The sequence below is a fragment of the Lysinibacillus sp. AR18-8 genome (genome assembly GCF_001705465.1).
Lineage (GTDB): Bacteria > Bacillota > Bacilli > Bacillales_A > Planococcaceae > Lysinibacillus > Lysinibacillus capsici.
This window is the reverse complement of the sequence record NZ_MDGU01000023.1, coordinates 173015-230685: the sequence shown is the minus strand read 5'-3', so window position 1 is coordinate 230685 and position 57671 is coordinate 173015. Positions and strand designations below refer to the sequence as shown.

The 57671-nt window shown below is 36.2% G+C and carries 53 protein-coding genes (1 of these 53 cut by a window edge); 12 read left to right on the top strand and 41 right to left on the bottom strand.

Annotated elements, in window-relative coordinates; all coding sequences use genetic code 11:
• Nucleotides 1-365: 365 nt before the first annotated feature.
• The 3 genes from BFM98_RS17395 to BFM98_RS17385 form a co-directional block, all read right to left on the bottom strand.
• Nucleotides 366-1121 (bottom strand): exodeoxyribonuclease III, encoded by a 756-nt coding sequence (locus tag BFM98_RS17395; protein ID WP_048394240.1) that lies wholly within the window; start codon nt 1119-1121, stop codon nt 366-368.
• Between the two features lie 52 nt (nt 1122-1173).
• Nucleotides 1174-2088, bottom strand: coding sequence for a UDP-N-acetylmuramate dehydrogenase (murB, locus tag BFM98_RS17390; protein WP_066038022.1), 915 nt, complete (start codon nt 2086-2088; stop codon nt 1174-1176).
• 218 nt (nt 2089-2306) lie between these two features.
• Nucleotides 2307-2612, bottom strand: coding sequence for a winged helix-turn-helix transcriptional regulator (locus BFM98_RS17385; RefSeq protein ID WP_004231981.1), 306 nt, complete (start codon nt 2610-2612; stop codon nt 2307-2309).
• 359 nt (nt 2613-2971) lie between these two features.
• On the opposite strand from BFM98_RS17385, the gene BFM98_RS17380 reads away from it, so the two are divergent.
• Both BFM98_RS17380 and BFM98_RS17375 read left to right on the top strand, forming a co-directional pair.
• A complete protein-coding gene (locus BFM98_RS17380) occupies nt 2972-3499 on the top strand; it encodes a YceI family protein (RefSeq protein ID WP_048394236.1) in 528 nt (175 codons plus the stop codon).
• 34 nt (nt 3500-3533) lie between these two features.
• Entirely contained in the window at nt 3534-3899 is a 366-nt protein-coding gene (locus BFM98_RS17375; RefSeq protein ID WP_066038021.1) for a DUF2500 domain-containing protein, read from the top strand.
• A 31-nt stretch (nt 3900-3930) separates the two neighbouring features.
• Here the strand turns inward: BFM98_RS17375 and BFM98_RS17370 are convergent, their stop codons facing one another.
• The 3 genes from BFM98_RS17370 to BFM98_RS17360 all read right to left on the bottom strand — a co-directional run bounded on the left by BFM98_RS17370 (nt 3931) and on the right by BFM98_RS17360 (nt 8107).
• Nucleotides 3931-6291 (bottom strand): bifunctional 2',3'-cyclic-nucleotide 2'-phosphodiesterase/3'-nucleotidase, encoded by a 2361-nt coding sequence (locus BFM98_RS17370; RefSeq protein ID WP_066038020.1) that lies wholly within the window; start codon nt 6289-6291, stop codon nt 3931-3933.
• A gap of 303 nt (nt 6292-6594) precedes the next feature.
• Entirely contained in the window at nt 6595-7221 is a 627-nt protein-coding gene (locus BFM98_RS17365; protein WP_048394231.1) for an FMN-dependent NADH-azoreductase, read from the bottom strand.
• A 178-nt stretch (nt 7222-7399) separates the two neighbouring features.
• Entirely contained in the window at nt 7400-8107 is a 708-nt protein-coding gene (locus BFM98_RS17360) for a DsbA family oxidoreductase (RefSeq protein WP_066038019.1), read from the bottom strand.
• Nucleotides 8108-8232: 125 nt separating this feature from the next.
• Between BFM98_RS17360 and BFM98_RS17355 the strand changes: the two genes are divergently transcribed.
• Nucleotides 8233-9612 carry an FAD-dependent oxidoreductase gene (locus BFM98_RS17355; RefSeq protein ID WP_066038018.1) on the top strand — a complete coding sequence of 460 codons (1380 nt, stop codon included), beginning with the start codon at nt 8233-8235 and terminating at the stop codon, nt 9610-9612.
• Nucleotides 9613-9652: 40 nt separating this feature from the next.
• Here the strand turns inward: BFM98_RS17355 and BFM98_RS17350 are convergent, their stop codons facing one another.
• Entirely contained in the window at nt 9653-10579 is a 927-nt protein-coding gene (locus BFM98_RS17350; protein WP_066038017.1) for a manganese-dependent inorganic pyrophosphatase, read from the bottom strand.
• A 425-nt stretch (nt 10580-11004) separates the two neighbouring features.
• Between BFM98_RS17350 and BFM98_RS17345 the strand changes: the two genes are divergently transcribed.
• On the top strand, nt 11005-11835 hold the full coding sequence (locus BFM98_RS17345; protein ID WP_231595689.1) for a GNAT family N-acetyltransferase: 831 nt from the start codon (nt 11005-11007) through the stop codon (nt 11833-11835).
• A gap of 109 nt (nt 11836-11944) precedes the next feature.
• Here the strand turns inward: BFM98_RS17345 and BFM98_RS17340 are convergent, their stop codons facing one another.
• Nucleotides 11945-12811: a MurR/RpiR family transcriptional regulator gene (locus BFM98_RS17340; RefSeq protein ID WP_066038016.1), complete on the bottom strand. Its 867-nt coding sequence runs from the start codon at nt 12809-12811 to the stop codon at nt 11945-11947.
• Between the two features lie 316 nt (nt 12812-13127).
• Nucleotides 13128-14357, bottom strand: a complete 1230-nt coding sequence (locus BFM98_RS17335; protein WP_066038015.1) for an MFS transporter — start codon at nt 14355-14357, stop codon at nt 13128-13130.
• Nucleotides 14358-14561: 204 nt separating this feature from the next.
• Here BFM98_RS17335 and thrC point away from each other — a divergent pair, with 204 nt between their 5' ends.
• The 3 genes from thrC (at nt 14562) to BFM98_RS17320 (ending at nt 17311) form a co-directional block, all read left to right on the top strand.
• The gene (thrC, locus tag BFM98_RS17330; RefSeq protein WP_004231969.1) at nt 14562-15614 is read left to right on the top strand and encodes a threonine synthase; all 1053 of its coding nucleotides are present in this window, start codon (nt 14562-14564) and stop codon (nt 15612-15614) included.
• Nucleotides 15611-16525 carry a homoserine kinase gene (gene thrB / locus BFM98_RS17325; RefSeq protein WP_066038014.1) on the top strand — a complete coding sequence of 305 codons (915 nt, stop codon included), beginning with the start codon at nt 15611-15613 and terminating at the stop codon, nt 16523-16525. The genes thrC and thrB overlap by 4 nt, the downstream gene beginning before the upstream one ends.
• 99 nt (nt 16526-16624) lie before the next feature.
• Nucleotides 16625-17311: an MtnX-like HAD-IB family phosphatase gene (locus BFM98_RS17320; protein ID WP_066038013.1), complete on the top strand. Its 687-nt coding sequence runs from the start codon at nt 16625-16627 to the stop codon at nt 17309-17311.
• 55 nt (nt 17312-17366) lie between these two features.
• Here the strand turns inward: BFM98_RS17320 and zupT are convergent, their stop codons facing one another.
• The 8 genes from zupT to BFM98_RS17285 form a co-directional block, all read right to left on the bottom strand.
• Complete coding sequence (zupT, locus tag BFM98_RS17315; RefSeq protein WP_016992734.1) at nt 17367-18176, bottom strand: zinc transporter ZupT; 810 nt, start codon at nt 18174-18176, stop codon at nt 17367-17369.
• Nucleotides 18177-18333: 157 nt separating this feature from the next.
• On the bottom strand, nt 18334-18942 hold the full coding sequence (locus BFM98_RS17310; RefSeq protein WP_054549609.1) for a phosphatase PAP2 family protein: 609 nt from the start codon (nt 18940-18942) through the stop codon (nt 18334-18336).
• Between the two features lie 85 nt (nt 18943-19027).
• Entirely contained in the window at nt 19028-19159 is a 132-nt protein-coding gene (locus BFM98_RS24460) for a hypothetical protein (RefSeq protein ID WP_255349868.1), read from the bottom strand.
• 39 nt (nt 19160-19198) lie between these two features.
• Entirely contained in the window at nt 19199-20098 is a 900-nt protein-coding gene (locus BFM98_RS17305) for a hypothetical protein (protein ID WP_054549610.1), read from the bottom strand.
• Nucleotides 20099-20524: 426 nt separating this feature from the next.
• Nucleotides 20525-21154 (bottom strand): response regulator transcription factor, encoded by a 630-nt coding sequence (locus tag BFM98_RS17300; RefSeq protein ID WP_254660053.1) that lies wholly within the window; start codon nt 21152-21154, stop codon nt 20525-20527.
• A complete protein-coding gene (locus tag BFM98_RS17295; protein ID WP_254660052.1) occupies nt 21120-23423 on the bottom strand; it encodes a sensor histidine kinase in 2304 nt (767 codons plus the stop codon). Before BFM98_RS17295 ends, BFM98_RS17300 begins: the two co-directional genes overlap by 35 nt.
• Nucleotides 23414-23572 (bottom strand): competence pheromone ComX, encoded by a 159-nt coding sequence (gene comX, locus BFM98_RS17290; RefSeq protein ID WP_066038011.1) that lies wholly within the window; start codon nt 23570-23572, stop codon nt 23414-23416. The genes BFM98_RS17295 and comX overlap by 10 nt, the downstream gene beginning before the upstream one ends.
• A gap of 12 nt (nt 23573-23584) precedes the next feature.
• Nucleotides 23585-24487, bottom strand: coding sequence for a polyprenyl synthetase family protein (locus tag BFM98_RS17285; RefSeq protein WP_066038010.1), 903 nt, complete (start codon nt 24485-24487; stop codon nt 23585-23587).
• A gap of 340 nt (nt 24488-24827) precedes the next feature.
• Between BFM98_RS17285 and BFM98_RS17280 the strand changes: the two genes are divergently transcribed.
• Complete coding sequence (locus tag BFM98_RS17280) at nt 24828-25373, top strand: hypothetical protein (RefSeq protein ID WP_066038009.1); 546 nt, start codon at nt 24828-24830, stop codon at nt 25371-25373.
• Between the two features lie 653 nt (nt 25374-26026).
• Here BFM98_RS17280 and BFM98_RS17275 read toward each other — a convergent pair.
• The 12 genes from BFM98_RS17275 to putP all read right to left on the bottom strand — a co-directional run bounded on the left by BFM98_RS17275 (nt 26027) and on the right by putP (nt 39570).
• Nucleotides 26027-26341, bottom strand: coding sequence for an antibiotic biosynthesis monooxygenase family protein (locus tag BFM98_RS17275; RefSeq protein WP_048394205.1), 315 nt, complete (start codon nt 26339-26341; stop codon nt 26027-26029).
• 1 nt (nt 26342) lies between these two features.
• A complete protein-coding gene (locus BFM98_RS17270; RefSeq protein ID WP_054549615.1) occupies nt 26343-27368 on the bottom strand; it encodes a siderophore ABC transporter substrate-binding protein in 1026 nt (341 codons plus the stop codon).
• Nucleotides 27369-27429: 61 nt separating this feature from the next.
• Complete coding sequence (locus BFM98_RS17265; RefSeq protein WP_048394201.1) at nt 27430-28191, bottom strand: iron ABC transporter ATP-binding protein; 762 nt, start codon at nt 28189-28191, stop codon at nt 27430-27432.
• A complete protein-coding gene (locus BFM98_RS17260; protein ID WP_004231949.1) occupies nt 28188-29141 on the bottom strand; it encodes an iron chelate uptake ABC transporter family permease subunit in 954 nt (317 codons plus the stop codon). Before BFM98_RS17260 ends, BFM98_RS17265 begins: the two co-directional genes overlap by 4 nt.
• Nucleotides 29134-30084 (bottom strand): ABC transporter permease, encoded by a 951-nt coding sequence (locus tag BFM98_RS17255; RefSeq protein ID WP_048394199.1) that lies wholly within the window; start codon nt 30082-30084, stop codon nt 29134-29136. Before BFM98_RS17255 ends, BFM98_RS17260 begins: the two co-directional genes overlap by 8 nt.
• A gap of 284 nt (nt 30085-30368) precedes the next feature.
• The gene (locus BFM98_RS17250; RefSeq protein WP_054549616.1) at nt 30369-31421 is read right to left on the bottom strand and encodes a YkvI family membrane protein; all 1053 of its coding nucleotides are present in this window, start codon (nt 31419-31421) and stop codon (nt 30369-30371) included.
• Nucleotides 31422-31472: 51 nt separating this feature from the next.
• Nucleotides 31473-32579, bottom strand: coding sequence for an o-succinylbenzoate synthase (menC, locus tag BFM98_RS17245; RefSeq protein WP_066038008.1), 1107 nt, complete (start codon nt 32577-32579; stop codon nt 31473-31475).
• A 21-nt stretch (nt 32580-32600) separates the two neighbouring features.
• On the bottom strand, nt 32601-33425 hold the full coding sequence (locus tag BFM98_RS17240; protein ID WP_066038007.1) for a GNAT family N-acetyltransferase: 825 nt from the start codon (nt 33423-33425) through the stop codon (nt 32601-32603).
• Nucleotides 33425-34570 carry a M20 peptidase aminoacylase family protein gene (locus BFM98_RS17235; protein WP_048394190.1) on the bottom strand — a complete coding sequence of 382 codons (1146 nt, stop codon included), beginning with the start codon at nt 34568-34570 and terminating at the stop codon, nt 33425-33427. Before BFM98_RS17235 ends, BFM98_RS17240 begins: the two co-directional genes overlap by 1 nt.
• 204 nt (nt 34571-34774) lie before the next feature.
• A complete protein-coding gene (locus BFM98_RS17230) occupies nt 34775-36262 on the bottom strand; it encodes a peptide MFS transporter (protein ID WP_048394189.1) in 1488 nt (495 codons plus the stop codon).
• A gap of 400 nt (nt 36263-36662) precedes the next feature.
• Nucleotides 36663-37949: a GTPase HflX gene (hflX, locus tag BFM98_RS17225; RefSeq protein ID WP_066038006.1), complete on the bottom strand. Its 1287-nt coding sequence runs from the start codon at nt 37947-37949 to the stop codon at nt 36663-36665.
• 133 nt (nt 37950-38082) lie between these two features.
• The gene (gene putP / locus BFM98_RS17220; RefSeq protein ID WP_066038005.1) at nt 38083-39570 is read right to left on the bottom strand and encodes a sodium/proline symporter PutP; all 1488 of its coding nucleotides are present in this window, start codon (nt 39568-39570) and stop codon (nt 38083-38085) included.
• A gap of 198 nt (nt 39571-39768) precedes the next feature.
• Here putP and BFM98_RS17215 point away from each other — a divergent pair, with 198 nt between their 5' ends.
• Entirely contained in the window at nt 39769-40929 is a 1161-nt protein-coding gene (locus BFM98_RS17215) for a class I SAM-dependent methyltransferase (protein WP_066038004.1), read from the top strand.
• Between the two features lie 62 nt (nt 40930-40991).
• On the opposite strand, the gene BFM98_RS17210 is transcribed toward BFM98_RS17215, so the two are convergent.
• Nucleotides 40992-42311 carry an ABC transporter permease gene (locus BFM98_RS17210; protein ID WP_048394182.1) on the bottom strand — a complete coding sequence of 440 codons (1320 nt, stop codon included), beginning with the start codon at nt 42309-42311 and terminating at the stop codon, nt 40992-40994.
• Nucleotide 42312: 1 nt separating this feature from the next.
• Nucleotides 42313-42999, bottom strand: coding sequence for an ABC transporter ATP-binding protein (locus BFM98_RS17205; protein WP_048394180.1), 687 nt, complete (start codon nt 42997-42999; stop codon nt 42313-42315).
• 425 nt (nt 43000-43424) lie between these two features.
• Here BFM98_RS17205 and BFM98_RS17200 point away from each other — a divergent pair, with 425 nt between their 5' ends.
• The 3 genes from BFM98_RS17200 (at nt 43425) to BFM98_RS17190 (ending at nt 47300) form a co-directional block, all read left to right on the top strand.
• Nucleotides 43425-44045, top strand: a complete 621-nt coding sequence (locus BFM98_RS17200; protein ID WP_004231927.1) for a DUF47 domain-containing protein — start codon at nt 43425-43427, stop codon at nt 44043-44045.
• 21 nt (nt 44046-44066) lie between these two features.
• The gene (locus tag BFM98_RS17195) at nt 44067-45083 is read left to right on the top strand and encodes an inorganic phosphate transporter (protein WP_004231925.1); all 1017 of its coding nucleotides are present in this window, start codon (nt 44067-44069) and stop codon (nt 45081-45083) included.
• Between the two features lie 105 nt (nt 45084-45188).
• Nucleotides 45189-47300, top strand: a complete 2112-nt coding sequence (locus tag BFM98_RS17190) for an MMPL family transporter (protein ID WP_066038003.1) — start codon at nt 45189-45191, stop codon at nt 47298-47300.
• Nucleotides 47301-47346: 46 nt separating this feature from the next.
• On the opposite strand, the gene BFM98_RS17185 is transcribed toward BFM98_RS17190, so the two are convergent.
• From BFM98_RS17185 to BFM98_RS17140, 10 genes are all read right to left on the bottom strand, one after another.
• Nucleotides 47347-47955: an alpha/beta hydrolase gene (locus BFM98_RS17185; protein WP_066038002.1), complete on the bottom strand. Its 609-nt coding sequence runs from the start codon at nt 47953-47955 to the stop codon at nt 47347-47349.
• Between the two features lie 17 nt (nt 47956-47972).
• Nucleotides 47973-48164, bottom strand: a complete 192-nt coding sequence (locus tag BFM98_RS17180; protein WP_004231917.1) for a hypothetical protein — start codon at nt 48162-48164, stop codon at nt 47973-47975.
• Between the two features lie 22 nt (nt 48165-48186).
• Entirely contained in the window at nt 48187-48651 is a 465-nt protein-coding gene (locus tag BFM98_RS17175; RefSeq protein WP_004231915.1) for a hypothetical protein, read from the bottom strand.
• A 134-nt stretch (nt 48652-48785) separates the two neighbouring features.
• A complete protein-coding gene (locus BFM98_RS17170; RefSeq protein ID WP_036079462.1) occupies nt 48786-49409 on the bottom strand; it encodes an NUDIX hydrolase in 624 nt (207 codons plus the stop codon).
• A gap of 11 nt (nt 49410-49420) precedes the next feature.
• Nucleotides 49421-50512 carry an AI-2E family transporter gene (locus BFM98_RS17165; RefSeq protein WP_048394176.1) on the bottom strand — a complete coding sequence of 364 codons (1092 nt, stop codon included), beginning with the start codon at nt 50510-50512 and terminating at the stop codon, nt 49421-49423.
• Between the two features lie 166 nt (nt 50513-50678).
• Nucleotides 50679-52376, bottom strand: coding sequence for a M3 family oligoendopeptidase (locus BFM98_RS17160; protein WP_048394174.1), 1698 nt, complete (start codon nt 52374-52376; stop codon nt 50679-50681).
• A gap of 140 nt (nt 52377-52516) precedes the next feature.
• A complete protein-coding gene (locus tag BFM98_RS17155) occupies nt 52517-53092 on the bottom strand; it encodes a YdcF family protein (protein WP_066038001.1) in 576 nt (191 codons plus the stop codon).
• Nucleotides 53093-53169: 77 nt separating this feature from the next.
• Nucleotides 53170-54912, bottom strand: coding sequence for a methyl-accepting chemotaxis protein (locus tag BFM98_RS17150; protein WP_066038000.1), 1743 nt, complete (start codon nt 54910-54912; stop codon nt 53170-53172).
• Nucleotides 54913-55129: 217 nt separating this feature from the next.
• Complete coding sequence (locus BFM98_RS17145; protein ID WP_066037999.1) at nt 55130-56878, bottom strand: methyl-accepting chemotaxis protein; 1749 nt, start codon at nt 56876-56878, stop codon at nt 55130-55132.
• Between the two features lie 82 nt (nt 56879-56960).
• Nucleotides 56961-57671, bottom strand: partial view of an arsenic transporter gene (locus BFM98_RS17140; RefSeq protein ID WP_054549627.1) — the 3' portion only. 585 nt of this gene lie beyond the right edge of the window; the window shows 711 of its 1296 coding nt (coding positions 586-1296); the start codon falls outside the window, past its right edge; it ends in the stop codon at nt 56961-56963.

The window sequence follows — 57671 nt, the reverse complement described above, 5'->3', positions numbered from 1 at the left end:
TTTGAAACGCAAAATTTTTTAGCGAAATTTCTTATTTTATGTATATAAAATTGTCTCTAAATACAAAATTTTATATTTATCCGCTATTAGAATAGTATAATCAATAGGAATTATGAAGGCTACTGAGTAATGTTAAAAATTCGTATGTTCATAGAGGTATAATGATTCTATAGAGTATATTTTCTTTTATCTTCTCTCGTGGAGCGGACTTATATGGTGGAAGCGGATTCCCATGTGATTGTAGCGTCTACTCCTCACTTTGAAGGTACCCCCTGGCATTGCCAAATCTCACATTTTTAAAAGTCACCTTATTAAGTTACAAATACAAAAAATCGTATTTCCATTTAGAAAATACGATTTAAGTACTAGCATTGTAATTGCAATTCAATTGGACAATGATCACTGCCCATAATGTGTGGGTGAATTGTTGCGCTTTCAATTTGTTCCTTCAATTGATTGGATACAACAAAATAATCGATACGCCAACCAATATTACGTTCACGCACTTTATTCATATAGGACCACCATGTGTAGTGGTCAGTTTCCTCGGGATGCTTGTATCTAAAAGAATCTACAAAACCGCTTTCCAATAACGCTGAAAATTTTGCTCTCTCTTCATATGTAAAGCCCGAATTTCCAATATTAGATTTTGCATTTTTTAAATCAATTTCCGTGTGTGCAACATTTAGATCACCACAATAAACCACTGGCTTCTGACTATTTAGTTCTTGTAAATAGCTAGCTAAACGATCCTCCCATTGTAAACGTAATGGTAACCGCGCTAAATCACGCTGTGCATTTGGAGTATAAACATTTACTAAATAGAAATTCTTATATTCTAATGTTATAATTCTGCCTTCATCCTGAGAATCTTCGGCGCCCACCCCATACTTAACAGACAATGGCGTGTGTTTCGTGAAAATTGCTGTTCCAGAATACCCTTTTTTCTGCGCGTAATTCCAATACTGCTCATAACCTTCGATAGAGAGCTCAACTTGTCCAGCCTGACATTTTGTTTCTTGGATACAAAAGAAATCTGCATCTATTTGATGAAAGAACTCTAAAAAGCCTTTACCTAGACATGCTCGTATCCCATTAACATTCCATGATATAAATTTCATTTTATCCACACTCCTAAAAAAACGCCCTTCGGCTTATGCGAAGGGCATCCTATTATAGATCGTCACCAACAATTTTGACTTCCGTCTCTAATTCAACGCCAAATTTTTCTTTCACTACACGTTGAACCATTTGGATTGTCTTAATATAGTCTGAAGCAGTAGCATTTCCTTTGTTGACAATAAATCCTGCATGCTTGGTAGAGACTTCAGCATCACCAACACCTTTACCTTGTAGGCCACTATCTTGAATAAGTTTTCCAGCAAAATAACCAGGTGGGCGTTTAAATACACTTCCAGCAGATGGATATTCTAAAGGCTGTTTTGATTCACGTTGGAAGGTTAAATCAGCTATCTTCGCATCAATTTCCTCCTGTACGCCAACTGCTAATTGAAATTCAGAGGACAGCACATAATAACCCTTTTTGGCAATAATGCTTTGTCGGTATCCTAGCTCAAGGTCTTCTTTACCTAGTATTAAAATGTCCCCTTCTTTTGTTAACACCTTCGATGAAACAATAATATCTTTAATCTCACCGCCATAGGCACCTGCGTTCATAGCCATTGCTCCGCCAATTGATCCAGGAATACCACATGCAAATTCAAAACCTGTTAAGGATGCTTGCGCTGATAGCTTTGATACATCTTTGATCAGTGCACCACTTTGAGCATACACATGCTCACCAGTAATACGAATCTCATCTAAGCGTGAAAATGTTACAACGATTCCTCTATGACCGCCATCTCGAACAACCATATTAGATCCGTTACCTAACATTAATAAAGGAATATTATTTATATATGCATAGCGAATAACGGATGCCGCCTCTTCTTCTGTTTCAGGAAGAACAAAAACATCTGCTTTGCCACCTAATTTTGTCATTGTGTATTGCTGTAATGATTCATTTAACTTAATATTGGCAGGATTAATACTTTTTGCTAAATCCATCGCCCATTGTTCTTTTGTCATGAGAGCTAATTCCTTTCTAACGTCCTTCTTACTCTACACCAGTATGGATTTACAACCCCAATTTGACAAGTAAAATGAAGGGTATTTTTATCTCATATTAAAAGACAGGTAGACCTGTGCAGAGATGATGAATATTATAAAGAAAATTGACAGTCATTCCAAGTGTCGTTTTTAGGACACTATTTCATTGTATTATCTAGTAAAATAATCCATTCACCTTAGAGCCAACTACTTGCCCATGTTTCGATATTGCGGATAGCACCTTCAAGTGCCTGACCTTTATCTGTTAATGAATACTCAACGCGTACCGGTACTTCTGAATATACTTTACGTTCAACAAGCCCCTCTTTTTCAAGCTCCTTTAAACGTTCTGATAATAAACGTCCACTGACAGGTAGTGCAGATTCGATTTCATTAAAGCGCTGTGGTCCATCTAGTAATTGATATAATATTAACCCTGTCCATCGTTTTCCGATTAAATCCATTGCTTTAGCTAAACGAGGACACAAAGTTGTCTCATTCATAATTTTTCACCTCTATGTAACTATTGTAACGATTAATGCACTAAATGTAAATTTGAAGTAACTTATTTACGTAAAATAATCTATTAACTTTTATATATTTAATTACAAATAGTAACTCACAATTTCAATGTTGGACATATCTAACAAGGGAACATAAAATGTCTTAGACTAAACGCTATCTTAATAAAATGCACATATTTCCAATAATATGCCTATTCGATTTTAAATATGTTCTGTTTCATGTTCACAGATTACACTTTTATAGAGGGAAATACTTCCACATTTATAAAAAACTCATTGAATATGCGATTTGTTTACTTTATCATTCGTTGTAGAATGCTGTTTTAGGAGGTTTTCAAATGAAAAAATATGCTATTGATTTCAGTCATTCAACGATCGGGTTTTCCGTAAGACATATGATGATTTCTCGTATTCATGGTACGTTTGAATCGTACAGCGGTGAAATAGTTACATCCAATATCGAACAAATGCAGGATGCAAACATTTCTATCACGATTACAGTGGCTAGTGTCTCCACCAAGAATCATGATCGTGATGTCCACCTTGTGTCTCCTGACTTTTTTGATGCAGACGTCTATCCAAAAATAGTATTTACCTCTACATATATTGATAAACTTGATGATAAAAATTTTGCTATTCATGGTGATTTAACCATCAAAAACATAACAAGACCTATCGTATTTACAACAGTATATACAGGAAAAGGTGTGAATCCATGGGCACAAGAAGTTTTTGGCTTCCAAGCTAAAGCCCAAATTGATCGTCGTGATTTTAATCTAGTCTACAATACCTTTTTAGAAACAGGTGGTGTATTGATTAGCGATGAAATAGACGTGATAGTAGATCTTGAATTAAATCCTCTTTAAGTATTGTTTCTACCTTAAAGAAAGGGAGGAATTTATGTTTTGGTTTGATAATGATTTTTTATTTGGCTCTGCTTTTATTACCATCATCTTCTTTATTGTTTTTGGGAGCATAGCCTTTATGATTGTAAACGGTATTATCACTTGGTCTAAAAACAACCGTTCACCAATATTAACGGTACCCGCTAAGGTTGTGACAAAGCGTACGAATATACGTGGGGGATCTAACAATTCTGGGGCATCTACGTCCTACTACGTTACGTTTGAAGAGCAAAACGGAGAACGGCATGAACTAAAGATGAATGGCTACGATTATGGTCAGCTTGTAGAAGGTGATCTTGGCATTTTAACCTATCAAGGTACACGGTATCATTCATTCAACAGACATAAAAAAGGAGAGTAGCGATGATCGTTACTCTCCTTTTCCTATTCTTTTATTTAATTAAATATTTAGCAAATCCAGCTTCTGTATCTTCTAAATATTCAATACCACTACCTGCTGGTATGAACTTTTGTGCATCTTTTGCAGATAGGTAGATAACCTTTGTATTGGCTGGGAACGGTACAAATGACCAGTTATTATCCGCAGCTGGGTTAATTGTTTTATTCGCCATAATATAATCTACAACAGCTTGTCGATTTTCATAAGCATAGTTAGTTATGTTAGAGCCTTCTGCATTTTTAAATGTCGCCCCATATGATCCACCAACACGATAATTGTTTGTAATGATGATGAATTCTTGTTTTAAATCGATTGGTTTACCATTATATTGTACATTCTTAATACGATTTGCCTTTTCATCAGTAAGATTACCGCGGCGGTCATATTTTGCTGGCGATGTGACATCGATTTGATATGTTAAGCCATCTAACACATCAAAGTTATAAGAACGTGCTTCTGCATCGATAATATTTTGCTCTTCTGTTTTAGTCGGATCAATTGTTGCGAAAATACCAGCAGCCATCTCTAACCACTCGATTGCTTGTGCGCCTGTCACTTTAATCGTAGCAACAGTATTGTCATAATGATAAATGTCGGCCATATTTTTAATAGCAAGCGGTCCTACAGGAATATTTGTATAATCTAATGGATTATTACGTGATCCTGCTTTGAAAGGTGCTCCTGCTGAAAGAATTGGTGTCTTTTCATCAGCCGTACCCTTTAGCTCTTGTTCGATAAACCATTTTTGAGCTTGTGTTACGATTTGAATGGATGGATCATCTTGCACCATTGAAAAATAACTATGGATTGGTGCAGTTGTTTCTCCAACAGGCTGACGGATATACGTTAATGTGCCATCATGTGCCTCTTTAATAGCCTCTAAAACCGTTGTGGATGGTTGTAAACCTTCTTGCTTGATCGATTGCAATGAACCTTTACCACCTACCACTACCCACTCTGATCCTTGTTGTTCTAGTTTTAAATCAATTACACCAAGATGACTACCATAGCTACCTGCCATAACAGTAGGAACACCATGAATTGTACCCTTTTCTTGGTCAACATCTTTCAAATCCTTATAGTCACCAGGGAATGTTAAATGTGAGTGTCCTGTAATTAAAGCATCAATACCATCAATTTCTGCTAATTGGTAACCAACATTTTCAGCACCCTTCACATAAGTATCTTCACCGATACCTGAATGTGACAGAACGACAATCACGTCTGCTCCAGCATTTTGCATTTCTGGTACTACCTCTTTCACAGCTTCGACTGGCTCTTGCATTTCAACTTTACCTGCTAAATGAATGGCATCCCATTCAACAATTTTCGTTGGAACAATCCCTGTTACACCAACTTTAAGTGTATGTTTTTTGCCTGAACTATCTACCACTTCTTTATCAAGAATGACATAAGGTGTAAACATACGCTCTTTTGTTTTTGCATCATAGGTATTAGCATTTACGACTGGATACTTTGCATCGTTTAATACTTCATCTAAAAAGTCTAGACCATAGTTAAATTCATGATTCCCTAAAGTTCCACCATCGTATTTCAATGCATTAAGTGCAGCAATAGCTGGATGAACTTCACCTGGCTTTAAAACACTTTCTAATGCTTTATATGAGCCAAGTGGTGTGCCTTGAATTAAATCACCATTATCAAATAGTAATGTGTTTGGATTTTTAGCTCTTGCTTGCTCAACTAGTGTTGCTGTATTAGCTAACCCAAGCTCTGATGATGGAGCATCTAAATAGTAATTGTAATTAGCTAAATTGGTATGAATATCTGTTGTCCCTAAAATCTGAAGATCAACTGATACGCCAGTTGAAGGTGCTTTGTATTCTGCTACAAAGCGCTCCACAATACTCTCCATCTGTTCCTTTGTCACATAGTCACGAGGACGAATAGTATTATCCTCAAATGCTTGTAAAATGTTTGCTGCAACAGCATTCGCTAAATCTTGTTTATATGCCGTTGCAATTTGATCTGCATCCTTAAATTGCTCTAAAACTTTGAGGGAAGCGTTTTCACTAACAAGTCCACGAGCAGAGATAACAAATGCTTGCTGACGTGTTAATTTGTCATCTGGGCCAAATGTCGTTGCTGTTTTCCCTTTAATAAGTTTTAATTGAACAGCTTTTTCTACATAAGGTGCTAAATCCTTAGAGACATCGTTAAAGGCAAGCGAAGAGCCGTCACCCATCTCTACATCTAAATTTTCTACTAATTCTTTTACATAATCTGCGCGTGTTACATCATTGGAAGCAGCATCAGCAGAAATTCCAAATGGTATAAACGCGAAAAGGACTAGTAACGTCGCCAAGAAATTAGTTATTAATTTCTTATTCATACAACAACCTCCTTAATAATCTAGTATTTTCCTACAAATTCTATTATATTAAAACCATTCTAATTTTTACTGAATATATAGTCCTAATTATATGTATTTTTAAAAGAATGGTTAATTACTTTCCCTCCAAATCACAGATTTCTACCATTCTTTATTTTTATATTAAATAGGATGTTAGTAAATGTAAATTCAAAATAATTAGTTACTGTCAATATGTCCGACCTCCATACCACACCATACATCTGTTGACAAAATAAAAAAAGTCCTCCCAAAATTGAGAGGACTTTTAATAAAAAATAATTTTTATGCATTCACAGTTTGTAGTGATTGAGCAACCTTTTTCACTTCTTCTAGGCCATTTGCAATAATTTCTTGCGCTTTATCTGGTGAAGCATTGTGACCTTCAATAATCACTTCTTCAATAACTTCCATCCCGAATACGCCACCTACTACGTTTTTAATGTAGTTTACTGACATTTCCATTGGTTGAGCTTCAGGTGATGAATAGTAGCCACCACGAGCATTTAAAATAATCGCTTTTTTGTCAGTCATTAAGCTAATTAATTGACCATTTTCGCCATATTTGAATGTGAATCCTGCTTGGTATACATAGTCAATAAATGTTTGTAAAGGTGCTGGAATTGTTAAGTTCCATAGTGGGAATGCAAATACAACTAAATCAGCAGCAGTTAATGCATCCATTGCTTTTTGTTTTGCAGCTAATAGACGTGATTCAATGTCTGTTAACTCTCCACCATTTTGTACTTTACCAAAAGCATTGAAAAGATCTTGGCCAAAATAAGGCATATCTTCTGCAAATACATCAAAAGTTGTTACGTTGGCACCTTGTACATTTTCCATGAAAGTATCATACATTTTTGTTGAAATACCGTCTGGACGGTTGTTAGCTTTTACTACTAAAACGTTCATTATATAAAATCTCCCTTAAATTTCAAAATCTAATATCTCGAATTCAAGATATGTGTTTATCTTAAAAAATTTCATCTAAAATGTCAATGCTACTTGCCTCAGACTTTTGACTGAAATATTCTATCTTTCATCCATTCTAACAAGAGGAGTTGAAAGCCTTACTCCTCTCTCTAGTAAGCTAAAATTTACAGTTATCGTCAGTACAAATACCCGCATCACCTGTGCCAGCCATCTTTAGCGATGGTTGTAAGCCCTCTTCTTCAGCAACTTTACGCAATGTATCCTCAAATACCTCCTGCGGTTGTGCACCTGAAATACCATATTTACGGTTTAAGACAAAGAACGGTACCCCTCGTACACCAAGCTGGAGACCTTCTTGAATATCCGCTTCTACCTCATTTTTATAACCATCATCAGCAAGAACCTTTGCAACTTCTTCACGCTCTAGGCCCACTTTCTCAGCTATCTCTAATAAAACATCATCTTGACCGATACGCTTTCCTTCAATAAAATGACTGTTTAAAAGTGACTCCACTAGAGCTGTAACATCTCCCTGTTGTTCAGCCCATTTTACAAGCCGATGTGCTTTTAGCGTATTCTCTTCCATCAAATTGCTAAAATCGTAGTTTAGCCCTACTTCTTTCGCACGCTCTGTTACACCCACTGTCATTTCCTTTGCCTTCTCTAAGGACATTCCATATTTCTTTGCCAATGATTCATAGACAGTACTATGCGAATCTATTGGAGTAGTTGGATCTAGTTGGTAGCTTTTATAGACAAGCTCCACCTGCCCCGAATAGCCAGTATCCTCAATCGCTTTCTCTAATTGTTTTTTACCAATATAACAAAATGGGCATACATAGTCAGACCAAATTTCAATTTTCATTTCATACTCACTCCTTTTGCTACATTGTAGCGATAGTTGAAATCACAAGGCAATTTTAATGCCTCACTGCATAAATTTTCAAGTTCTTCTACATACTGAATACAAAAACAATGTGAGGTTTCTATATGACACAATCTCTTTGGCTTGCTACAACTGAGTCTGTCTCCTTATCTTCTCTTACTTCCTCAACAACATGCGATGTATGTATAATCGGTGGTGGCTTAACTGGTTTATATACTGCCTATACTTTAGCAAAAGCAGGTGTGGATGTAGTTCTTCTCGAAGCAAATACCCATTTTGGTCACGGTACGACAGGGCATTCAACAGGAAAATTAACAGCCCAACATAGCATTGTCTATGCAAATCTTTTAGAAAAATTATCTTTAGAAGAGGCACAGCTTTATTATCAACTGAATCAACAAGCCATTGATAAAGCTAGACAAATACTCCCACCAGACAGGGTTCGTTCGGTGGATTCACTGTTATACTGTCAAACAAAAGAAGGCTATGCACAATTATTAAAAGAATGGAATGCCTATAAGGTTTTAAACATTAAGTCTAACCTTACCTCTGACACAGAGCTCCCATTCCCTATTACAAAAGCTTTATGTATGACACAACAAGCACAAATAAATCCTGTTGAAGTAAGTAATTTTCTTGCGAAAGAGGCGCAGAAGATGGGCGCAAAACTTTATGCAAATACCCGTGTTCAGCAATTAAACATACCACAGAATAACTTATATACCGAAAAAAATATGTCGGTTCAATATAATAAACTTATTTTATGTTCACATTATCCCATTGAAGCATTTAAAGGGCTTAAACTTTTTAAATTATCCAATAGTCGCTCCTATATGGTTGCAAGTAAAACCTCTGAGACTATGCAAGGTCAATATTTATCAGTTGATTTTCCTTCCCGTTCGATACGGACTGCCACGATCAATCAGGAAAATTATTTAGTCTTAGGAGGGGCGAATCATATCGCTGGCGAGACCGTTCATACTGAGCCATATTATGAGGCCATTTCCAATGAAATGAAGGAGCATTTTGAACAACAGCCACTTTATCGATGGTCAGCCCAGGATATAGAAACACCTGATATTGTCCCTTATGTTGGGAGAATTACAAACTCCTTACCTAACGTATTAATTGCCACTGGCTATCGAAAATGGGGAATCTCCAATTCCTTTGTCGCAGGTGATATCTTATCGTCTCTTTTAACAGGCTCAAAGATTGAAGAAGGTGCTATCGCTCTTTATTCACCATCACGTACTAAATTCGGTGCCCAATTCATGCAAATGCTGAAAGTAGGAGGCTTTGTTGCCAAGGAATATATAGCTGGGTATATGAGGAATGCCACTGCTCCAACCTGTACTCATTTAGGCTGCAAAACAAAATGGAATGAAGCTGATGAAACATGGGATTGTCCTTGCCATGGTTCTCGTTTTAACGCTAAGGGTGAGGTGCTTGAAGGCCCTGCTGTACAGCCATTAAAACTCGATTAAAAAAAGAGGCTGTCTAAATAGACAACCTCTTTTGTATTTTTTATTTTAGAGCTTCTGTTAATACTGGTACAATTTGTTTCTTACGAGAAACAACACCTGGTAATACAACACGGTTATTGATAAGATCAGCACCGAATCCTTTTGCTGCTGCTTCTGCTACTTGCCCTATTGCAACAGCTGTTGAATCATTATTTAAAATGTCAGTCACAACGAAGAAGAATAGATCTAAGCCATTTTCTGCAACATTTTTATTGAGTAGGATTTCTAACTCCTCTTGACGATTAAGAACATCATTAACATCAACTGCATTAACTTGAGCTACAACAGATTTGTACTCACCAAATTGGAACTCTTTTGCATCTAATGATAATAAATCTTCTAATGATTTATCAGATAAATCAGCACCTGCTTTTAGCATTGCTAAGCCATACTCTGCAATTTCCACACCAGCAATTTTTGCTAGCTCTTCACCAGCTTTTACATCTTGCTCTGTGCAAGTCGGTGATTTGAATAATAATGTATCTGAAACAATTGCAGATAACATTAAACCAGCAATGTTCGCAGGTATGTCTAAACCGTTTTCGCTAAAAATTTTCTTAAGAATAGTAGCCGTACAGCCTACTGGTTCTGCACGATAATATAGTGGATCAGCTGTTTGGAAGTTGGCGATGCGGTGGTGATCAATTACCTCTGCAATTTGCACTTCCTCAATACCTTCAGCCGATTGTTGGAATTCATTGTGGTCTACTAGAATAACTTTGTCCGCTTCACCAACTACAGAAGATATTAAACGAGGCGCTTCAAAGCCAAATTTATCTAATGCAAATTGAGTTTCATTATTAACATCTCCAAGACGTACCGCCTCAGCTTCTTCACCAATTTGCTGTTTTAAATAGGCATATACAATTGCAGACGTGATTGTGTCTGTATCTGGGTTTTTATGTCCAAAAACTAATACTTTACTCATTGAATTAATTCCTCCTAAAATGGCACTTACATTTATATTTTATTTTATCATACCTTATAGCCTGACAAGTGATAAAGTGAAACTTTGGAACAATTTCGCCTCAGCGTATTTGCCATTGACCTTCACTCTCGAAATAACATACAGGCTTAATTGCGGTTAACCTGTATTATGCAAATATAATGATAGCGCTCTAAATACATACTTTTCAAATAAGATATCTATATTATAACTAGCTTAAGTTGCTATGTATACTTTTAATAGGTCTAATTACTTCTATAAAATTCTCTATTTTTACCAACCTATTTTTAACATTCAATAGTAAAAATGCCTCTTTTTTATAAAATAATTAGTTTATATAGATATTTAGTTGGGTTTTCATATTTAAGTCATCATAATTTTATGCTATCATCAGGTAGTCTATATTTTTGGATATTCAGGAAATGGGGATTACGATGACGAAGAAGATAGAAAAAAAGTACATTCCTTTAGCTAACTATTTTGATGTAGCTTTACAACAAGAAATTACTTTATCCTTTGGTGAATTAGAAAACATTATGGGACAAGCATTACCGAACGCTGCCTACTTAAATAAAAGCTGGTGGAAAAAAACTAAGCCCCCTCTCTCACATTATTTATCATGGACAAATGCAGGCTATTATGTCATTGATGTTAAACTAGGTTCTAGTGTATCTTTCTCACGTACGCAAATGAAGTCTACCGAAAACAACACTTCTAATAGTGAGGAGAATTCATCTGCATACATAATACGAGGAATTGAAGCATCTGATGCTAGATCATTCATTCATTTACAAGAGGAGATTTTTCAAGAAACTGACTTCATGTATAATGTTCAAAACGAGCTAGATCTCACTGTCCAACAACTTCGTAAAAATTTAACCTATTGGAAGCAATTAAAAAATCGTACTATACTACTTTGTGTACTAAACGGAATTTTTGCGGGTTATGCGGTTATTCATGGATATAAACAATCAAAAGCTAGACATGTTGCCTCTATTCGTTTAGCTGTGAAAGAAGAGTATCAGCAAAAAGGTATTGGCTCCGCACTGATGAAAGCTGTTGAAAGTTGGTCTAAACAACATGATATTTCCCGTTTAGAGTTATCTGTTATGGAGCATAACAATGTAGCTTTACACCTCTTTACAAAGCTAGGATTTCATCAGGAGGGCATTCGAAAAAATGCCATTAAATTAAATGATACTTATATTAATGAATATAGCTTGAGTAAAATTCTATAATTCACTTTTCCTAGATGTCTAAATACTATTTGGACATCTTTTTATATAGAAAATTTCAAAAAAATACGCATAGATAGTGTGTTTCAACAACTATCTATGCGTATTTACATTAAAATACCTGCTTTTCTCTAATAGCATCTAAGAATAATACATTACTTTCTACTTGCTCATACAATTGCTGATATTTATCATAGTGGTCTTTATCCTGGCTTATCATTTCCTCTATCAACGCATGCAAAAATGAAATCAAGACTGGGGCAATGTCTAGAGAAGAATGATTCTTGGTACCGAGGGTAAATAATGCACTGGCATATTCTCGAATAGGCGAAAATGCAGAACCTGTAATGGCAATAATTTTCACTTTCTTTACCTTTGCAATTTCAACAATCGTTTTAATATCCACAATCTGTTTATCAAAAGATAGTACAATTAAAGTCGTATGTTCGCCCATACTGTTTATTTGATTCACTAAATCATCTGAGTCTAAACGAAGCTGCTTAATATTAGCACGAAGTGTTTTCAATGTATTAGATAGCCAATTTGCAACAGATGCATTGTGACGAGTACCTAGAATATAGATATTGTCTGCTTCATGCATCCATTTTGAGCATTTTTGGATCTGCTGATCGTTAATCAAATGAATTGTTTCTTGAATATTTTGGCTATCTCGTTGCATCACCTTACCAAAGCTAGAATTAGTCAGCTTCTTAGCAGTATATGTAGGCTGTAGATTTGCACCTACATCTTGAGACATTATAAAGCCTCTAACTTCCTCTTGTAGTTCTACATACCCTGACAAATCCATAGCATAACAAAATCGAATCACGGTTGATTCACTTACATTAGCCAATCTGCCAACCTCTGCTGCTCCATTAGCAATTACTGTTGTGGGATTATCCATTACAAATTGTGCTACTTTACGCTGGCCCTTTGACAGCCTTACAAACCTTTTCTTTATATCTTCATGAATACTCATTCCTAACAACCTTTCTTTCAATGACCTTATCACGAACGGGAGATTGTTTCCTACTGACTCAAAATTCGATTAAAAATACAGTATCACGATTACAATTTGAATACAATGACTTTTCTGAAAAATCTTCATCGCATTAACCTGCTAATAAAACAATTTGATTTACTCTTTAACTATTTTATATGGATTTGTCATTTTAACAAATAAATCAGTAAAATCGAATAAAAATTAATAAAAGCTAATTTTTATGTATTATTTAAGCGAAATCAGACAAAAACGTCCTGGATCAATTCTTTGATCCAGGACATTCTATTTCATACTATTCTAATTCAAGCTGCTTCGTTTCCTTACCAAGGAAGATGACCCCTACAACACCGATAATAATTGCTCCACAGAAAATGGCAAAGATAAAACCTATATCATAGCCTGCCGTTAATAAAAACCCAACGAGCAACGGCCCAAAAATACCACCAATTCGTCCAACCGCTGCTGCCATACCAGCGCCTGTTCCACGTATAACCGATGGGTATTGTTCGGGTGTATAAGCATATAATGCTCCCCAAGCCCCCAAGTTAAAGAAAGATAAAAACATCCCTGAAGTTAACAATACGGCTAAAGTATCTGCATTTCCAAAAATATAAGCACTCGCTGCAGTACCAATTAGATAGGAAACAAGGACAAATTTACGTCCAAACTTTTCTATAAACCAAGCAGCTGTAAAGTAACCTGGTAATTGAGCTAAAGTCATGATCAAAACATATTTAAAGCTTGTAATCATGTCAAAGCCCTTCCCTACCATCACACTTGGCAACCATAAAAACATGCCATAATACGAAAATACAACCGTAAACCATAATAGCCACAGCATAAATGTAGAACGAGCATACTTTTTTGACCAAACCTCTTTCATATTTTGACCAATGCTCCGTTTTTTCGCTTCTTCCTTCACCGTAAATTGAGGTGAATCTGGCAAATGCCAACGAAGATAAATAGCATAAAACGCTGGAAGTGCTGTTAGTATAAGGGCTACTCGCCATCCCCATGTGGGAATAACAAAATACGAAATAAGTGCCGCTATTAACCAACCTGCTGCCCAAAAGCTTTCAAGTAATACAACCACACGACCTCTTTCTTTGGCAGCCACACTTTCAGATACAAGCGTTGAAGCTACAGGCAATTCTCCTCCTAGCCCCATCCCTACTAAAAACCGTAAAATTAAAAATGCAGTTAATGTTGTTGTAAAAGCGGATAAACCACTTGCAATAGAAAAAAGGACAAGTGTCCACATAAATATTTGCTTGCGACCTACTTTATCAGCAAACACACCAAAAAAGATAGCTCCTACAGCCATCCCGATAGAATTTATACTACCAATCCAACCAGATTGACTTGGTGATAGTCCCCACTCAGCAGCCAATGCTGCAATGACAAAGGATAATATACCAACGTCCATTGCATCGAAGAGCCACCCAACCCCCGCTACACCCAATAACTTATTTCTGGAAATGGATTGCTGAGGTTTCTTTGTTACTACTGTATTTATTGTCATTCTAACCACCTGTCTTTACACATGACTTTACATTATAAGATTACTATACAGTTGTTTCAAGAAAGTGACAAGTACTATTCAAATTACCGAATTGTTTCGACAATTAATGAAATGGTATTGAAATAATAGTGCTATTTGCGTTAAAATGTCTTTTATACAAAAACAACTGTTCTTTCTATAAGAACAAAAGGAGATCGTTACGTTATGTGGAAAGGCCTTATTGAAGAATATAAACAATTTTTACCCGTAACTGAAAATACACCTGCTTTAACTTTAAACGAAGGCAATACGCCTCTTATACATTTAGTGAATTTATCTAAGAAACTAGGCATTGAGCTTTACGGAAAAATTGAGGGTGCAAATCCAACTGGCTCATTTAAAGACCGAGGAATGGTATTTGCTGTTGCAAAAGCTATCGAGGATGGAAGTCAATGCGTTATTTGCGCTTCTACAGGAAACACTTCCGCTGCTGCGGCTGCCTATGCAACTCGTGCAGGCATCCAATCAATCGTTGTTATTCCAAAAGGTAAAGTTGCTCTTGGAAAGCTAGCACAGGCAACAATGTACGGGGCAAAGATCATTGAAATTGACGGAAACTTTGATGATGCACTCAATATCGTTCGCCAAGTAAGTGAAACGACACCAGTAGCACTTGTTAACTCTGTAAACCCATACCGTATCGAAGGTCAAAAAACGGCTTCGTTTGAAATCGTAGATGCCTTAGGTTCAGCCCCTGATTATTTGTGTATTCCAGTTGGGAACGCAGGTAATATTACTGCATATTGGAAAGGGTTTAAAGAATATCACGCTGCAAAAAATTGTGGTCTACCAAAAATGTATGGCTTTGAAGCTGAAGGTGCTGCAGCAATCGTTAAAGGTGAGCCAATTGCTAATCCTGAGACAGTGGCAACTGCCATTCGTATTGGCAATCCTGCGAGCTGGACATTGGCAGAAGCTGCTCGAGATGAATCTGGTGGTATCATTGATTCTGTTACAGATGAAGAAATTGTAGCAGCCTACAAATTAATCGCAAGTACAGAAGGCATTTTTGTTGAGCCTGGCTCTGCTGCTTCTTTAGCAGGTGTTATGAAATCTGTTGCAAATGGAAAAATCCCTCAAGGCGCCAAAGTTGTAACAATCTTTACAGGGAATGGCCTGAAAGATCCTGATACAGCCATGAATGTATCCACTGTAGAGGTCGTATCCCTTAAAAACGATGAAGAAGAAATTCGTGCATATATTGAGGGTGTACTATGAGTAAAATGTGGCAAATCTCAGTTCCTGGAAGCACAGCCAACTTAGGTCCAGGCTTTGATTCAATAGGACTTGGCTTGTCTCTTTACTTACAGCTTTCTGTTACCTTGCAAGAACAATGGGAAATTATTCATCTTGATGATAATGGTCCTAAAGAGTTTGAGCTTGAAGAACACTTACTATACGTCATTGCTAAAAAAACTGCAGATCTATATGGTCAACAGCTACCCGCTTGTCGTGTGGAGATGGCTAGTGAACTTCCATTGGCACGTGGACTTGGCAGCAGTGCAGCAGTTATTGTTGCAGGTATTGAGCTTGCTAACCAAGTCTGTGAGCTGGAATTAACAATTCAAGATAAACTCAATCTATCTTCACAAATTGAAGGACATCCAGATAACGCAACTGCTTCAGTTTTAGGAGGATTAACGATTTCTTCGATGGATGACAATGGCATAGTCGATACATTCCACATCAATGATATCGATGCCTCCTTTGTGGTATATGTACCAGATGTTGAATTAAAAACAAGCGAATCCCGTTCTATTTTACCAGAGCAATTTAACCGTTCCTATGCTGTTCATGCCTCAGCAAATGCAAATATGTTAGCCGCTTCTTTAATGGCGCGAGATTTTGAACGTGCTGGGCGTTATATGGAGGAAGATTTATTCCATGAACCGTTTCGTGCAAAGCTAATTCCTGCTTATGAAGAAATTCGTATGGCTGCAAAATCGAACGGTGCATATGGTACTGCTCTAAGTGGCGCTGGACCAACAATGATTTCTATTATTCCTTCTGCTATTGCCTCTGACTTCGTTGAATTAATGAAAAAGCAATTCCCAGAGCATCAAATTATTTTAACAAATGCTGATGAACATGGTGTACAAGTCAATGAATGTGTGAAACGTCTACTTTAATAGTAGGCGTTTTTTCTTGAAAGCAAGATTGGATAAAACTAATATTATAGAAGTATAGAATTAAACTTTTTATACGCGCTTTCCTAAGGAGGAATTATTTTGAAACCCATTATATTCTGTGATTTCGATGGCACGATAACAGAAACAGATAACATCTTTTCACTTATGACTGAATTTGTACCAGAAGAATCTGAGAAAATTGCTCAAGCGATGATGGAACAAACCATTTCATTTAAAGATGGGCTATCAGCAATGTTTCATCTACTTTCTACTCATCAAAAAGATGAAGTCATTCAATACCTGATGGAGTCGGCAGTCATACGTGAGGGATTTGGTGATTTTGCCCGCTTTGCTCAAAACAACGATATTCCATTTTATATTGTAAGTGGCGGAGTTGATTTTTTCATCGAGCCTTTAGTTGAAAAATTTGGCCCCTTTTCAGGCATTTACTGTAATAGAGCAGATTTCTCTGGTAAACAAATAGAATTGATCTACCCAAATAACTGCGATGAGGAATGCGCTAAATACAACACACAAGGATGCGGCTGCTGTAAACCAAGCGTGATGCGGAAGGTTGCCAAGGAGGATCATTATAAAATTGTAATTGGTGATTCTCTATCAGATTTTGAGGCAGCTAAACTAGCAGATATTGTTTTAGCTAGAGATCATCTTATCCAACGCTGTGAAGAGCTTCATGTTCCATATAGACCTTTTACCACATTTCATGATTGTCTAAAAATAGTACAAGAGCTAGTGGAGTCAAAAAAAGCTGTTGTTACACGCTAATAGAAAAAAGAAAAAGGAGCCACTTTTACAAAGATGTCTCCCTTTTCCTACTTACTTATGCTAATAATACTAAGCTAATGGCCATGACTGCCATTCCCCCTACTAGACCATACATCGACAAATGTGTTTCATCATATCTTTGTGCAGCTGGTAGCAATTCATCTAGTGAAATAAAGACCATTATCCCTGCAACCCCAGCGAAAACGATTCCAAACATGACATCTGTTAAAAAGGGCATAAGGAGCAAAAAAGCTACTAATGCACCTACAGGCTCTGCCAATCCTGATAAAAAGGATAATTTAAAGGCTTTCCTTCGATTACCTGTTGCAAAGAAAATAGGAACAGATACAGCAATGCCTTCTGGAATATTATGAATAGCAACTGCAATGGCAATAGCAATTCCTACATTCGGATCATTAATAGCTGACATAAATGTAGCGATCCCCTCAGGAAAATTATGAATGCCAATCGCCAGGGCTGTAAAAACGCCCATCTTCATCAAATGTTCTTCATTAACCTGTGGTTTGATGGCATTAACATCCTCTACCAGCTTTACTTCATGAGGATTAGTTGCCTTCGGAATGAATTTATCAATTAAGGCAATAAACAACATCCCACCGAAAAATCCAAGGATTGTCATCCAATAGCCATTAGTTGTACCTAATGCATTGGTTAAAGCATCTTTAGCTTTCACAAATATTTCTACAAGGGATACATAAATCATCACCCCTGCTGAAAACCCCAATGCTAATGATAAAAATTTTGTATTTGTTCTTGATGTAAAAAATGCTATTAAACTACCTACACCTGTTGCAAGTCCAGCAAACAGAGTTAATCCTAATGCCAGTAAAACATTTCCGTCCATACCCTTCTTCCTTTGCTCTTTTTCTTATTGTACTCATCTTAACGTAGAAGTTTCCTATACGCAATTCTTTTTTATGAGGCAAATATCATTCTTTACAATGTCTCGGTAAAATGTAAAAAAGCAGTATCTATCATAGAAATAGATACTGCCTGTCTTTTTATTTATGATTAGATTGAAATAAACGTTTACGACGTTCGTACCAAATGACACAGATGATAAACCAAGTATAGCCGATGCTCCAACCAGCAAGTACATCTGTAGCAAAATGTCGAGCTCCTGCAATACGTGATAAACCAATAAGCACCATTAAAATTGTTGCCCCAAGCCACAGAAGGATTTTACGTCCTTTACTACTATTCTCCGCTAAAATATAAGCAAGTGTAAATAAATAAAGTATACCAGTCATCGAATGTCCAGATGGAAAACTAAAGGATGTCAGTTGATCCTCAATTTCAGGTCGTGGACGCTGCTCCCATTTTTTTAGTAATTGGTTCAGAACATTGCCTGCCGCAAAAGTTAGGACAACAAATAGCATACCTCGATAATTTTTTTCCTTCCAAGCTAAATACACCATTAAAACTACTGCAACACCAACAACAAATTTAGGCTCACCTATATAATGAAAAATCTCAATAAATCGATTACCAAAAAAAAGCTCTGCCATCTTTGCATCAAATGTATTCATCAGCTGGCTTTGATAAGTGGCTCTTAATACAATAAAGACAATTAACGTTAAAACTGCTAATGGATATGCCCATTTTTTCATTTTTTCACCTCAAAAAACATTCATGCTATGTCCTTCACATCATAACACAAATAAATCTTTTCTGAATGAAATATAGGCCTTCATTTTAAGAAAGGTATACACCATTGACCTCTTGATAAATAGTGACTGATTCTTCTTCTGGTTTGTTAAAGTAATTGGAAACGGCCAATGCAACAATGAATAAAATGGCTACTATAGGTAGTATTCTTCTAAACATCCTAAACACTCCCTTATTCTTTTACTAGTCCACATTTGACTACTTAATTAGCACTGGATCAAAAAGCCAATCTTTTGGACCAAAGTTTGCATCCTTTTCTCCTCTAACCTCACGTGAAATACCATATTTTATAATAGTTTCTCTAAATCTTTTACTAAACAAAGTCTTTCTATATAGATATCTTCCATCATGACTACACTCGGCTGAGTAGAAAACATCCCCTTTTAAGTTTTCCAAATCTTCATGATGATAAATATCAGGACCATTAATGACACCATTTAAACCACAACTGCACGGAGGTTGCTCAGTTGCAAAGTATAATTTAACCCTGTCCTTACTACACTCAGGGAGCATTTGTATAGGAATAATTTGAAAAGCTGGCTGTTTGCCTTCTTCCGGACCTTGATGGATCACCTCTAAAAGCTCATAGCCTTCTAGTTTTTCTCTTTTCATTAATGATACTAGTTCCTCAGAAGCTACCCAATAACCATTTACATGCACTAAATGACGATCTTTCATCTGCGTTGTATCGATAACTATTGGTGATAACTGCTCTTTATCCATGAGCCCACAACACTTACAATGTGTACTCAAAGAAAATAGTGTCCCCTTATCTTCTAAGAACATTTCTGGTGAATTACCTGTTGAATTTAAAGTAAATAATGGTGCTCGTTCATACTCTAAATCTGAAAATTCAAAATAAAAACGTTCTCCGATTGAAACGATTCCAAATTCACGCTCTAATGACTCATATAAAGCTGTTACCTGCTCGTATGTTACATCTTCATTTAATGTAAAAATAGGATTAAATTTTGTTTTTAAGTTTCTTTTTCTCAATTCAGGCGCACCAATAGCAATACCATGACGATTATAAACGTTAATAACTTGATCTTGACTAGTTTCATCTATGGAAAACAAATTTTCAAGTTCTACTTTCACAATACACGCCTACCTTTATAAAGTTTTATGGTGAAGTATATTGACTAGCTAGTAACATTCTACAATCTACTAACGCTACTTTATTCATAGATAGTCAGGCTGCTTATTTAATAAAATGATTTATATATTACTTACTCACTAAAGCAAATCTACTTAACCACTGTTAATTTAAGCGTACCAGTAGTTATACCGTTATTTCAACTTCGGGTTTACGCCAATTTTCTGGCGTGATTCAGACAGATTTTTGGCGTGATTTGGCGGTTATAAAAAAACACCGCCACTTTTTTGGCGGTGTCTATCATATTTTATAGGTAATTTAGTATAGGGATATGGTTTTATTTTACTAAGGAAATATATAGGATATTTAATTCCCATAATGCCCCCTATTAATTGAAAAATATACCAACAGTATAACATAGAAATAGTTTAGAGTAAATTCATTCTCTCTGCAAGATTTACAGCTTCTGTTCGTGAATCTACATTTAACAAAGAAAAGAGTTGAGTTAAATATCTTTCCGTTGTACGTTGAGGAATATTTAATTCAATAGCGATAGCTTTATTTGTATGGCCCTCTGCAATGAGTCTTAGAATTTTCTTTTCCTTTTCATTTAAGTGAATATCTTTAGCACCTTGCAGTTTAAATTTATCATCCAGAAAATCTAAGAAATTTTTAGGTAAAACAATTTCACCGTTTGCAATTGCCCTTACTGTTCTTAATATTTGCTCTTTCGAAGCTGTTTTAGCTAAAATGCCTTCTATTTTTCTTTCTAAAATGAGTGGATAATAATCTGTAATATCATCACCTGTGTAAAGAATAACTGAAGCATTTGACTGAATAGCCTTGATATTACGGGCTAGGTTAATTCCATTTTCTAATGGCATATTGATATCTATTAGATAGATATCGTACGGTTTATTCTTTATCCTTTGAATGACACAAGTTGCATCACTTTCCGTATCGATGATAATATCTTCATTCTCTTGAAATAAATTTTTAGTTCCCTCTAACACTATAGGGTGATCATCCACTATGAGCATCGTAATCAAGTGTTTCACTCCCTTCTTTCACCATGATTCTTATAAACATCCCTTCATTGATATTCGAGTCAATAGTAAATTGTCCGTTAAACGCTTTTACACGCTCCTGCATGCCTTGAATGCCCATTGATTCGGCTACTATAATGTCCTCTACATTACAGCCTACACCATCATCTTTATAAATGATTTCGAAACCATCGTTCATTTCTTTTAAATGAATTTCAACTGATGCTGCATAAGAATGCTTCAACGCATTATTAAGTAACTCTTGGAATAAACGATAAATCATTAAATTCATACGCTCATCCTCTAAATAAAGACGGTCAATGGTGTAAATAAGCACGAAGTTAGCTCTTTCTTGAACTTTCCGAATCAATTTTTCCAAAGCTGCATTTAAACCTAATGTATCTAATAACGGTGGTTTTAGGTTTTCACAATAAGTACGTAATTCATGTAAGGATGCAACCATTTGTTTATGAATTTTCGCAAGCTTTTCTTGAATATCCGTTGTATTTTTTGCATTTACTAGGACATCCACCTCGCGGGCTATATGAAGTTGCTCCTGTAAATTGGTGTCATGTAACTCTTGAGCTAACTGGTATTTTTCTTCTTCAAATCTTAGCCATAATAGCTTATTCAGCCATGGTAACTGACCATCATCAGCTTGCTTCATATGCTTTAGTTCCTCTAGCAGTTCTTCCACCATCTTGGTATTTTCAATAAAATTATTTACATATAATAAGAGCAGTTCAAGCCATAAAAGCTCCTCATCTTTTAAATGAATCGTATTATTATGCCCTAGCACTAAAGCTCTTTTAAAATGTGCATCCTGATGGAGGAATGCTATATAAACTTTGTCAATTTTGCGTATTTCACCTAATCTGATATCTTCCATTATGTCAGGATCTATCGTAATACTTTCACCAGCTATTGGTATGAATTCATTTTTGTCATAGTTATATGTTAAGACAAAAACATCCTCTAACTCCAGATGCATGGAAACCTCATAAGCAAATTTTTCTAAAAGTTCGTCAATTTTAATTGTTTTCCCAATTTTATCTACGGCTGTATATAGCTGATGAATATAGTCACCCTTTGTGGAAAATAATATTTTCCGCTTGCGATAATCGACCTTCTCTTTTACGTAAAAAAGTATGACTAATGAAGAAAATGTAAAGAAAGATACCCCTGACATAACCGTCATGGTTAAATAACGCCCTGCAATAAAATATAGTCCCACTGTAAACCATACAGTAAAGATTAAAGAGAATATAACATAATAACGTAATCTTGTAATATGGTACTCAATATCAAATAATCTCTCTGCTAATTGCGTAAAAATAAAGCTAAAGGGTATAAGCAATAAAAATAATGAGCTTATCTCAGATGAAAGTATATACGTATGAAAAAAAATTTTAGGGAGTGCATATAAAAAAAGAAATGGTAGAAACGGAATTAATATACTATTTAATAAAATCTTCAACTGAGGTGAGCTGTACTTAAAATAGCTTATTAATAAAATACTAAGGATGATCACTAGGAGAATAAAGAAAATAGCCAATATAACATTGGAAAGAATATCATTTGAAGCAGGATAAATAGTACCCATACATCCTAATACAAAAGCTATGAAAGGAAGTATATAAAAGAGCTTGATATTATTTGTAAACACCCAATTTGTTTTCACAAATGAATAATAATTTCTCAAAAAATGTAACAGTATAACTAAACATAACAGCATACTACTTCGATTTACGATAATGCCAATCGTATCCATTCTACCCGAGACACCACTACTTACATAGGCCAAAGAAACCGTTAACATAAAAAGAATTAGTAAGTCAGCTAATTTTGTATTCCTTTGTTTGAAATGTAAATAAAACGCTATAAATAATGTTAATAAATAATAACAAGCTGGAATGATTAATACATAGATAAATTGTTGAGGGATATCCAAATGCTTAATATGTATATTGATTAGATCTCCATCGGGCTTCAGTATTGTTATTTCATTAGCTGATAAAATTTTAGATTTATATCTCAGTTGATTTAATTCATTGATGGGTTCATGATCTACAGTTAAAATTGCATCACCAACAGAAATATTTTGACCCTCTGCCCAGTCTTTATAATAAAGTTGAGAAATGACCCATTTGTCATTCTCTTCTTCTACACCAATCTGTATATAAGGCTCGCTATAATTCACATAATTTAAATAAAAACCAATAATTAAATAGAAAATTATAGCGGGCCAAAACAACTTACTTCGCAACTTTCTTAGTTCCAAATATCACTTTCTGTATTCATTTCACCGTTAAACGCTTCTAAAATTGCTGTTTGCTCTACAGATGAAACTCCAACTAATGAGGCTTTTTGATCGTTTAATAGTGCAACTAGGCTTGGATTTTGCTCTAAATATTGGATTACATTAATCATTCTTATCTCTCCTCATTTCAATAGTTTTTGTAGGTATTCTCTACCTACCTGATTTATAGCTACATTTTCCAGGTAATTCAATGCTTTAAATTTATAGACGTTTTTTATGGTAATGGCATAACGTATCGCCCCACCATTTGTCAACGCGTCTTCTGTTGCATTATTATCCAAATCTGTAACTATATCATTATTATAATAGCTAGAAACAGATTTTGAAACATCATTTTTCTGTGATAATAGATAAATAATAGGAAGAGAATACCTTTTATTTAGCAGATCATTTTTAGGACCCCACGCCTTTAAGCTTTGAATATCATTTTTAATTTGTTGGATGATCCCTATGTATTTCCCATACTCCTCTACTTCTTGAGATATTTCTCCTTTTGCAAGTACTTCGCCAACCAAGCAACCCATCGCTGTTAATGAGCCGGATTTCAAGGTAATCATTTTTACATAGGAATCTTCATCGCGACAACTATTTAGTAAGTCTAATTGCTGTCCATTTATACTTTTTAATGCGTATTCATCAACTAGCTTTATAGCCGCTCTTTTATGTTCAAAAGAGGTTTCATCTATTGTTTTAGATGCCATGACCAGCATAGCTAAAGCAACATTTAATGATAATTCAGGTGTTTTGTTCCAACTATAGTCTGAATCTTTATCCTGCAGATCATCAATAATATCAAAAGACAGTATTAAAAGTTCAATTGCAGCAGCTACCTTGTAGATATCTGGATTTATACTACTTGAAAATGCTTCATAATGCCAAAAACACATTTTACCAAAGGAAAAACCTACTGTTGTTTTTTCTTCTTTAAAGCTTTTTAGCATTAATTTTAGCTCTGGTCCAAGTAATAGCTCATTTTCTATAAGGATGTCTAATGATTCATTGATGCGCACATCTAAATCCTTCAATAGTCCTCTCTCCTATCTAGTGTATTACTAGATATTATATAGATTAGTGGGAATTAATACTAGTCACGCAATTATATAATACATTAAATACCATTAATTCCTTTATAAAGAGAGAGACCGCCAAAAAATGGCGTTATTCATACAAATCACGCCAGATTTTTGCTAATTATTACTAAAAAAATGGCGGTAGAGAACCAAGTACCGCCATTAAAGTGGCGTAAACTTACCATTGAAATGGCGCTCTAACAGATGTTACGCTTAGATTAGCAATAAAATATATTTATAAAGTCAGGATAGATTGATGAACATGAAATCTTTTTGTACTGGGAGTGACTTAAAATTGAATGAAAATGTTTTCATACTTACGGCTACTTTTTCATGTAATATCTCTGTCTCAGCTGAAGAAATTACAATTAAACAGCCTAGCAATGATCAACGACGAATTGAACAAATTATTATTCAATCTGAAGTAAAAGCCTATCAAGATACACTGGCTGCATATAAAAATATTTCACCCTATTCAAAATATATTAGTGATATTCCTGGATTTGAGGATACATTTCAACAAAAAAGAGATTATTATATTGAGCAATATGGCATTATTAGAATATCAAACGAAAGTATTTCTACTATGTCATTAGTCAATCCTTTCACTTTTGGATTAAATATAGATTCCCCTATAGTGTATGTAACGCCACATGACACAATTATTAATGCAAGAGGGCTAGTAATAGCGGCTAATGCATCTAATAATAACAATCATTCTGATAGTTTGGATGAGCTCTGTAATACCAGCATCTCAGGCTTGTCCATTAATGAGAACACCATTTCCTTTAATATGGATTCTACATTTAGTAAATGGAGAAAACCATCTATTACACATTAACCTATACACCTAGCTAAGCAGGTCACACTGATTGTGACCTGCTTTTTGAGTAATAAAACGACATCTTTACATAGTGTTGATAAACAAAGCGATCAATAGCATTTTTATAAAAGATGAAAATGCATTTCCGTTGCAGGCTACTTGCTTTCCTGTAGGAGAGCACCGAATCGCTTCCTCCGCTACTGCTCCGTTTAAAGTTTTGCCTGTCTTGCTATTCTATGGTAGTCCAGTAGCCCACCACTATAAACCGCTTTTTAGCAAAGGTTTTCAAATAAAGTGAAGGTGTTCATTACTCTTTATGAAGAGGTGTTGTCACGCATCACTTCTCCACATTGAAAATAAGAGCTTATCCCCTCTAAGAATACAGATAATGGGCTATTTGATTGTTATGCTACTATGAAAAAAAGTAAAGACACTTTGCAGAATGGTTGATTGGAGTGGAGCCAACGTCACTCCTAGGGGATTTAGCGTCACTGAGGAGACCCTGGAGCGAGCGCAAGTGAGTGAAGCGGCTCATCGGACGCCCCCTGGAAAGGACGCTGGCGGAACGGAAATCAACCCCTCACCTTGCTAAAAGGGCTTTTTCTGCTAGTGACATTCTTTTTTCAACAACAAGAAAAGGTGTCTCAATCCCTTGAGACACCTTTAGATGATTAACCTTTTACATAATAAACTTCTTGTCCGCTTTCAATGATATGATCAGGCTTCGGTTTACCTGCACTTGCCTTATGGCCTGCAATATGCTCAGGACTCTTCTCCCAATTTTTCCATGCTTCTTCTGATTCCCAACGAACCATCACTAGCACTTCTTCATCACCGCGGCGAACTTTCTTTACAAGTACCTGCTTATCAATGTAGCCAGGTTGTTGTTCAAGTAATGAGGGACCATTTGGCTTAGCACCAAAACGTTCCACAACCTTATCCGAATTCCCTTCTGTCACAACAATACGTTTAATTTGTACAAACATATTAGTTGAACGCCTTTAATACATCTTCAGCTTTTTGTGTTTCTGATTGTAAACCGCCACCTGAAAGGTACCAAATTTCTGGATCTAAGTAGAATACTTTACCGTTTTTCACAGCGTTTGTTGCACTTACAATTTCGTTTTCAATTGCAGCTTTTGTACCTGATTCACCGTTTTCATTTACAACAGCGTCACGGTCAATAACGAATAAGATATCTGGATTTTTCTCACGTACAAATTCAAAGCTTGCATTATCACCATGTGATTCGATTTTGAAGCCACTAGCTTCAGCTACAGCTTTTACACCATATACATCATGAATCACACCGAAACGTGAACCAGGACCGAATACTGATAATGAACCTTCACTACCTAAAACGATTAACGCTTTTTCTTCTGTTGCAGTAGCCTTAGCTTTTACTTCTTCTACTTTTGCTTCATATGCAGCAATTGCATCTGCCGCTTCTTTTTCTTTACCAAAGATTTTACCAGCTAATTCTGTATTAGCTTTGAATGACTCTAAGAAGTTAGTATTATCTACACCAATGTATACTGTAGGAGCAATTTTAGATAATTCAGCATAAGCTGCTGAAGCACGGCCAGAGATGAAAATAATATCTGGGTTAATTTCAGATAATTTTTCATAATCAGGCTCGAATAATGTACCTGCGTTTACATAAGTACTATCTTTAAACTTGCTTAAATATGCTGGTAATGAGTCTTGTACCACTGCTGTAGGATTAACGCCTAAAGCATCTAATGTATCTAAGAAACCATTATCAAAAACGACAACTTTTTCTGGCATTTTATCAAGTGTTACTTCTTCAAATGTTGTACTACCGTCACGACCTTCAACTGTGCTACCTGGAATTGTTAGTGGATATACTGATGATTCTTCATTTTGTTCCTCAGCTGGTTTGTCAGTTGAAGTACCTTTATCATCTTCTTTTGCTTCATCTTTCGAACCGCAAGCAGCTAATACTAATAGCATCATTGCCATTAATACTGTAAGTAATTTCCATTTTTTCATTGTGAAATTTCTCCTTTAATTAAATGATTTGATAGTTAGATGTTCATCATCTGGACTATTTTTACGAATTAAAATAAACACAAATTCGACAGCCATCCTGCTCTTGAACAGGAATATCCATATCATAAATTTCCTTCAATGCATGTGAGTTAATAATGTCATTTGTAGGACCATTTTTAACAACACGGCCATCTTTTAATGCAACAATATGGTCAGAGTAAACAGAAGCAAAATTAATATCGTGTAAAACGATAACCACTGTTTTGCCTAACTCATCAACCAACTTACGTAAAATCTTCATAATCTGGACAGAATGCTTCATATCTAAATTATTTAATGGTTCGTCCAGTAAGATATATTCAGTATCTTGGGCAATAACCATTGCGATAAATGCACGCTGACGTTGACCACCTGAAAGCTCATCTAAATAATTATGTTGCATATCTTCTAAATTCATATAGCGAATAGCTTCATCCACTTTTTCTTCGTCTTCAGGTTTTAAGTGTCCTTTTGAGTAAGGGAAACGGCCAAAAGATACAAGCTCACGAATCGTTAGACGAACATTCATAAAGTTTGATTGCTTTAAAATCGATACACGTTTAGCGAAATCATCTGATTTCCAGCTACGTACATCTGCCTTATCGAGTAGTACTTCACCAGTATCTGCATTCAGTAAACGACTCACCATAGAAAGTAGCGTGGACTTCCCTGCACCATTGGGTCCAATAAACGATGTGATTTTTCCTGAGACAATATCAACACTTACATCTTGAACGACAGGTTTTTTACCAAAAAACTTTGTAATTTCTTTGACTTGTATCATCCTGCTGACCTACTTTCTCTTAATAATAAGTAGATGAAGTAAACCCCACCCACAAAATTAATAATGACACTAAGTGTAGTAGTGAAACTAAATAAACGTTCAACCATCCACTGTCCACCGACTAAAGCTACAACACTCATTACACAGGAGCCAGTAATTAAGATGGAATGCTTGTATGTTCTGAAATACTGATATGATAAATTTGCAACGATTAAACCAAAGAACGTGATCGGACCAACAAGCGCTGTTGAAACAGCAATCAAAATTGAAGCTAAAATTAACATACGTTGTACCAGCTTATCGTAAGGTACACCTAAATTTATAGCTGTGTCTCGTCCTAAAGACATGACGTCTAATTGATTCATATGACGAGCACCGTAGATAAATGTTATTAAAATGATAACGCCTGCTAGCCAAACTAAATCTGAATTAACATTATTGAAACTTGCAAACATTTTACTTTGTAAGCCTAAAAACTCATTCGGATCTATTAATACTTGGAAGAACGTTGTAATACTTCCTAAGAACGTACCAACAATCATCCCAACAAGCAGTAAAAAATAAATCGGTCGCTTTCCTTCTTTAAACAATACTCGGTAAAAAATTAAAGCGAATAGAATCATCGCTCCAATTGCAAGCGTAAAATTATAGTAGATATTAATAACTAATATGGATGTAGAGCCAAAGAAGAAGTAGATGCATGTTTGAATTAACATATACAAAGCATCTAAACCCATGACACTTGGCGTTAAAATTCGATTATGTGTAATTGTTTGGAAAACTACTGTTGAATAGGCAATCGCTATACCCGTTAATGCCATTGCCACAACCTTTATGACACGGCGTGGAAAAGCATAGTGATAATTACCATTGAGTTCCCAAAATAAATATAGGACAACTGCTATAACAGCGAGACCTAGTAAAATGAACATTTTTGTACGATTACGCATATGCTCTCCCCCTAAACAACATGAATAGGAAGATGGCACTTCCAATTACACCAACAGTCATACTTATTGGTATTTCATAAGGGAAAATCAGTACTCGTCCTAAAATATCACAGAATAACAAGAATGACATACCAAGTAATGCTGTGTGCGGCAAGGTTTTTGCCAGATTATCACCTTTAAACAGAGAAATAATGTTCGGAATAATCAAACCAAGAAATGGAATGATACCGACTGTTAACACCACTGTCGTGGAGATAAGAGCTACCAACACCAAGCCTAAATTGACTACAAATTTATAGGATAGACCAAGATTTTTTGCAAAATCCTCTCCCATCCCAGCTACTGTAAAACGATTTGCGTAAATGTAAGCTAAAATGAGTATTGGTACACTTACGTATAACAGTTCGTAACGGCCTTTCATGATTAATGAGAAATCTCCTTGTAACCATGCAGAAATGTTTTGGATAATATTCGCCTTATATGCAAAGAATGTTGTAACAGAGGACAAAATATTCCCAAACATTAAGCCAATAAGCGGTATAAAAATCGCATCTTTAAACTTAATTCGGTTTAATATTTGCATAAATAGTAATGTGCCGGCTAAAGCAAATATGAAAGCGAAGGAAATTTTTTGGAAATACGTAACGTTCGTAAAGAACATCATGGAAATCAATACACCCAACCGTGTGGCATCTAATGTACCAGCTGTTGTTGGTGAAACGAATTTATTCCTACTTAAGCTTTGCATAATTAAACCAGCAATACTCATACCTGCACCCGCTAGCAAGATTGCAACAAGTCTAGGTACACGACTAATTAAAAATAGTCTAGCTTCTTCTGATTGGAAGTCTAATAGGTCGCTAGGCTTAATATCTACTACTCCGATAAAGAGCGACACAATAGACAGCAAAACAGTTGCTGTTAAAAGATATCTTATTTTCATAGTAATCCCCGGTAGATTTCATTTTTGTGTGTAACTCACTTATTAGTGAAAATGATTATCATTACTCACGATTTCCATTATAAGCATGATTTTATTCTCAGTCAACCAGCAAATGAGAATTATTCTCGTTTTATTAATGATTAACTAAAAAATATGCCAAATTAACGAAATATCAGCATTACCGTAAATTAATCAACAGAAATAATTCACTATTTCTACAATATTTTTATCCAAATAAAAAGGTAATTGAGAATAAAATCTATCCCTCAATTACCATTTCTATATTAGATAATTTTTTTAGTGCCTCTTAACCATGCAGAAATAATGAATATGATTAATACTAACCCAACATAGCCCATCACTGCATATAGTTTAGCTACTAGCGTTGTAAACCCTACAAGACTTGCTAGAAAACCAAGACCACCTATAAATATAACTGCAATCCTAAAGCTTGCTCTACTAGGCTCGAAAAACCTTACCATAAAGGAATATAGCATCCCTACTGCCGTATTATAAATCATTCCCAAAAGAGAAATAGTCATTAATACTCCAACAATCGGATGAATTTCATTCGCTAACGCTAGCATCGGAATGTCTAATCCAACAATGATATTCATCTTTGCTAAAAGGGAGAAATTCACAAGTAAGATTAAAGCACCTAACAAAATCCCACCAATTATACCACCCATGCCAGCTACCTTATGATTGCGTATGGATCCACACATAACAGTCAGTAAAGAGAAGCTAACCCCTACATTGAACGACATGTACAATAAAGCCGTTACCCACCAACTTTTCTCACTTATTTGAGCCTGTTGAGCAATAACAGCTTGCTCTGCAAAGGTAAAATCCATCGTTGCAATAGCATAGATAGCGATGATGGAGACAACGGTTAGTAGATAGGGGGTTGCTAGTGCAATGATATTAATGATGCTTTTCACATCCATCATGACAGTGGCTACTGTAAGCAAGATCATACAAATACTCCCTAGCCAAATAGGCAGTCCAAACATTTGCTGAAATGTTGCACCAGCGCCAGCAAACATGATGACAGCTACACCAAATAAAAAGAGTGATAGCACTAAATCCAAGACAAAGCCCATAGTATTCCCTGAAATTTGATAAATCAAATCCTTATGGGACGATGTGCGAAGCTTAGAGCTCACTTGAGCAACACACATTCCAACAATTGAGAAACCAACCATAGCTAACAATGCTCCATATATTCCTTTAAAGCCATAGCTTGTAAAATAAAGGACAATTTCTTGCCCTGATGCAAATCCTGCTCCAACGATAATCCCCACATAGGCACCACCGATTTGCAAGCTTTTTTTCAATCAGTTCTCTCCTCGTTTTCCTATATACTAAATGATCGACTAAGTACTGCCTTATTGATAGATTTCTTTGCTAATTGTTAATTTATCAATCACAGCCATATTAGGCTTAAAACCAATACCTACCGACTGGGGTACCTCAATATAGCCATCTTTGACTTTTACTTCAGGATCAATGATATCCTCGTACCAATAATGACTAGAACCTGCTGTATCGCCAGGTAAAATAAATTGGCTAAGAGACGTTAAGGCAACATTATGTGCTCGTCCAATTCCAGCCTCTAACATACCACCACACCAAACTGGAATATGGTTTGCTTTACATAGGTCATGTATTCGTATTGCTTCCGTTAAACCACCTACTCGTCCAATCTTGATGTTTATGACACCACAGCTTCCAAGTTCAATTGCTCGTCTGGCATCCTCATATGATGTGATGCTTTCATCTAAGCAAATAGGCGTTTTTAACTTTTTCTGCAATGCTGCATGATCGACAATATCATCAGTAGCTAATGGTTGTTCGATCATTAATAAATTAAAATCATCAAGCTGCTGTAGTATTTCTATATCCTCTAATGTATAAGCAGAGTTTGCATCAACCATCAAGGGTAAATTTGGAAATTCCGCACGAATTGCCTGTACTATCTCTACATCCTCTCCAGGCTTTATCTTAATCTTCACCCTTTTGTAGCCTTTTTCAATATGACCTTTTATTAATGCTATTAACTGAGAGATAGAGGGTTGGATACCCACACTGACTCCTACTTCAATACGTAGTTTTTGACCACCTAACGCCTGTGCAAGTGATTGCTTTGTTTGCTGAGCATAGATATCCCATACAGCACCCTCAATTGAAGCTTTCGCCATGCAGTTTCGCCGAATAGGTGCAAATAATGAGGTTACCTCATCTGGATGCCCAATCTTTTTATGTAACAAGATGGGTATCAAAAAATCTTGTAGCATATGCCATGTTGTCTTTAATGTTTCTTCCGTATACCATGGTGCTACAAAAGCAACAGTTTCTCCCCACCCCGTCGTCCCTGATTCATCTTTTGCTTCTATCAGTAACATTTCCTTTTCATCAACTGTGCCAAAACTCGTAGTAAATGGTGCTTTCATAGGCATTTTTAAATGCCTTAATGTAATCTTTTCTAATCTCACATTGTTCACTCCTTATCATTATTATAAAGCTAATAAGGAGCGTCTGACTAACAGATAGCTATGAACATATTCTGGATGTTTCTTCATGCGTACGATGGCATAATCTTGGTTAAATAATGTTGTTAAGATTGTGCGAATTTTATAACGCCAGTCCTCTGCAAGTTTTGGACTTTCCACTTTCATTTTCTGTAGAGATTGAGGGATCGGTAAAAGATAGGCATCTTTATAAAAAGATTGATTTAACTGAAATGTATTTTCTACATCTAGAACTGGTAATCCGTCTACTGTTAATGTCCAAGGTACAATTTCCTGTGCTACTTCTTCTAATTCATCAAGGCTATCTGCCATTTGATCACGCTCGATCCACCATTCAACGACAAGTCTATCTGAAGGTAGTCCTTCATTAAAGTCATCTCGAAGTGGACCATAATAATCATTTTCATATTGATAACTAGTGGCGTTCAGTTTTAGAAATGCTAGATTCGCTAAACGCGCCTCTAATGGGTCAATTAACCAGCGGACAAGTTGAAAACCATGCTCTTTTGCATATTCTTGTTGGGCATGCTTCAATAATTCACCCACACCTTGTTCACGATATGCTTTTTCTACACCAATCATGTGCGAATGTAAGTACATTTCTCTATTCCGATAGCCAACGAAGCAATAGTTAAAGCCAATTAGCTTTTCTTCTAAATACGCTCCTAATACGATTCCCCCATTTTGTACAGCAGCTAGTAATTGATGGGAGGGGATTGCTTGACTGCCCCATATTTCAGCATTTAATTTTTGGATCTCTGCAATTTCTTTCGGTGTCGTTACTTTGTGAATTCGCACTTGCTCTAACATTACGCTGACGCCTCCTTTTTATGCCCTGACTCCAAAGCTAATAAAACTGCTCTTGTAAGTATCTCCACTCCCGTGACAAGTCTTGCTTGTTTAAATTTCATTTTCGGATGATGCAAGCCTGGTGTTAATCCACAACCCAAGCCCAGCATTGTTGTTTTTAAATGCGGCCGTTGTACAGCATAATGGTGAAAATCCTCTCCTCCAGGTGTATGAACAGGCTTTCTTAAATTTGATAATCCAGCAGCCTGTATAATTGCCTGCTCCATTAAATATTGAGCACTTGTATCAACTTCAGCAGCTACGATATTGGCCACCGTACGTAATTCAATTTGTACTTTATGCAACAATTTAGAGGAATCGATCACACGCTTTACGCCTTGTGCTAAATCGTCCATCACCTTGTTTTGTTGTGCACGAATATCAATCGTAAATGAGGCATTACCTGGGATAATATTGCCCGAATCTCCCCCAGCATGGAATTTCGTCATCTTTACAGATACAGGAACCATAGGATCTGTATGAATGGTTCGCAAATCTTCGATGATTGTTGCACCTACTTCAATGGCATTAATACCTAGGTGCGGTCTTGCAGCATGAGCATCCTCTCCGATAATTTCGCCTTCAAGTAAACGAGAGGCACCATGATATAAGGCTGCACAATAAGTGCCGTCCTCTAGCTCATGAACAGGTCTTACATGGACACCAAATAAATAATCTAAGTCATCAATAACACCTTCTTCTAATACAGATAACGCTCCAGTTCCTTTTTCTTCAGCAGGTTGGAAAATAACGCGGATTGTACCATTAATAGATTGCTGTAGTTCTTTTAAAAGTAATAGTGTACCAATGGCCATCGTCATATGACCGTCATGTCCACATGAATGATTCGCACGGAAATGACCATCTACTTCTTGCCATAAGGCATCTATGTCTGTTCTTAGTCCTACTTTGGGGTTACCTTTGCCTACATCAACATATAATCCTGTGGAATTTTTAAATCGTTTAGGGGAAAAGCCTTCCTGCGTTAATAGTTCCACTATATAATTGGTGGTTTCTACTTCATGCCAGCTGATTTCTGGATTTGCATGTAAATACGTAAAAATCTCCATTAATCTTGGCCTCAAATAATCTAACTCTTCCTTCATAGATTCCAACCCCTTAAATTTTCATATTATTAAAATTATTATAACGAAAATGATAATTTTCTACATAGAAACTTATACCCACATTCAACAAAATAACTACTTATGATAATATATTTCGCTCTCAGCCTCTTAGATAGACTTTTATTTAGATACAAAAAAAGATGCAAGTACAGTTTTTTTAATAACTGTACTTGCATCTTTCATTTAATTAATACCCTTCATCGCTTTTGAAATAATTGGTGAAAGCACCAATATAATAATCCCGACTACAATAGATAAGGTACCTAAGAAACCAAAGTATGTGAATTCGCTTACAACTTCATAGACCTTAACTAATTGCGCATTAATTGCTTGTGCTGCTGCACTTGTTAAAAACCATAAAGACATCGTTTGCGCTGCGAATGCCTGTGGTGCCAATTTCGTTGTGGCAGATAGACCAACTGGTGATAATAATAACTCACCAACAACCACTAAGAAGAATGACAATACTAACCATAAAGGACTCACTAATGTATCTCCACCAGACAGGTGTGCTGGAATCATCATCACTAAGAATGATAGACCCGCAAAGAACAATGCATATGAGAACTTACGTGGTGTTGTTGGCTGCTTGTCTCCCCATTTAAGCCATAGCATCGCAAATAATGGTGCCATTGTAATAACAAATAATGGGTTCAATGACTGGAACCAAGAAGATTGAAGCTGAATACCACCAAAACTTAGCTGTGTACGCTCATCTGCATAAGTAGCTAAAATAGTTGCTCCTTGTTCTTGAATCGCCCAGAACATTACAGCTGATAAAAATAAAGGAATATAAGCAAGTAGACGAGACTTTTCATCCTTTGTTGTTTTTTTACTGCGATACATATAAATAAAGAATGCAGTTGGAATTAATACACCTAGAGCTGTGATGATTAAACTAAATACATTCATTGTTAAAGTACCAGTTTTAATACCGATAGCACCCAAGATGATAATAAGTAAAGCTGCAACTCCGAATTGCGTAAAGACTTTTTTACGTTCTTCAGGCTTTAATGGGTTGTTTACTTGTAAGCCCGCTAAGCCTAAATATTTTTTCTCTGTTAATTTATAAACAATTAAACCAATAAACATACCCAGACCCGCTAAACCAAAGCCAAGGTGGAAGCTATATTTTTGTCCAATTGTTCCGACAATAAAAGGTGCAATAAATGCTCCCATATTAATACCCATATAGAAAATAGAAAAACCTGCATCACGACGGCTATCTGTTTCAGCATAAATGTCCCCAACAATACTTGAAACGTTCGGTTTTAATAAACCAGTACCCATAACGATAAATGCCATGGAAGCAAATAACATGCTCACACCACCAGGCAATGCTAGCAGTAAATGACCAATCATAATTAACACGCCACCATAAAAAATGGTTTTTCGTGTTCCTAAAACTCGGTCGGCAATCCATCCACCTATAATTCCAGACATATAAACAAGCGAGCCGTAGATGGCCATAATAGAGTTTGCTGTTCCGCGGTCTAGACCTAAGCCCCCGTCATGTAATTCGTAATACATAAAGAAGATAAGAATTGCTCGCATACCATAGTACGAGAAACGTTCCCAAAATTCTGTGAAAAACAAAGTAAAGAGCCCTTTAGGGTGTCCAACAAAACCATTTTGTGGGACAGATTTTACAACTTCATCTTTACTAGACATACAATACCCTCTCCCAATAAAAAATTATTCTACAAAAACACAACTACCCTAATATAAGGATAAAAAAACTTTGTTTCATCATACTAAAGCGTTTTATAAACTTTAGCAAGAGTTTTAAAAAATGTTGAAAATTTGTCATTTTTCTATAAATTCTGATTGATTATTAGATAAATTATTAAATCCTTTGATATATCTAAGTTTTCTCACACTTTATACCTAAAAGATTTTTAAATTTACAATGAATTATTCTAAAATATTTAAAATTCAGATTCCTTACTTTATTTGAAAATTAATACAATTTCTTGAGTACACGTTTTACCTTTGTTCTAGATTCTACTATTCCCTCTAATCACAAAAAGCATGCCAAAAATCTTTTGGCATGCTTTGGGAAGTACATTTTTTAATTAATTACATAGTGCTGATACTTTGCGTAATCTGCTGCTTTTACTTCAAGAGACAATAATGTCCCACCCTCTTCATAGGCTGTATTAAAAACAGAGGCATTCTCATTTAAATAAGAAACAACGTTCCCATGATCATAAGGTATTAACATTTCACACGTTACGTAATGCGAGAAGATGTGTTGACGAATTAGCTGTACTAATTCTTCTAAACCAACCCCCTGCTTTGCTGAAATCCAAATATTATCTCCACTTACCACAGGATATGGAACATCTGCTATATCTGCTTTATTGTATACATAGATTGTAGGAATGTCCTCAACACCAACTGCTTTAAGTGTTTCGTTCGTTACATCCATCATAAATCCGTGCTCTGTATTCGAAACATCCACCACGTGGAGTAAAAGATCCGCATCTCGCGCCTCTTCCAAAGTGGAGCGAAATGCCTTCACTAAATGGTGAGGTAATTTACTAACAAAGCCTACAGTGTCTGTCAGTAAAAAGGTCTTCTTATCAGGTAGTTCAATCTGACGAACAGAAGTTTCAAGGGTAGCAAAAAGCATATCCTTCTCAAAGACTTGCTTGTGCTCTTCTTGTCCTATTTGTGTAAGCAGTTGATTCATAATCGTTGATTTCCCAGCATTTGTATAGCCTACAATCGATACAACCGGAAGAGCGTTTTTACGACGCTGTTTACGCTGCGTTTCTCTCTGTTCCTTAACGTGCTCTAGATCTTTTTTAATTTTAGCAATTTGATCTTCAATTTTTCGTCGATCCAATTCCAGCTTTGTCTCACCAGCACCACGGTTTTTAAAGCCTCCCCCAGTACCTCCACCCTGACGGCTTAAAGAGGCATGCAAACCCACTAAACGAGGTAGCATATATTGAAGCTGTGCTAATTCCACCTGCATTTGGGCTTCACGTGTTTTTGCGCGCCTTCCAAAAATATCTAAAATAAGCATTGTTCGATCAATGACCTTCGTTGCTAAATCACGCTCCAAATTACGGATTTGCGAAGGAGACAGTTCATCATTAAAAATAACGAGGTTTGCTTGTGCTTCTTCATAAAAATTTTTGATTTCTTCTATTTTACCTGTACCCACATAATGGGAAGGTGTCACACGTTCCAAATTTTGCGTGACAGTCCCAACCACTTCTACATGCAAGGCCTCAGCTAAATTTTGTAACTCTTCCATAGAATAGTCAAAGTGCTCATCATTTCGTAAATTCACGCCAACTAGTATGGCCTTTTCAATTAATACATCAACTTCCTTAATTCTATCCATTAGAAACCTCCCACCAAAGCTTGGTGTCGCTACGACAAATTTTCTTCATCTTACCATAATATACCCTTTTTCGTATTTGAAGATCATCGTTAACTTTCCTAAAAAATGCGCCTCATGGAAAGGCGCATCTCAACTATTTTCTTTCTTCTTTTAGCAGGGCTTCTGAGCGTGTGAACTCTTCTTCAATTTCTTTATTTGGTTTATATGTCAGTATACTGACAACAACCGCAACAATTAAACAAACAATGAAGCCAGGAACAATTTCGTACAACGCACTTGATAAAGCATCTACTTTACCCCAAATAAACGCAGTTGCAGCCCCTGTTACCATTCCGCTAAGTGCTCCGTAGTTTGTTAACTTTCTCCAATATAAAGAAAGTAAAATAACAGGTCCGAAGGCTGCACCGAATCCTGCCCAAGCAAAGCCAACTAAGCTTAAGATAGAACTATCTGGATTCCACGCTAGGATTGCTGCAATAATTGCAACAACTAATACAGCCATACGCCCAACAAAAACGTAATGCTTATCGTCTGCTGTTTTATTAAATAATGCTTTATAAATATCCTCTACAAGTGCTGAAGAAGTTACGATTAATTGAGAAGAAATTGTACTCATAACAGCTGCTAAAATAGCCGCCAGCATAATACCTGCTATAAATGGATGGAATAAAATCTGACCAAGTACAATAAATACTGTTTCAGCGTCTTTTAGCTCACCAGCATTTTGCTGATAATAGGCTACACCCACCAAGGCAGTTCCAATAGCTCCAAATAAGCTTAACATCATCCAGCCAATACCAATGCGTCGAGCTTGCTTCGTTTCTTTAACGGAACTAATCGCCATAAAGCGGACGATAATATGAGGCTGTCCAAAATAGCCTAATCCCCAAGCAACTGAAGAAATGATCCCTGCTGCTGTCGCAGTGGCTGGTAATAAATTCAGAAGATCTGGATCAACAGATTTAATAGATGAAATGGTTTCACCTATACCACCTGTTACAAATAAACCAAATAGCGGTACCATAATAAGTGCTAAAAACATAATAAGACCTTGTAAGAAGTCTGTATAACTTACCGCTAAAAATCCGCCAAAAAGAGTGTATGCTACAACTACAGCTGACACAATTAATAAGCCTGTATGGTATTCATAACCAAATGAACTATCGAAAAACTTGCCCCCTGCTACCATTCCTGACGATACATAAAATGTAAAGAATATGAGGATGATGATACCTGAAGCAATTCTAATAAGCTTCGTATGATCACGTAATCGATTATCCAAATAACTTGGAATAGTAATGGAATCATTTGTAACCTGTGTATATACCCGTAAACGTGGTGCCACAAGTAGCCAGTTTAGGTAAGCTCCTATTGTTAATCCAATTGCAATCCAAGCCTCCACAAGACCTGATAAAAATATCGCACCTGGTAAGCCCATTAGGAGCCAGCCAGACATATCCGCAGCACCCGCACTTAGCGCAGTAACCGCCGGACCTAAGGAACGACCGCCAAGCATATAATCTGTTAAATTAGATGTTTTAACAAATGCATACCAGCCAATTGCTAGCATGGCGATCATATAAATAACAATCGCTAATAATTGATACATGTTATCCGACATATTTTCTCCTCCTTATTAATCCTTAGTATCACCAATTTAAAAAGAATTACTGTATTTAAGATACCACGAATATACAATTCCACCTATAAATACTCGGAATTTTTATTAAATTTATTCCGAATACCAAAGATGCCATTGTCTTTTATAAAATGTGTTAAACTAGTGCCATCTATAACACAATAAAGTAGGCGAAAATGTATGACATTTGAAGAAATGAAAGCTCAGCTCACTGAGCAAATTTTGCAACAAAAGCTTGTGACAGCTACAATCAGTCAACCACGTATGAAATCAAATGAAATAAAACGTATAAAATTAAAACCATTAATGTTAAAAAATCAGTACCATATACAAATTGAATACCAATATGAACGGATTTTAAAACATGAAAATATTCTATTGGCTCATTTACCTTCCAAGCTTGACGCGTTTTTTGAGGAGTATCGTCAAGCTCATATTGATTTCGTAGATGAAACGGTACAAGTACAATTATCAAAAAAGAACAAAGTCCTTTGGAAATCAGATAAAACAGCTTCACCTAAACAAGTCCATCTAAGCCATAATCGTAAAAAAAATTATTTACTATCTGATGATCAACCCTATCCATTTTTAATTCGACTGGGGGTACAAACAGAAGAAGGAAAGGTTAAGAAACAAAAGTATGATAAATTTAAACAGATTAACCGCTTCATTGAATTTATAGATGATGCCTTAACCTATTTACCTCAGGATCGACAGGTGAGGATTTTAGATTTTGGTTCAGGAAAATCCTACTTAACCTTTGCTTTGTATCATTATTTAAAAATTGAAAAAGGCTTAGACATTCGTGTTACTGGTTTAGATTTAAAAAAAGAGGTTATTGAAGAGTGCTCAAGAATAGCACAGGATCTAGGCTATGATCAGCTAGAATTTCTTGTAGGAGATATCAATGATTATAATGATGAAAGTGCTGTGGATATGGTGGTGACACTCCATGCATGTGATGTAGCGACAGATATGGCCTTGGCTCGTGCTGTGAAATGGGGAGCAAGTGTCATTCTAAGTGTGCCTTGCTGTCAGCATGAGTTAAATCGTCAACTAAATACACCTGCTCTCGATATTATGTTGCAACATGGACTTGTTAGAGAGCGATTTGCGGCACTTGCTACAGATGCTATTCGAGCTGAAATTTTATCGCTTGTTGGCTATGAGGCACAGCTTTTAGAGTTTATCGATATGGAGAATACACCTAAAAACATATTAATTCGAGCCTATCAAACAGGTAAAAAACCAAATGAAGAGCAACGTGCCAGCTATGATGCCTTCTTAAAATTATTGAATGCAACACCATTTTTAGCGAATGAGTTAAAAGAGTATTTATAACATACAGATGTACTTCAATCCAAATAAAAGGCGATCCAATGTTGATTGGACCGCCTTTTTTATTATAACTCTTGTCGTAAAGCTTGAATAACGTCAATTTTTGTTGCTTTACGTGCTGGGCGATAACCTGAAATCATCGCTACACCAACACTAATGGCTGCTGCAATAATGACTAGTTGCCATGGAATAAGAGAAAATGTTATATCATTTGTTGCAAAAGCTTCCTCCCCTGTTGCCGCCTTAAGAATTAATGGTAATGCTGCATTAGCCGCAAAGCTAATAGCATACGAGATGACAACCGCAATTAGCGTACCAAAAATACCGATAAATGTGCTTTCCATTAAAAATAACCGTTGTATAAGCTTCGGACTTGCCCCAATTGCCTTTAATACACCAATTTCACGTGTTCGCTCTGTCACAGCCATTGTCATTGTATTAAAAATACCAATGGAAGCAATCAATACAGCAATTGTACCAACAAAGATTAAGCCAATTTTTAAGACAAGGAAAAATACATTCATTTGATCTAGTTGCTCTGTTACTGAATATACGCTATAGCCCTTATCTTTTAACTTCTCTAAAATTGGTTTTACGTTTTCTAATGTATCCGCATAAATATTAAATTCAGAGTAAAACAGCTCATCCTCTGCCATGTTATTATCTGTAGATAAATTTTCAACCCATATTGCCTTTTGCTCTTTGTCCATATGAATAGCGTTATCAACCATCCAATCATAAGAAGGTTTCTCCATTACGCCAACAATTGTATAGCTCATTTTTTGCGTTTCATCATTTGTACCCGTGTGAGGAACTAAGGACAGGTCTATGTTCTTTCCAATCAATGATTCTTTATAGCCCTCTTCACTACCATCATAATACGTACCCTCTGCTTCAGCCTTTTTACTTTTTTCCGCAATGACATCACGTTCTTTTTCATTCAATAATGTTTGAGCAAAATGATACCCTACAACAATTTCATTAGATTTCGTTGGATAACGCCCTTTTGCAAGCTTTCCATTTACCTGTTCAAAGTCCTGCATATCTGACAATATTAAATTAGAAGTAGTATCACGATCTTCAAAAAATGATTGTGCGGTAGCATTGACACTAATTGTTTCAAGCACCGTTTCTACATGTTCCATTTTTTTAATTTCTTGTACTTGTTCTTCAGTTAATTGCTTATCGCCATATACTTGAATTTTTGTAACTGTTTCGTTTGAAAGAATTTCATTACGTAAAGATTCCTGTAAACCAAAACCAACGGATGCTAGCACGATTAAAAAGGCACAGCCCATCGTTGCAGCTAGTATCGTCATAAACACACGCAGCTTATTTTTCTTGATATGCTGTGTTACAAAATCTAATTGATCCTTAAATAACATGTTAAGCTTCCTCCTTTACAAGTTCTCCATCGTACATGCGGAAGCGTCTATGTGCGATAGTAGCTACTTCTTCATCGTGCGTGATAATGACAAAAGTTAGCCCTAATTCACGATTTAAACTTTGAATAAGCAATAAGATATCCTGCTCGGTTTCTGAATCGAGACTCCCTGTTGGCTCATCAGCAAGTAATATAGGAGGATTCGTAATAAGGGCTCGTGCAATGCTGACACGCTGTTGCTGTCCACCTGACAATTCATTGGGATAATGGTCTGCTACTTCTGTCAAACCAACCTTGTCCATTAATTTCTTCACTTTTTCTTTGCGCATAGCCTTACGCAAACCCTGTAGCTTTAAAGGTAATTCGATATTTTCAAAAGCAGTTAAACCAGGCATTAATTGAAAGTTTTGAAAAATAAAACCGAATTGACGTAAACGGAAGGCAGCACTTTCTGTTTCAGTTAGATGGGCTGTTTCCTTTCCATTTACTTTAATAGAGCCCTGTTCAGCCTTCATAAAACCAGCTAGAACTTGTAATAAGGTCGATTTTCCTGAGCCACTTTTACCTACAATGGCCACAATTTCTCCTTTATGGACCTCGAAGTTCACACCTTTCAATACCGGCACTTGCTTTTCCTTCCCTCGTTTTCCAATTAAAAATGTATGTTGTAAATTTTCAACCTGAATCATTAGTTAATAAACGCTCCTTTCCTATTCATTTTCCATTGTAGTAAACAATTCTTAATAAAGAGGGAGGATAAAAATGAAGATATTCTTAAGAATAAGAAGGTACTCTTCTGGTTATCAAATGAATTTACAATACCTTTACAATTCGAATGCGCTATTTTTATTACCTTCTATTATCTTTCGTGTCTTAATCTGTACTAATAAGTCACCATTACAGAAGAATAGCCATTTATAACAAGGTTTTATCTGTACTCATAAAAATAAATACAGCTGGATTACCTTATATTTTGTGAACGAATTGTATATTACAGCAATGTAAATTTTCATGTCGATTAGTAAATTTTTATGTAGATAAATTAAAGATTTTGTTATGATAGTAAAGTTTAGAGGTCGATTAATTTATTTATATCCAGGAGGATTCGATTCACATGCTTAACTCAAAAAAACAAGACCCTTTCTTTATTGCATTGCATAAAATTGCTGAAAATATGAGAGAGGCTGTACATTACGCAAATGATTTTCGTATTAACAGTGTAGCTGACCTAAAAGAGATTAGCATTACAATGAAAAATTATGAAACTGCTGGTGATAAGCTTATTCATGAACTGATTGTCATGTTAAACAAATCATTCATGACACCTATTGAACGTGAGGATATTTTAGAGCTCGCCATTCGTATGGATGATGTTTTAGATGGAACAGAACACTGTATTGCACACTTTGAAATGTTTTCGCTCACTGAGATTGATGAATCTATGCGCATTTTCTTAGGGTTTATTTCAAAAAGTGCTGATGAAATAGTCAAAGCGACAGAAGAGTTAAAGAAAAAGAATCTAATTGGCATGCGTCCACACGCAATTCTTATTAAAGACTATGAACGTGAATGTGATGAGGTACAACGTACTTCTATTAAGAAGTTATTTTTAAATGAAAAAGATCCAATCCGCCTCATTAAATTTAAGGATATTTATGAACAACTTGAAGATATCGCTGATCATTGTCAAAACGTAGCAAATACTATGGAAACAATTATCATGCGTAACGCATAATTAGGAGATGGGCACTTTACAATGAACACAATCATTATATTAACCGTACTGGTCGTCATCTTTGCCCTAACATTTGACTTTATCAATGGCTTCCATGATACAGCAAATGCTATTGCAACTTCGGTTTCTACTAGAGCATTGCCGCCACGCACGGCAATCATTATGGCGGCAACTATGAACTTTATTGGTGCTATCACCTTTGTAGGGGTTGCAAAAGCTCTAACAAAAGATATTGTAGATCCTTTTGCATTAAATGCTTTTGAAGGAGACACAACTGGCTCAGTCGTTATTTTAGCTGCATTAATTTCAGCTATAATTTGGAATTTATTAACATGGTATTTCGGTATTCCGTCAAGTTCTTCACACACATTGATTGGGTCTATTGCCGGTGCTGCAATCGCATCCGCTGGTTTTAATGTGTTAAACTATGGCGGCTTTACTAAAATCATCATGGCTTTAGTGTTTTCACCTTTACTTGCTATTTGTGCAGGCTTTATTATGATGACTCTTTTTAAACTATGGTTTAAAAATTTAAATTTATATAGGACGAATAAAGGTTTCCGTACAATGCAAATTTTTACTGCTGCCATCCAATCATTCACCCATGGTACAAATGATGCGCAAAAAGCGATGGGGATTATGACGATGGCGTTAATCGCTGGTGGCTTGCACACTGGAGATGAAATACCTTTCTGGGTGCGTGCTGCTGCAGCTACAGCAATGGGGCTAGGTACGTCAATTGGTGGTTATAAAATCATTAAAACGGTTGGTGGTAAGATTATGAAAATCCGCCCTGTTAATGGTGTTGCGGCAGATTTAGCATCTGCTACTGTTATTTTTGGCGCTACGCTAATCCACTTACCAGTTTCAACAACACATGTCATTTCTTCCTCCATTATGGGTGTTGGTTCAGCACAGCGTGTGCGTGGTGTAAACTGGGGTATGGCTCGAAAGATTGTTACTACTTGGGTGATTACAATGCCAATTTCTGCCGTTATGGCATCTGTTATTTATTTCATATTATCATTATTCTTTTAATAGTAAGACTCCTGTCCAAAAAGTGGATGGGAGTCTTTACTTTGTCACACGACAAAATGTGACACATCCTTTACACTAATTGAAAAGGGGGATGTATAAACAACTATGAAAACTTTTTCAGCTTTTATTACAGCACATGCGAAAGCAATCGTAGTCATATGGCTTATTATTTTTCTAGCAATGGCGTACTTTGCTTTACAGCTTCCAGGCAAACTTCAAGGTGATGGTTTCTTTGTCGAAGCAGATCATACCTATGTTACCAACGAGCTAGCAGAAAAATTTGATTTACCATCTAATACGATTTTGGTTGTCTTTGATCCAGCTGAAGATCAGAAAATTGAAGACACTTTAAAAAAATTAGATAGCATAAAAGAGATTCATTCTATTCAATCACCTTTAGAAGACTCCTCTTTACGGAAAGATGGTATTGCCTATGCTATGGTTCACATAAAGAACGATGTAGAAAACCTTCCTGACATTGTTGAGGAATTCCGTTCATTAATTGAAAAAGACGGAATTAGTATCACTGGAGGGCCTGTTATTTCTGCTGACATAAATACTGCTAGTCAAAAGGATTTGGCATCAGCTGAGGCCATTGGATTGCCAATTGCCATCGTGGTTCTCTTATTAGCGTTCGGTACAGTTGTTGCTTCTATTTTGCCAATCGTCATTGGTGTTGTGACAGTGGTTACCGCCTTTGGTATGATGACACTGCTCAGTGCTAATGTAAATCTATCTATTTTCGTCTTAAATATTGTTCCAATGCTTGGGCTGGCTTTAAGTATTGATTTTGCGTTGCTGTTTATTAATCGTTACAGAGAAGAACGCACACATACTTCTATTGCTCAAGCCATTCAAACTGCTATTCAGACAGCAGGTCGTTCTATCATTTTCTCCGCAGTCTGTGTCATGATTGGCTTAGGTGCGATGATTGTCATTGATGTAGAAATTTTTCATAATATCGCCCTAGGAGGCACTATAGTCGTCCTGTTAGCCGTTCTTTCTGGCTTAACATTACTTCCTGCCACTATGATGCTATTAGGAGATAGACTTAATAAATGGCGCTTAATACGCGTTAAACCAGGTGGGGCAAATCGTTGGCGTGGCTTTGCAGGTTTTGTCATGAAGCATCCAGTAGCTATAGTGATTTCAGCATTATTATTACTAGGCATCGGCATGATCCCTTTAAAGGATATCCAATTAACCATTCCACAGGTGGACTCCTTACCTACGAAATATGATGCTCGTGCAGCATACGATAAATTAGATGAAACGTTTGGACTAGGTGAATCTTCTACATTATATTTGTTGGCTGAACGAAAAGATGGCTGGGAGGATACTGAGGGTAGAGAGCTAATTTATACTATTCAAGAAAAGCTATTAAAGGACCCATTAGTGACTAATGTTTCAACTATTTATACAGCTGCTAACATTCAAACACCAGAGGAGCTTTCTGCTTCTTTAGCTATTCCACAGGTTGCTGAACAATTAAAACCTGTTATTAATTCATTTTCAAAGGATACACAGCTATTTGTTCCAATTACAATTGATGCAGCAGGTTCTTCCTCTAAAGCTCAAAAATTTGCCCGAACATGGATGGACAAAGACCTGGGCGTGGATTTTGCACTTGGTGGACCAGCTAAATTCAACCAAGAAATCTTTGATGAAATTGCTAATAAAATTGTTTTAGCTATAGCAATTATTATCGTTTCTACATTCTTTATTTTAATGTTGGCATTCCGTTCTATCTTAATTCCGTTAAAGGCAATAATCATGAACATTATTGGGCTTTCATCTGCATTCGGGATACTCGTTTATATTTTCCAATATGGTCATTTTGGTATTGAAGCAAGCTCCATCGTGCTAATCATTCCAGTTATTGTTTTTTGTCTTGTATTTGGCTTAAGTATGGACTACGAAGTCTTTTTAATTTCTCGTATCCAAGAGGAATATTTAAAGGGTTCCGATAATACGCGTGCAACAATTGATGGCTTAACATCCACTAGCCGAATAATTACATCTGCAGCGCTTATCATGATTGTTATTACAGGTGCATTTGCCTTCACAGATGTAATGCCTGTGAAGCAAATTGGTGTGGGTATCGCTATTGCTGTTGCCATTGATGCAACAATTATTCGTCTTATGCTTGTGCCTAGTCTCATGAAGCTGTTTGGTGATTGGAACTGGTGGCTTCCTTTCTCAAAGAAAAGTAAATAACATAAAGAAAATCCGCCTCCCTTATAAAAGGAGGTGGATTTTTCAATTAAGCGTAGATGCTTTTATACCATTCTTTTGCAGCTTGTACTTCAGGCATTGTTAGTTGATGACCAAAATTAAACCATTTCGTCGTTACTTTGGCACCTGCAGCACTTAAAAGAGTTTCTAAATCCTCAGACTCCTGTGCTGTACACATCGGATCATTCGTACCAGCACCGATAAACACAGGTGTTGGAGAAAGTTGCGGTAATTCAATACCACGTCTTGGTACCATTGGGTGATGCAAAATAGCTCCTGCTAACGCATCATCGTAGTGGAATAATAAGCTTGCTGCAATATTAGCACCATTCGAATACCCTATTGCTACAATTCGTTGGCGATCAAAGCCATATTGCTGTGCTGACGTCTTTAAAAATTCATGAAGCTCCTTTGTACGAAAGATTAAATCCTCAATATCAAAGACACCTTCGGCTAATCGGCGGAAAAATCGTGGCATTCCATGCTCAAGTACATTTCCGCGAACACTTAAAATATTGGCTGTTTCATCTATTTCTTTTGCCAGCCCAATAAGACTTTCCTCATTACCACCTGTACCATGTAGCAATAATAATGTCGGCTTTGTTTCGTCTGTACCTTTATAAAAAATATGTTGCACTGACAGTCACCTCTCAATTATCTTGAATTCGAGATAATTGTAGCCTGTGGCAAAATTAAATTCAAGCTCTTTGACTTATTAATTTCACGATTTTCACGATTTGGCTGTTCTTCGTGATTTTTATAAAAATTAGTAATGGTATAAACTGAAAATAAACATGCCGCAATCACAACAACAATAACAATTCCCACTAATTTTTTTCCGTTCATCTATCATGATCCCCCGTATTTTTTATTTCTTTGTACGAAAGCCTTCTTCTAGTAAATATTCCTTTGCTGCCTCATACGTACCAAATGCCTCTTCCAGATTGTCTCCATGATACACGTTCCACGAACGTTGCTCAAAAGCTAGCTGTAACTGACTACCATCGCGACTATGCCAAATCTCTACAATTGGCTCCTGCTCTTCTACTTCTTCAGATAAATATTGGATTGCGTCTTCAATAATTTCACGAAGTTGTTGTTCATCGTAATCGCGGATATTTACTAATCCTTTATCATTAGCCTCATTCTCATAGCGTAATAAATCTCCTACAAAGACAAAGCCATTGCCGTTTGGATGTAATTTCTCAACTACAATCGTCTTTTCGTAAAGACTGTCCATGTAATGATAATTTAGGCGCTTTAAAGAAATTTCTTTTTTTGTTAGCTCAGAAAACGATTCAATAATCGCTTGTTTTTGTTCAAATGTTAGCATATAAAAAATGCTCCTTTTCTTTACATTCTATCTAACAGTATAACTCATTTTTTCCTATTATATCGTGTCGTTTCTAAATCATTTTTGCGCAAGAAAATAGGACAAGCTAATATTATAGCTTATCCTATTTAAACTTATGAGGTTTGATTAAATATTTTTTCACGTGTGAATTTTATCACCTGTGCAACATACAATTCCCGATAAGGAACAAATTGTGCAGTACCTACTGGTCTGACAATTCTCACACGTTGACCATCAGGGAAATATTCATACCCTTCAATATTAAGTGTCGTCGTTTCTCCCAAGAAGAAAGCCTCCGCCTCATTTAGCCTCGCTCTAACTACACCCGATACTTCTTCATACTGCAAAGCAAAGGAATCCCAATCATGCTTGAAAGGATATATGTAGACATGGCAAAATTCATTGTCGATCATATTTTCAGAAACGATACTACAAGATGTCATGCCCATTTTGACAACTTCATGGACATCAATATTAAGTCCCAATTCTTCTTTTACTTCTCGAATGCCTGACTCTACTGTCTCAATCGCTAAAAGATGTCCTGCTGCTGTAATATCGAGTAACCCTGGATAATCCTTTTTCTGTGAACTACGTACTTGAAAATAAATATAGTCTTCATTTACAAGCCAGCAATGAAAAGTCTCATGCCAAAGCCCCTTTTCATGCACTTCCGCTCTCGTAGCTGTCCCAATTTGCTCATGCTGTTCATTAAATACCTTTACAATTTCTTGTTCCATTGTTTCGACTCCTATACTGACTTCGTCGCTTTTTTCTTAATTGCATTACGTTGATCATAAATATTGGATACGATAACCTTTAAGACTGCATAAAATGGTACAGCGATAATAATACCAATAAAACCTGCTATATTACCTGCCGCTAAAATAATTGTAATAACGGTAAGGGGGTGGATATCAAGTGATTTCCCCATGACATTAGGTGTAATAAAGTTGCTGTCTATTTGCTGAGCAACCAGCGTCACAACCGAAACCCACACCACTAAAATTGGATCTTGAATAACTGCCACAATCAGGGCTGGCGCAAAGGCAATCCAAGGCCCGATAAATGGAATCATATTCATAAAGAATGCAAAAATCACTAGTAATAACGAATAGTCTAATCCGATAATTAAATAGCCTACATACATTATTAGTGCTAATAAAAAACTAATTTGCAGTTGGCCCTGAATGTAGGTACGTAATACATCATCAATTTCACTTAACGTTTTCTTTACCCATTGCTGACGTTCACCACTGAAATATTTATAGATGGATGGAGCAAACTTCTCATGATCCTTCAGCATAAAAATAAAGAAGAACGGAATTAAAATGGCTAATAACGACACAGATACAATGGATTGTAAAAAGGACACAAAACCTTTACTCGCCACTACTGCAATATCTTGTACCGAATTCGCCATTTTTTCGATAACATCATTTAATTGCTCAGGGAAGTTATCCTTATTTTGCGTTACATAGTCTGTTAGTTGCTGGATGCTCGTACTAATACTCGTACTAATCATAGGGGCATTCTTCACTAATTTATTGACCTGCTCGGCAATCGGGTTACCAATAATCCAGCCAAAAATACCTACCATTGCTATTAGTCCGAACACAATCGTCAATATACTTCCCCATCGAGGAAATCTACGTTTTTCTAAAAATCTCTGAATTGGTTCCGTCACATAATAGAGAACACCACCAAGTAGTAAAGGCACAAAAATGGCTTTTAATATGATGACAAGCGGTGAAAAAATCCAATGAATTTCTATAAAATATTTAATGATTAATAGTGTAAGTAGTATCCCTACCCCTACTTGAAACCAAACTTTCCTTGTCACTTTCTTTCACTTCCTTTAATAGCAGTTACTGAAAATACTACTGATATATTAACCATTTCGCAAGTATCCTAGTATTTTTTTACAGAACTCCTCTGACAAACTAAAAAATTCGCTCACTTCCACAATAATAGTTATCGTGGAAGTGAAACGAATTTAAGGTCATCAATTATAGAGAAGAATCATCTATGGAATTTAAGAATGTCTCAATTTCTCCAATAACCGATTCAACACAGCCATCCTCAAATGGCGAGATTAAACCTGCCTCTTTTACAAGCTTTGTAAAGGACATAGAGCCACCTAAACCACAAAGATGAATATAGTCTTTCCAAGCCGCTTCAAATTCTTCACGTGAACGTTTCCAGAATTGGAAGGCACAAATTTGTGCTAACGTGTAATCAATGTAGTAGAACGGACTTGCATAGATGTGAGCCTGACGTTGCCAAATGCCCCCAGCCTCTAGGTAGCTGTTATGATCATAGTCACGGTGTGGTAAATACGTTTCCTCAATTTTTTTCCATGCAGCTTTACGTTCAGCAGGAGTCATTGTTGGATTTTCATAAATAACATGCTGGAACTCATCTACTGCCACACCATATGGTAAGAATAAAAGACCACTACTTAAATGTGTAAATTTATATTTCTCTGTATCACCTTCAAAGAACAGCTCCATCCAAGGCCAAGTAAAGAATTCCATACTCATCGAGTGAATTTCACAAGATTCGTAGGTAGGCCATAAATACTCAGGAATGCCAATGTTACGACTTGAATAAACTTGGAAAGCATGTCCAGCTTCATGTGTTAATACATCGATGTCACCTGAAGTACCGTTAAAATTTGAGAAAATGAATGGGGAATGATAGTTTTCAATAAACGTACAATAACCGCCACTTTCTTTCCCTTTCTTCGCTACAAGATCCATTAAGTCATGGTCAATCATGAAATTAAAGAACTCTCCTGTTTCAGGTGAAAGCTCCTCATACATTTTTTTACCGTTTGCTACAATCCACTCAGGATTCCCTTTTGGTGTAGCATTACCTGATAAGAAGTTAAGTGCTTCATCATAAAATTTAAAATCTTCAATGCCAATTCGCTTTGCCTGACGCTCGTAAAGCTTCGTTGCAACAGGCACAATTAAATCACGTACCTGATCACGGAATTTTTTAACCATATCAGCATTGTAATCAATCCGATTCATACGAATATAGCCTAGTTCAACATAGTTGTTATAGCCAAGTTTAATCGCAATTTCATGGCGTACCTTGACAAGTTCATCATATAAACGATCGAATTCATCTTCATGCTGTGCAAAGAAGCCAAAGCGAGCATCCGTTGCTGCCTTACGTGTTTCTCGATCCGTTGACTCTGCAAACGGACCAAGTTGAGCGAGTGTTAATGTTTCCCCATTAAAGTCAATTTGTGCAGATGCAACAAGCTTATTGTACTCAGAAACAAGTCTGTTTTCTTTTTGCATCAAATCAATAACTTCTGGTGAGAAGCCTTTAATTTGATAAGTTGCTAGATCAAATAATTGTTGTCCCCATTTTTCTTCTAATTGCTCACGAAATGGTGAATCAATTAGAGCTTTATAGTATTCCGTCGTTACTTCTTCTAGCTCAGGACCTACTTCATCGAAATAATCACGTTCTGCTTGATAAAATTCATCGTTCGTATCGATTGAAGCACGAATATATACTAAATTAGCCATTGTCGCAAAGTCATTACTAATTGCATTGTGCTTTTCAATGATATTACTTTGCTCGTCCATCGATTGTGCTTGTTTAAATTGCTCAATGAGTGCTAATTGCTGCTCTTTCATTGATGCCACATTTGGACGGCTGTATTGATATTCTTTAAACGTTGTCATTAAAGTCCCCTCTTTCTGTCCTATACCCCGTAATATTTCTATTATATGCCAAATAGAATCTATTAAGAAACAATTATCTCTTTTCTGTTCCATGATTTTTTGAGAAAGAAGCAGTTCCTAAATATAATGGCGTTGTTGTTTTAATAGCCCACAATATATGTTTTTAATAACGCCGCTCTTTCTCTTATTCTTAATTTTGCTTCTACTGACTTTGGTGTTCTTGCTGATAGAACATCTACTTCAAAATCTAACGATTCAGCAAGATATTTTGCACGTTTCAAATGAAAGTCATTTGAAACGATGGTAATTTTCTTTGTCTCTTTTGGTAATAAATCTTTAGAGAATACTAAATTTTCATAAGTAGATGTAGATTGATCTTCTATGATAATTCTCGCGGCATCGATGCCATGCTGTTCCAAATAGTCTTGCATTACAGATGCCTCTGTACGATCTTCATCAGGTCCTTGTCCACCTGACACAATGACCTTAACATGTGGGTATTTTGTTAAGTATGGAACAGCCACCTCTAATCTACTTTTTAATGAAAGCGATGGTACACCACCTGGCCTTACTTTTGCTCCCAATATAATCATATAATCAGCTGAACCATTGGCATTCGGTTCCATACCCTGATCAATTTCTTTTCCCAGCCAAATATAAAGAACGATTCCAATACCGATTAAAATAACACCAATTGTCATCAGCCACCTTCTCACAAATCATTCCTCCTTTACCTTTTATTAACGATGATAAAAAGAAAAGGATGCTTGTTAAGCAAGCATCCTGAAAGATATTATCTCAATATAAATCGTTTAATAGACTCCTGTAAGGCAGATATTTCATCAGTTAAATCATTGGAAGATTCGCTAACGAGTTGTATTGCGCGTTGTTGCTCATCTACAGATGCTGTTACCTCTTCAGACGCAGCAGCATTCTTTTCACTAATCATCGCAATGCTTTCAATCGATTGCATAATCGTATTCTTAGAGCTATTTAAATATTCTACGCTATCTGTTGTATCGCCTATAATGGCTATGATTTTTTCAACAGCTAATTTGATTTCTTTAAAGGATGATTCTGTTACCATGACAGAATCATTTTGTTGACTTACAATGATATGGGTTTTCTGCATTTCACCATTGACTAAGTTTGTTTCACTTTCAATGCCTTTTAGCGTCGTGCGTACTAGCTCAGTTGCTACAGAGGTTTGATCAGCAAGTTTACGTACCTCTTCCGCGACAACTGCGAATCCTTTACCATGTTCACCCGCTCTTGCTGCTTCAATAGAGGCATTAAGTGCAAGTAAATTCGTTTGATCTGAAATCTCCGTAATCGTCCCCACGATGCCTTCAATTTCACGTACCTTGACAATTAGACTACCAAATACAGACTGAATATTCTGAACGAGATTTGAAGACTCTCGCGACTTATCCTTTAAGCTTTCTAGATTAACTAGGCCTTCTTCATTTGATTTTTTCATATGCTGTGAGGCATCTAACATTAATTCATTTTTATCATGCAATCCTTCTATTTGCTGCGCAAACTCGATAGCCGTTCGGTTTGTATCCTCTGCATCAGATGCTTGCTTGACTGCACCCTTGGATACTTCATTGATTGCTTTGACGATTTCATCACCATAGGCATTTGTCTCTTCAGCTACTGCGGTTAAATTTGCTGAAGTTGATTGTATTTCTACAATCGCTTCCTCCACATCTGAAATAAGTGTTTTAAGTTGATGTACCATTTCATTAAAGCCATCATTTAACTGTCCTATTTCATCCGAGCGCTGTAAATGCTCAATTTCAACCGTTAAATTCCCTTTTGCTACTTCACGTACACGTTTAGATAATTTTTGAACTGGTAATGCCAGGTGTCTTGATATAAGAATGACAACGATTGTCCCAATAATTATGGCACCTACTAATGTCAAACCAATTACTAGCAATAAAGAATTCGCCTCTGCATTAAAATCCTGCATATATGTACCTGATGCAATAATCCATCCCCAATGTGGATCTTTCTCAGAATAAATAATTTTATCCGCTAAGACATCCTGACCTGGTAGTTCAAATTCATATTGTGTAAAACCACCACCATCAAGTGCCTTTTCAGTTACTTCTCGAATAAAGTAATTGCCACTGCTATCTTGGTCATTCCAAAGATTATCTCCTTCTCGTGTTGGATGTGTTGTTAATGTTCCCTTATCATCCAACACATAGATATAGCCATATTCCCCTAAATCACCCGGATAATTAATAGGCCGTTTTCCTTCGCTATCTTTCGGACCAAGAAATGCTTCTCTTACTCGTTCCTGTGCAACCTCTAAGGGTATGTCACCCTTTTCAACACTCTCGTTTGCGAGCTCGATTAATTGCAAAGCAGATTCAACACTATTGTAAAGTACCTGTTCTCCTATATCCTCCATCCCATTCTTAGCCTTACCATAACTAACTATACCAATTATTAAACTTGGAATAATTAGTAGTGCCAATGAAATAATAATCAATTTCCCCTGTATTGAACGTAAAAACTTCATACTTTAGCCCCCCCTATTTTCTTCGTTCAACAATATATTACTTTATATTATGTTATGGTTTGAAAGTTTTCACAATGGGTAAAGCACAAATTATTTTCTTATTTCCCTTAATATGGTTTGTTTTATGCTAATCTCCAGTTAAATTTTTAAATGCCAAAAATAAAAAGAACTATTTCTCCACAAGACGTAAGCTTATAGAGAAATAGTTCTAAACTAATCATAATTTAAATGTATTAATCGTTTCTATAACCTCTTTCGATGTTTGATCTAATATTGTTACAACTTCATTTAATTCAGAAACCATCGTTACTTGTAAATCTGAGGCAGTTGCTACTTCCTTTGTTCCTAGGACACTATGCTTCGCAATAGCATTCATCTGTTCGGTAGTAGCTAATACTTCCTCAGAGCCTGCTGACATTTCTTCAATGACAGCAGAGTCATCTTGAATTTTATTATTCACCTCAAGGACAGATTGCAATATTTTCTCTAGACTTTCACCTATGTGTTGCACTGCTTTATTTCCTGCCTGTACATCTATGGTACTACTAGCCATCTCTTGTAACGCTCGATCAGTAATTTTCTTAAAGCTTTCTAAATGCATGTGTATTTCGTCAGCAGATGCTTTAGACATCTCTGCAAGTTTACGAACTTCATCTGCCACGACCGCAAATCCTTTACCAGCTTCTCCTGCTCTAGCTGCTTCTATTGCAGCGTTTAAAGCTAGTAGGTTGGTTTGATCCGCAATACTCGTAATGATGGTCACCATCTCTTCTATTGATCGGAACTTATCACCCATTTCCTCGACATGATTAGCCGTACGTAAAACAGAAGATTCTACGTTTTGAATTTGAGATACAACTTCTTGAGAATGACTAACACTTGTTTCCACAAGTCCCGTCATTGCTGATGATGACTCCGCAATTTCTGAAGTTGTATCAGCCAGTCGTTGAATACCAATTGACATCTCATTCATAGTTAATACAACCTCTTGATTATTTTGCTGCTGTTGCTCACTACCAGCAGCAATTTCAATAATTCGATCTGCAATTTGAGCGTTTGATTCTTCCACATGCTGAGAAGTCTCATCAATTTTTTGAACAACATTTTGTAAAGCAAATGTGCGTTGTTGAATCGTATGGAAAGTTTCTTTTAATTTTTGTAGTGATTCTCTGAAGGATTGTGCAAATATTGTAATTTCATTTGCTCCTTTTAGCTGGATTTTCTCCACTGCTATCGTTGCCTTAGCAATATCACCTTGAGCAAAACTTTGTGCTGCATCACCTAAATGTGCAAGGGGTTTTAACGCTCCATTAATATAACGATATAGGATGAACATAACAATACCTGTTAAAGCTAATATGACAATAATTAATGCAGGTAAAATAGCCGTTAATACGGCATTCGCAACATTGCTTACCTCTATTGCTTCTATATCGACCCCAACAAAGGCAACAGTATTCCCTGCCTCATCCTTTAATGGAACAGTACCAGATAAATAATCTCCAAAATCACTATGTAAAATAGCGGAATAATAACTTCCTGTATTCTTTACCTTTTCAATATCCTTGTAGTATGTGGTGGAGGACTCATCTCCTATAGCTCCAGCATTTTCTTGATCATCTGCTGGCATACCGTCCACTAAAAAACGTACCTTTTTATCTTCCTGTGGTACTGCGAAAGTATAGGCATAGAGAACACCATTTATTTCACGTAATTCGTTGAGCTCTTCTCGAAGTCGCCAATATAACTCAGATTCTTTTGGTTCCTTTGAGAGTTGTTCATATTCAGCAGCATTTAGATGTTTTGCAATATTCTCAGCAACTGCAACTGCCTGTGTTCCCATGGTTTTATTAACAGATGATTTTGCTGTGTAGATAGTTGTTATAACGAAAAAAGATAACAAAGCCACTAACATTACCAATGACATTAACACTATTTTATTGCTTAATTTGCCTGTCGCTCGCATACTTTCCTCCTTTAATATACTGATATACTAATATCTTAATAGTTCCTATTGTACTATTTTTTCAACTATTTCGACAATAAATCTATGATATTAAGCATATCCAAATAATTAATGCAATTAAAGTGACGAACAGTGTCGGGATGGTAAGAATAACACCGATTTTAAAATATTGTCCCCAGCTAATTTTAATGCCTTTCTGGGCTAATATATGAAGCCATAGCAATGTTGCCAGTGAACCAATCGGTGTCATTTTTGGACCTAAATTCGTACCAATTATATTTGCATAAATCAGTCCCTCTTTCATCATGCCCGATGCGCTGGTTTCTGAAATCGCCAAAGCATCTATCATAACAGTAGGTAAATTGTTCATGACAGCAGACAAAATGGCAGCGACAAATCCCATTGTCATCGTTGCTACTACGAAGCCCTGTTGTATAGCAAGTTCAAATAAATTTGCTAACATTCCTGTCATCCCTACATTTTTTAACCCATAGACAACCACATACATGCCAATTGAGAAGAACACAATATTCCATGGCGCTCCTTTTACAACTCTTTTTGTATCTACCACAGAGCTACGCTGTGCTAGCCATAAGAATATTGCAGCGACCCCACATAAAATAAAAGATACAGGGATGTGTAAAACCTCACCAGCTACGAAGCCCACTAATAGAATCCCAATTACATACCAAGCGATCGAAAATAATTTGGGATCTCGGATTGCCTGACTTGGTTGCTCAACGGCCTCAAGAGAATAATGTTGTGGTATGGAACGGCGAAAAACAATGTAAAG

Excerpts from the sequence above, each read along its gene's own strand:
- BFM98_RS17335 (WP_066038015.1), bottom strand. The coding sequence starts at position 14,357 with ATGACAATAAATACAGTAGTAACAAAGAAACCTCAGCAATCCATTTCC.
- BFM98_RS17260 (WP_004231949.1), bottom strand. The coding sequence starts at position 29,141 with ATGCGTAATCGTACAAAAATGTTCATTTTACTAGGTCTCGCTGTTATA.
- BFM98_RS17275 (WP_048394205.1), bottom strand. The coding sequence starts at position 26,341 with ATGTTTGTACAAATTAAACGTATTGTTGTGACAGAAGGGAATTCGGAT.
- putP (WP_066038005.1), bottom strand. The coding sequence starts at position 39,570 with ATGTCGGATAACATGTATCAATTATTAGCGATTGTTATTTATATGATC.
- BFM98_RS17150 (WP_066038000.1), bottom strand. The coding sequence starts at position 54,912 with ATGAAGTTTTTACGTTCAATACAGGGGAAATTGATTATTATTTCATTG.
- BFM98_RS17170 (WP_036079462.1), bottom strand. The coding sequence starts at position 49,409 with ATGGAACAAGAAATTGTAAAGGTATTTAATGAACAGCATGAGCAAATT.
- murB (WP_066038022.1), bottom strand. The coding sequence starts at position 2,088 with ATGACAAAAGAACAATGGGCGATGGATTTAGCAAAAAGTATTAATCCT.
- comX (WP_066038011.1), bottom strand. The coding sequence starts at position 23,572 with ATGATTAATGTAATCCAATATTTAGAGCAAAATCCAAGCCTAGTTGCA.
- BFM98_RS17235 (WP_048394190.1), bottom strand. The coding sequence starts at position 34,570 with ATGAAGGAAGAGTTAGATTATTTGAGGCCAAGATTAATGGAGATTTTT.
- thrB (WP_066038014.1), top strand. The coding sequence starts at position 15,611 with ATGAGTAAAATGTGGCAAATCTCAGTTCCTGGAAGCACAGCCAACTTA.
- BFM98_RS17310 (WP_054549609.1), bottom strand. The coding sequence starts at position 18,942 with ATGAAAAAATGGGCATATCCATTAGCAGTTTTAACGTTAATTGTCTTT.
- BFM98_RS17190 (WP_066038003.1), top strand. The coding sequence starts at position 45,189 with ATGAAAACTTTTTCAGCTTTTATTACAGCACATGCGAAAGCAATCGTA.
- BFM98_RS17380 (WP_048394236.1), top strand. The coding sequence starts at position 2,972 with ATGAAAAAATATGCTATTGATTTCAGTCATTCAACGATCGGGTTTTCC.
- BFM98_RS17180 (WP_004231917.1), bottom strand. The coding sequence starts at position 48,164 with ATGAACGGAAAAAAATTAGTGGGAATTGTTATTGTTGTTGTGATTGCG.
- BFM98_RS17160 (WP_048394174.1), bottom strand. The coding sequence starts at position 52,376 with ATGACAACGTTTAAAGAATATCAATACAGCCGTCCAAATGTGGCATCA.
- BFM98_RS17175 (WP_004231915.1), bottom strand. The coding sequence starts at position 48,651 with ATGCTAACATTTGAACAAAAACAAGCGATTATTGAATCGTTTTCTGAG.
- thrC (WP_004231969.1), top strand. The coding sequence starts at position 14,562 with ATGTGGAAAGGCCTTATTGAAGAATATAAACAATTTTTACCCGTAACT.
- hflX (WP_066038006.1), bottom strand. The coding sequence starts at position 37,949 with ATGGATAGAATTAAGGAAGTTGATGTATTAATTGAAAAGGCCATACTA.
- BFM98_RS17375 (WP_066038021.1), top strand. The coding sequence starts at position 3,534 with ATGTTTTGGTTTGATAATGATTTTTTATTTGGCTCTGCTTTTATTACC.
- BFM98_RS17395 (WP_048394240.1), bottom strand. The coding sequence starts at position 1,121 with ATGAAATTTATATCATGGAATGTTAATGGGATACGAGCATGTCTAGGT.
- BFM98_RS17365 (WP_048394231.1), bottom strand. The coding sequence starts at position 7,221 with ATGAACGTTTTAGTAGTAAAAGCTAACAACCGTCCAGACGGTATTTCA.
- BFM98_RS17270 (WP_054549615.1), bottom strand. The coding sequence starts at position 27,368 with ATGAAAAAATGGAAATTACTTACAGTATTAATGGCAATGATGCTATTA.
- BFM98_RS17200 (WP_004231927.1), top strand. The coding sequence starts at position 43,425 with ATGCTTAACTCAAAAAAACAAGACCCTTTCTTTATTGCATTGCATAAA.
- BFM98_RS17210 (WP_048394182.1), bottom strand. The coding sequence starts at position 42,311 with ATGTTATTTAAGGATCAATTAGATTTTGTAACACAGCATATCAAGAAA.
- BFM98_RS17370 (WP_066038020.1), bottom strand. The coding sequence starts at position 6,291 with ATGAATAAGAAATTAATAACTAATTTCTTGGCGACGTTACTAGTCCTT.
- BFM98_RS17205 (WP_048394180.1), bottom strand. The coding sequence starts at position 42,999 with ATGATTCAGGTTGAAAATTTACAACATACATTTTTAATTGGAAAACGA.
- BFM98_RS17195 (WP_004231925.1), top strand. The coding sequence starts at position 44,067 with ATGAACACAATCATTATATTAACCGTACTGGTCGTCATCTTTGCCCTA.
- BFM98_RS17350 (WP_066038017.1), bottom strand. The coding sequence starts at position 10,579 with ATGAGTAAAGTATTAGTTTTTGGACATAAAAACCCAGATACAGACACA.
- BFM98_RS17340 (WP_066038016.1), bottom strand. The coding sequence starts at position 12,811 with ATGAGTATTCATGAAGATATAAAGAAAAGGTTTGTAAGGCTGTCAAAG.
- BFM98_RS17355 (WP_066038018.1), top strand. The coding sequence starts at position 8,233 with ATGACACAATCTCTTTGGCTTGCTACAACTGAGTCTGTCTCCTTATCT.
- BFM98_RS17145 (WP_066037999.1), bottom strand. The coding sequence starts at position 56,878 with ATGCGAGCGACAGGCAAATTAAGCAATAAAATAGTGTTAATGTCATTG.
- BFM98_RS17230 (WP_048394189.1), bottom strand. The coding sequence starts at position 36,262 with ATGTCTAGTAAAGATGAAGTTGTAAAATCTGTCCCACAAAATGGTTTT.
- BFM98_RS24460 (WP_255349868.1), bottom strand. The coding sequence starts at position 19,159 with ATGTTTAGAAGAATACTACCTATAGTAGCCATTTTATTCATTGTTGCA.
- zupT (WP_016992734.1), bottom strand. The coding sequence starts at position 18,176 with ATGGACGGAAATGTTTTACTGGCATTAGGATTAACTCTGTTTGCTGGA.
- BFM98_RS17385 (WP_004231981.1), bottom strand. The coding sequence starts at position 2,612 with ATGAATGAGACAACTTTGTGTCCTCGTTTAGCTAAAGCAATGGATTTA.
- BFM98_RS17265 (WP_048394201.1), bottom strand. The coding sequence starts at position 28,191 with ATGATACAAGTCAAAGAAATTACAAAGTTTTTTGGTAAAAAACCTGTC.
- BFM98_RS17360 (WP_066038019.1), bottom strand. The coding sequence starts at position 8,107 with ATGAAAATTGAAATTTGGTCTGACTATGTATGCCCATTTTGTTATATT.
- BFM98_RS17215 (WP_066038004.1), top strand. The coding sequence starts at position 39,769 with ATGACATTTGAAGAAATGAAAGCTCAGCTCACTGAGCAAATTTTGCAA.
- BFM98_RS17240 (WP_066038007.1), bottom strand. The coding sequence starts at position 33,425 with ATGTTAGAGCAAGTGCGAATTCACAAAGTAACGACACCGAAAGAAATT.
- BFM98_RS17255 (WP_048394199.1), bottom strand. The coding sequence starts at position 30,084 with ATGAAAATAAGATATCTTTTAACAGCAACTGTTTTGCTGTCTATTGTG.